This window comes from Rhizobium sp. CIAT894 (assembly GCF_000172795.2).
In the GTDB taxonomy this organism is placed as follows: domain Bacteria; phylum Pseudomonadota; class Alphaproteobacteria; order Rhizobiales; family Rhizobiaceae; genus Rhizobium.
Map to the genome: position 1 here is coordinate 457,376 of NZ_CP020947.1, position 54,299 is coordinate 511,674.

Consider the following 54,299-nt stretch of genomic DNA (forward strand, 5'->3'; position numbering starts at 1 on the left):
CGGCATGCGGACGCGAGCCGTCGCCGGGCGCGGCAAAACCTGCCCCGGCCGCAGCGCCGAAAATGAGGACGGAGGAAAGCGCTGCCAGTATCAGCTTGTTGCGGTACATCATATTAGCCTTTCGTGAGGTGTCCCCTCACGAAGAAAGCTACGGTAACGGGGCGCAAAGACCCAGTTAAACATCGGTAAGCTGAATGAAATTTTGGTAATCCGTCGGCCCCGGGCTGGATCAACCCGAAGCGGTAATCCTGCCGAGAAACGCGGCGAGGTCGTCGGTGACGAAATCGATATGATCCTCTTCGCCGCTGGTCTTTTCCCACCATTCGACGACCGTGTCTTCCAGATTGCGCGGCACCAATAGCACGGTCTGCATGCCGAGCGCCTTCGGCACCGTCAGATTGCGCGGCAGGTCCTCGAACATCGCTGCCTTGGCGGTTTCGACCCGCTTCAGCGCCGTGAACTTGTCGTAAGTCGCCTGCGCCGGCTTCGGCACGTAGTCGGCGGCGACGATATCGAAAATGTCGTCGAAATGCTCGAGAATGCCGAGCGCTTCGGCGGTCATTTCGGCGTGCTTGACGCTGCCATTGGTGAAGATGAACTTGCGCCCCGGCAGCGCCTTGATCGCTGCACCGAGTTCCGGCTGCGGCGTCAGCGCCGAATAGTCGATCGCATGCGCCTTTTCGAGGAAGTCGTTCGGGTCGATGCCGTGATGGATCATCAGGCCCTGCAGCGTCGTGCCGTGCTCGAGGTAATATTGCTTCTGCAGCTTGCGCGCCTCGTCCCGCTCCATCTGTAAGAGCGTCGCGACATAAGAGGTCATGTTCTTGTCGATCTGCGCGAAGAGATTGACATGATGGGGATAGAGCGTGTTGTCGAGGTCGAAGACCCAGTCTGTGACGTGCTCGAAATCGGCTTTATCAGGCGTGCGGTCGATCTTGGTCATGGCGGTCTTATGGCATGGCTGCCCCGGGAAACCAAAGCTTTTTGCTCTGGCGGCCCGGTTGCTGTCGTCACCCCAAAAAAGCCGCCAGATTTTCACAACTTTAAGGGGTTTTTGGCTGAATATTGCCATTGATCGCTGGTGACTTTCTGCCTGCGTCAGACAGGGGGGACCCGCAAGGGTAAAGTCGCATGAAGATCGTTCTGATAAATCCGCCGCATACGGCGATCGGCAGCCGTATTCCCGATGATCACCTTCCGCCGCTCGGCCTTCTCTCGGTCGGTGGCCCGCTGATCGACGACGGTCACAGTGTCAGCCTCATCGATGCCGAGTTCGGACCGATGGCGATGGCGGAGATTGTCAGCCGAGCGGTGGCGAGCCCTCCGGATCTGGTGCTGATCGGCCATTCCGGATCGACCTCGGCCCATCCCACCGCCAGAGTGATTGCAGAGGCTGTCAAGTGCAGCAATCCTGCAATCCGGATCGTTTATGGCGGCGTCTTTCCCACTTACCACTGGCGCGAGGTGCTGGCGGAGACGGAGGCATTCGATATCCTCGTGCGTGGCGAGGGCGAGGAAACGATGCGGCGCCTTGCCGATTGCCTGGCGACGGGCCGCCCGCTCGCAACCATTCCCGGCATCGCCTATCGCGACGGCCATGGTGAAATCCATGCAACGCAGCCCGCACAGGCGATCGCCGATCTCGATGCCTATCGCGTCGGTTGGGAACTGATCGACCATGCCGACTATAGCTATTGGGGTGGCAAGCGGGCTGTCGTGATGCAGTTCTCCCGCGGCTGTCCGCATCTTTGCAATTATTGCGGCCAGCGCGGCTTCTGGACCCGCTGGCGTCACCGCTCGCCGGAGCTGTTTGCCCGCGAGATCGCCAGGCTTTATCGCGAACAGGGTGTGGAACTGATCAATCTGGCCGACGAGAACCCGACCTCGTCGCGGAAGGCCTGGCTGGCGTTCCTCGAAGCGATGATCGCCGAGAACGTGCCGGTGCAGATCGTCGGCTCGACGCGGGCTGATGATATCGTCCGCGACGCGGACATCCTGCATCTCTATCGCAAGGCAGGCGTCGTGCGCTGGCTGCTCGGCATGGAAAATACCGACGAGGCAACCTTGGCGCTGATCAAGAAGGGCGGAGCCAAAACAAGCGACAGAGAGGCAATCCGCCTTCTGCGCCAGCACGATATCCTCTCCATGGCGACCTGGGTCGTCGGCTTCGAAGAGGAGAGGTTAAGGGATCTCTGGCGCGGCTTCCGGCAATTGCTCTCCTATGATCCCGATCAGATCCAGGCACTTTACGTCACCCCGCATCGCTGGACGCCCTTCTTCCGCATCGCCCGCGACCGGCAGGTGATCGAGACCGATATCCGCAAATGGGATTACAAGCATCAGGTGTTGAAGATGCGGCACTTGAACCCCGTCGTGCTGGTCGCCTGCGTCAAACTCATCGAGGTTGCTGTCCAGGCACGGCCAAAGGCGCTGATGCGCATTCTCTTCCATCGCGACCGCGAACAGCGCCACTCCATGCGCTGGTACACACAGATGGGCCGCCGCGTCTGGTTTCATGAGATCCTCGAATTTCTTTTCCGCCGCCGCCATCTGAAGGACGGCCCGACGCTCGAGAATTTCTGGGGGGCGCCGCAGGACGCCGAGGAGGAGTCGATGCTGCGCCCGCAGCGGCATAGGAAAAGCCTCGACGCGGCAGAATAAAATAGACGCCCGATTTTCGGCGGACGCGGCAGACGGGGGATGTTAGAAAGCGGTCATGCTTTTCGAACGCCCCGACGATGACACCCTCTATGATGCCCTGATCGCGCGCAGCGCCGATTATGAGGGCCAGGCCTATGTCTGCGTCAAGACGACAGGCATCTTCTGCCGTCTGACCTGCCCGGCGCGCAAGCCGAAGCGGGAGAACACGCTGTTCTTCGAGACGATCGCCGCCTGCATGCATTCCGGTTTCCGCCCCTGCCGGCGCTGCAGGCCGCTGGAGCAGCCGGGCAGGGAGCCGGTCGTCGACCTGTTGCTTGCCGCGCTCGACGGCGAGCCGGAGGTTCGCTGGAGTGAGGACGAGCTCGTGCGCCGCGGCCATGATCCCTCGACCGTGCGGCGCGCCTTCAAGCGGGCGCTCGGCATGACCTTTCATGATATCGCCCGTTACATCAGGCTCGGCGAGGCGGCCCGGCAGCTCGCCGACGGGGCGCGCGTCATCGATGCGCAGCTCGACGCCGGATACGGTTCGCCGAGCGGGTTCCGGGCGGCTTTCCAGCGGCTCGTCGGCAAGGCGCCGGCGCTCTCGCAGAACCGCGAACTGCTCTTTGCCGATTGGCTCGACACGCCGCTGGGGCCGATGATCGCGGTTGCCGACAAGACGCATCTGCATCTTCTCGAATTTCACGATCACAAGGCGCTGCCGAGCGAACTCGAAGCGCTGCAGAAGCGCGTCCGCTCCTCCGTCGCGATCGGCCGCACCCCTGTCATCGATCAGATCGAGACGGAGATCCGCGATTATTTCGCGGGACGGCTCACCACCTTCAGAACGCCATTGGCGCTCGGCGGCACGCCCTTCGAAAAACATGTCTGGGCAAAGCTGATGGACATCCCGGTCGGTCAGACGCGCGCCTATGGCGATCTCGCCAGGGAGATGGAGAGGCCGGAGGTGGTGCGTGCCGTCGGCCGCGCCAATGGCGCCAACCAGCTTGCCATCATCGTGCCCTGCCACCGCATCCTCGGCGCCGATGGCTCTCTGACCGGTTACGGCGGCGGGCTCTGGCGCAAACAATGGCTGTTGCGGCATGAAGAAAAGATCAGGACGCAAGCAAGGATGGAGGAGACAACATGAACCAGATTGAAAAGGCCAAGGCATTCGCCGCGCTTCACCGGAAGGGCGATCCGATCGTCCTCTACAATATCTGGGATGCGGGCACCGCAAGGGCCGTCGCCGATGCCGGCGCCAAGGCGCTTGCGACGGGAAGCTGGTCGGTCGCCGCCGCCCACGGGTTTGCCGATGGCGAAAAGCTGCCGATGGCGGTGCTGGTGGAGACGGCGAAATCCATCACCGATGCTGTCGACCTGCCGCTCTCGGTCGATTTCGAGGGCGCCTATTCGGCCGAGCCTCAGGGAGCGGCCGCCAATGTCGCGAGGCTCGTGGAAATCGGCGCCGTCGGCATCAATTTCGAAGATCGGGTGGTCGCCGGCGAGGGGCTCTATCCCGTCGAAAGCCAGGCGGCCCGCATCCGCGCCATTCGCGCCATGGCCGACGGCAAAGATATCCCCTTCTTCATCAACGCCCGCACCGACCTTTTTCTGGCCGAGAGCGATCTTTCCAAACATGCCGGCCTGGTGGACCAGGCGATCGAGCGGGGCAGGGCCTATGCGGCCGCCGGCGGCAACGGCTTCTTCGTGCCTGGCCTGATCGAGCCCGCCCTGATCGAAAAGATCTGCGCGGCATCGTCGCTGCCGGTCAATATCATGATGCGGGCAGGCGCCCCCGACGTGAAAGCCCTGGCAAAGCTCGGCGTCGGCCGCATCAGCTACGGGCCGGGGCCTTATCGGTCGATGATGGAAAAGCTGAAACAGGAGGCGGCGGCGATTTACCGCCTGTTCTGAGATCTTTGCGGGCCGCAGCCGCACGAAGGCTGCGGCCCGAAAATGCCATCAGGAGCGGAAACGCAGATTGCGCCGCGTCAGCTGGTCGACCGAAGTGCAGCCCATCAGCTTCATGTCGCGTTCGATCTCGGTGCGGATCGTCTCCAGCGCCCGTTCGACGCCTGGCTGTCCGGCGGCGGCAAGCGGGAAGAGATAGTAGCGGCCGAGCCCGACCGCCTTTGCCCCCAGCGACAGCGCTTTCAGAACATGTGTTCCGCGCTGCACGCCGCCATCCATCATCACGTCGATCCGGTCGCCGACGGCATCGACGATCTCGGCCAACTGGTCGAAAGCGCTGCGCGAACCGTCGAGCTGGCGGCCCCCATGGTTGGAAAGCACGATGCCGGTGCAGCCGATCTCGACCGCGCGCTTGGCGTCTTCGACCGACATGATGCCCTTCAGGCAGAATTGCCCGCCCCAGGCCTGCACCATGTTAGCCACGTCGTTCCACGACATGGAGGGGTCGAGCATTTCGGTGAAGTACCGGCTGATCGACAGCGCGCCGTCATCCATCTTGACGTGGCTTTCGAGCTGCGGCAGGGCGAAGCGCTCATGTGTCAGCCAGCCGATCGCCCAGGACGGTTTGATCGCGAATTGTGTCATGCCGGCGAGATTGAGCTTGAAGGGAATGGAAAAGCCGGTGCGCTTGTCGCGCTCGCGGTTGCCGCCGGTAATGCTGTCGACCGTCAGCATCATCGCCTGCACGCCGGCATTCTTCGCCCGTGCCATCATCTCGCGGTTGAGGCCGCGGTCCTTGTGGAAATAGAACTGATAGACCTGCGGCCCGGCGCTGATCTGCCGCGCTTCCTCCAGGCTGATCGTGCCGAGCGAGGAGACGCCGAACATCGTGCCGTATTTTCCCGCTGCCGCCGCGACCGCCCGCTCGCCCTGGTGGTGGAAAAGCCGCTGCAGCGCCGTCGGCGAGCAATAGACCGGCATCGCCAGCTTCTGTCCCATGACGGTCACCGACATGTCGACCTCGGCCACCCCGCGCAAGACGTCGGGCACCAGATCGCAAGCTTCGAACGCCGCGCTATTGCGCCGATAGGTGACCTCGTCATCGGCCGCACCGTCGATATAATCGAAGATCGGCCCGGGAAGCCGCTTTTTGGCCATGCGCCGGAAGTCGTGAAAATTATAGCAGTCTGTAAGGCGCATCTGTTTGCTCGACCCGTTAAGTTCTCGGGGCGCAACCTAAAGCACGATTCGAAATCTTGCCAAGGCTAGATCGTGCGATTTGTGGCCTGTCGGAGGGATATTGCGGCTTGGTGGGTTTGCAGGCGGATAATGATCCGCGGCGGCCTCGAACGCACCTCATCCAGAGGCTGCTGTCTCTCCCCAGCCTCTGCCTCGGCGCGGCATCCTCCGACATCCCTTATGCTGAGGTGCGTAGCCCGCAGGGCGAAGCCTCGAAGGACACGCCGCAGCATCGCTCCTTGCACGCATCGACCGCCAGCGCACCCGCCCCGCCCTTCGAGGCCCCTCCGGGGCACCTCAGGGTGAGGCTCTCTTGAATGCCGCGCTATCTTCTTCGGTATCGCTCAAAGCTGTCCGATAGGATGAGTCCCGCCAGCGTCTCCGGAGATTTCAACGCGCCTCAACCCTTTCCTCGCTACGATCATGTGCGGAAGCTTGATCGCTGACGCAAGGCCCAGCCCTGCCAGCAGCCGGATGAAATGCCAACCGAGGTCAAGCTGTCCCGGCTCGATACCGAGCCGCGCCGATTCCGGAAAGGCGTGATGGTTGCCGTGGAAGCTCTCGCCGAAGGTCACCAGCCCAAAACGCGGCAGATTGTATCCCTGCACAGCGACGTCATCGACGCTCCAGCCTTGGTGGCCGTTGCGATGGGCGAAGTGACCGACCAGCCAGTGGCCGGTCAGCGACACCGAAATCCGCACGGCAATCCCCCAGACCAGCCAAGGCAGCCCGCCGAGCGTGAAGAGCAGGAGTCCCAAGGGAATTTGCTGCGCCATCCATGTCGCCTCCAGGAAGCGATAGAAGCGGTCGCGCCGCGCGCGCTCATCGAGGACGAAACGGGGCGGATGGTCCAGCGTCACTATGCAATGCATCTGCCAGAAGGCGTCGGTGAAGAAAGGTTTCCGATGGGCATAGAGGTCATGGCAGTCTCTCTGCCGTTGCGCCCAGTCGCGAATATCGTGCGCATAGATCATGCCGAAGGGGCCGGCCATGCCGACCAGCGTACCGAGATAGACGAGAATATGCTCGATCCAGAGAGGGGTGCTGAAGGAGCGGTGGATCAGCAGCCGGTGCATGCCGACCGAATGACCGAGGCAGATGGTGATGGCGGTCAGGAGGATGAAGACGGCAAAGGCGCTCCAGGTGAAGGTCAGCGGTCCGCCGATAATGGCGATCAGTGTCATGGCGGCGATCCAGATAGACTTTGCCGGCATCCACACCACTTTGCCCGTCACGGCATCGCTGCTGTTGTCGATCATGCGCCCGGTGGAAATGCTGCTCATGGCAAACTCCGTCCTATCGGGCGCATTCTTCACTTGAATATCGCCCGTCAATTTATTAATTAAGCAATTACCTAATTACTTTGCGTCAATCGAATCAATTAAGCAATACGTTAATTGCTTAATTCATTGATGGATCGACGCGATGCTGCCCCAGCACGGAGACCGGACTTGGAAGACGAGACTTTCGATGACATTGCAGAAGGTAGCTCTGTCGGCGCCGCCCAGCGGGTGTTCCACGCGCTTTCCAGTGCGCCGCGCCGGAAGATCCTTGCCTATCTCTCGGCCTCCGGCCTGACCGCCGGCGAGATCGCCGACCGCTTCAGCATGTCCAAGCCTGCCGTTTCGCAGCATCTGTCCGTCCTCGAAACTGCGGGGTTGATCAGACGGGAGAAACAGGGCCAGTTCGTCCATTATTCTCTGATCGAGAACAATCTCGTCAATACGCTGAACGGCTTCGTGCAGGAGGTCTGCCCGGTCGGCCGGCCGATCAAGAAGGAAAGCCAGGCGCGCGCCCGCGCGAAAGAGTTGCCTTGAGCATCCGGAAAGGGGAGCGAAAGAGGGAAGAATTCGGACAGGCGCCGCTGGCTGCGCGCCCGATGAAAAAGCTGCGGGACGACGCCGCGGCGATTTAGCGCCTCCGTTTTTGATATTTCACGGCCGATGCCAGCGCGAGGAAGATGCGCCCTTCGTTCCCGGGCGCAGCCTCGATCAGGGAACGATCAGCGTTCCAATGCCGTGCTCGGTGAAGATCTCGAGCAGGACGGAATGGGCGGTCTTGCCGTTCAGGATGACGACGCCCTGGACGCCCGCCTTGATCGCATCGATGCAGGTCTCGACCTTCGGGATCATGCCGCCGGAGATCGTGCCGTCGGCGATCAGCGCATGCGCTTCGGCGACGGAAAGCTCCTTGATCAGCTGGCCGTTCTTGTCGAGCACGCCGGGCACGTCGGTGAGGAACAGCAGCCGGGTGGCGTTGAGCGCCCCGGCAATGGCGCCGGCGAACGTGTCGGCGTTGATATTGTAGGTGGCGCCGTCGCGGCCGGGTGCGACGGGCGCGATCACCGGGATCATCTCGGAGCGGGCGAGCAGGTCGAGCAGCGTGCGGTCGACTTCGACAACCTCGCCGACGAAGCCGAGATCGAGCACGCGCTCGATGTTGGAATCCGGATCCTTGACGGTCTTGCGCGCCTTTTCGGCGAAGACCATGTTGCCGTCCTTGCCGCAAAGGCCGATTGCCCATTCGCCGGTCTGGTTGATGAGCGCGACGATTTCCTTGTTGATCGAGCCGGCCAGCACCATCTCGACGATCTCGACCGTCTTCTGGTCGGTGACGCGCAGCCCGCCTTCGAATTTCGATTCGATGCCCATCTTGTTCAGCATGGCACCGATCTGCGGGCCGCCGCCGTGAACGACGATCGGGTTGACGCCCGATTGCTTCAGAAGCGCGATATCGCTGGCAAACGCCTTGCCGAGCTCGGGATTGCCCATGGCGTGGCCGCCGTATTTCACGACAATGGTCTTGTTCTCGTAACGCTGCATGAAGGGCAGCGCCTTGGCCAGAAGCCGTGCCTGCAGTTCGCTTTCGGACTCGTTCATGGGGACCCCGCAGAATTGTTCGCGGCCTTTTATCGCAAGTTTCCGACAGAGGGAATAATCCAGAGGGCAATAGTTTTTCGTATCTGGCGCGGAGCCGGTGGCGCTGACCATTCGGCATACGCGAGCATGATATGAGGAACGGCATGCAAGGCGATGAGATTGCAGACCTGATCGGCCGCGTCGCGCTCGGCGACCGCACGGCCTTTACGGCTCTCTACAACCAGACCGGACCGAAACTTTTTGCGATCTGCCTGCGTATCTTGAAGGATCGCACGGAAGCCGAGGAGGCCCTGCAGGAAGTCTATATCAGCATCTGGCAGAGGGCTGGAAGTTTCCAGGCAGCCACGGGTTCGTCCTCGGCATGGCTCTCGGCGATTGCCCGCAACCGGTCGATCGATGCGCTGAGGGCGCGCAAGCCCGTCGCCGACGAATTGGACAGCGCCTACGATCTCGCCGATGCCGCACCCGACCCGGAAATGCAGACGGTGACGAAGGATGAAGGAAGGCGGATTGACACCTGCATGGAAGAGTTGGAAGCTGATCGTGCGGTCGCGGTGAAACGGGCTTATGTCGAAGGGCTGAGCTACCAGGAACTGGCCGATCAGTTTGGTGTGCCGCTGAACACGATGCGGACCTGGCTCAGGCGCAGCCTCTTGAAACTGAGAGAGTGCATGGAACGATGACATCGCCCGACAAAAGCAAGGGAGATCGCTCCCGCGACGAGGTTCTCGCCGGCGAATATGTGCTTGGGGTCCTATCGCTGCAGGACCGGCGGGTGGTGGAAGAGCGCATGCGCCACGATCGGCCCTTTGCGGCGATCGTCAGCCGCTGGGAAAACAACCTTTCCGCCTTCAATGACGAGTATGAAACCGCCGCTCCCAGCCGGGAAACCTTCAAGCAGATCGAGGCGCGGCTTTTCGGCGATGCCGGAAAATCCGCATCTTTTTCGCAAGGGCTCTGGAATTCGGCGGGTTTCTGGCGTTCGCTGAGTTTTGCCTGCATCGTCGTGGCCGTCAGCGCCGTCATCTTCGCCTCCGGCCTGGTGCCGCAGCCGCAGGGCCCGGCACCGCTGGTGGCCTCGCTTTCCGGCCAGAACAACGCCATCAATCTTCTCGCCTCCTACGAGCTGCAGAGCGGCCGGCTGAAGATCGTGCCGGTCGCAGCCGGCAAGCCGGAGGAGAAGTCGCTGGAACTCTGGCTGGTGCCCGGCAGCGGCGTGCCGAAATCGCTCGGCGTCTTCCAGCCGGGCGAGAGCGGTGAACTGGTCATCCCCGCTGATCAGCGCAGCCATCTTTCCGATGGCGCAACGCTTGCCGTCAGCCTCGAACCCTTCGGCGGTTCGCCCACCGGCCAGGCAACCGGTCCGGTGATCGCCAGCGGCCCGTTACGCCGGCCATGATCGGGCGCGGCCATATCGGGTGCTGGCCAAAATCATTTTCTCCTGTCTGAAACTCTTCGGCGCGTATCTCCGTAGTTCGAAATGTCCGGACGACGCTCAGGCATAAGGCCCGCGGATGCAGTCCGGTGAGGAGAAAATCATGATCAAATCAGTATTGCGCGGCTTTGCGCTCGCCACTGCCCTGTCCGCCGTCGCCTTTGCCGCCGCCAAGAACCCTGATGTCGGCGGTGCGGCGATGTTCGCCACCAAGAACATCATCGAAAACGCCGTGAATTCCAAGGATCACACCACGCTGGTCGCAGCCGTCAAGGCAGCCGGCCTCGTCGGCACGCTCGAGGGCAAAGGCCCCTTCACCGTCTTTGCGCCGACCAACGAAGCCTTCGCCGCCCTGCCGAAGGGCACCGTCGAGACGCTGCTCAAGCCGGAAAACAAGGCGACGCTCACAAAGGTTCTGACCTGCCATGTCGTTGCTGCCGATGCGATGGCCAAGACCGTTGCCAAGATGATCAAGGAGGACGGCGGCGAACACGACATCAAGACCGTCGGCGGCTGCGTGCTGAAAGCCAGGGAGAGCATGGGCAAGATCACCCTGACCGACGAAAACGGCGGCGTCTCCCATGTGACGATCGCCGACGTCAAACAGTCGAACGGCGTCATCCACGTCGTCGACAAGGTGCTGCTGCCGAAGATGTAAAACTATTCGTATCGGCAGAGGTTTATGGGGGCGCTCTTCGGGGGCGCCTCTTCTATTTCCAGTGAGCGATGCCGACGGTTTCAGCGATTGCCTGGCGCAATTCATCCATCCCGTCGCCCTTTTCAGACGAAGTGGACAGCACGGCGGGATAGGCGGCCGGGCGCTTGCGGATCCTTTCCGCGGTCTCGGCCAGCAGCTTCGGCACGCCGGCCGCCTTGATCTTGTCGGTCTTGGTCAGCACGATCTGATAGGAGACGGCCGCCTTGTCGAGCAGATCGAGAACGTCCTCGTCGTTCTTCTTGATGCCGTGGCGACTGTCGATCAGCACATAGACGCGCTTCAGCGTCGCGCGGCCGCGCAGATAGTCGAAAACCAGTTTGGTCCACTTGTCGACCTGCTCCTTCGGCGCCTGCGCATAACCATAGCCCGGCATGTCGACGATCGCCGTCGGCGGCAGGTCGCCGCCTTCGCCGGAATAGCCGTCCGGAACGAAATAATTGAGTTCCTGCGTACGCCCCGGCGTGTTCGACGTGCGCGCCAGCCCCTTCTGGCCGACCAGCGCATTGATCAGCGACGATTTGCCGACATTCGAACGCCCGGCAAAGGCCACCTCGAGCGGCCCCTCCGGCGGCAGGAAATTAAGCGACGGGACACCGCGGATGAAGATCCAGGGGTGGCCGAAGAGCGGCTTTTCGGTTTCGGGCATGCGGTCTCGGCAATCCTAGGGTTCGGTCTTCTGTCGGCTTCGGGGTTTTACGGGCGGATGTCAAGCTTTCGGGCGGTCTGCGCCTCGCTTCACAGGCTGCCGGAAATGAAAAGCCCCGCCGGAGCGGGGCTTGAGAACGTCATTTCGACGGCGCCGTTTTTCGCCTGAACAGGCCCTTCAGATTGTCGAACAGCTCGACCTTGACGCCGTGGCGCTTCATGATCACCGACTGCTGGATCACCGAGAGCGTGTTGTTCCATGCCCAGTAGATGACCAGGCCGGCCGGGAAGCTTGCCAGCATGAACATGAACACCAGCGGCATCCAGGTGAAGATCATCGCCTGGGTCGGATCGGGCGGCGTCGGGTTCATGCGCATCTGCAGGAACATGGTGATGCCCATGATCAGCGGCCAGACGCCGAGATGCAGCAAGGTCGGCGCCTGGAAAGGCAGCAGGCCGAACAGATTGACGATGGATGTCGGATCGGGCGCCGAAAGGTCCTTGATCCAGCCGAAGAACGGTGCGTGCCGCATTTCGATGGTGATGTATATCACCTTGTAAAGCGAGAAGAAGATCGGGATCTGCAGCGCCACCGGCCAGCAGCCGGCGATCGGATTGATCTTCTCTTCCTTGTAGAGCTGCATCGTCGCCTGCTGCAGCCCCATGCGGTCGTCGGCGAATTTCGCCTTCAGCTCTTCCATCTTCGGCTGCATGCGCTTCATGTTCGCCATCGAAGCATACTGCTTGCTGGCGAGCGGGAAGAACAGCGCCTTGACGACGATGGTGGTGCACAGGATCGCCACACCGAAATTGCCGAAGTAGCGGAAGAAGAAGTCCATCAGCTTGAACATCGGCTTGGTGATGAAATAGAACCAGCCCCAGTCGATCAGCCGGTCGAACTTCGGGATCGAATAGCTGGCTTCATAGCCGTCGATCACAGGCACTTCCTTGGCGCCGGCGAAGACCAGGTTCTTCAGCTCGATCGACTGGCCCGGCGCAACGGTGAAGGCATCGTCCTTGTAATCGGCCTGGTAGCGCGGCTGGCCGTCGGTGAAATAGGAGAATTTCGCCTCATAGGCAGCGCTCTGCGGCGGAACGATCGTCGCGGCCCAGTATTTGTCGGTAATGCCGAGCCAGCCGCCGGTGGATTTCGCCGGCGACACGGCTTCCTTCTCGACGGCGCTGTATTTGCTTTCGATCAGGCCGTCATCGCCGATGACGCCGATAAAGCCTTCATGCAGCACGTAGACGGAGGGCGTCGTCGGCTTGTTGTAACGCATGACGCGGCCGTAGGAGGAGAGCGCGGCGGGCGCCTGGCCGGAGTTGACGATCTTGTCGGCGACGGTGAACATGTAGCGTTCGTCGACGGAAATCGTCCGGGTAAAGGTCAGGCCCTTGTCGTTGGTGTAGGACAGCGTCACCGGCGTTTTCTCGGTGAGCTTGGCGCCCTCGGGCGCCGTCCAGAGCGTCGTGGGGCCGGGAACGCTGCCCGTCGCATCGCTGCCGATATAGCCGAGTTCGGTGAAATAGCCGTCCTTGGTTTCGGCCGGGCTGAACAGCGTGATGATCGGGCTCGAATCGTCGACGGTCTCGTGATAGCCCTTGAGCTTCAGATCGTCGAGACGGGCGCCGGCAAGGTTGATCGAGCCGGAAAGGGCAGCGGTATCGATGACGACACGCGGGCTTTTTGCCAGCGCCTGCTCAAGCGTCGCCGTCGCGGCCACCTGGCCGGAAGGGGCTGCACCGCTCGTCTGGGCCGGTGTTGCGCCGCCGGTCGCCGGCTGCTGCACCTGTTCGGTCTGCTGCTGCGCCTTCTGGGCTTCCTGCGCCTTGCGCTGGGCCTCGATGCGCGGATTCATATAGAGAAACTGCCAGCCGAGGACGATCAGCACCGAGAGAGCGATCGCAATGAAGTAATTGCGGTTGTTTTCCATCATACGTTCCTGGGGCGTCCGTCTCCGGAGCGCCGGTGTTTCGGCCTGGTTTCCACGCGAAATTTCAGTTCCGCGGCCAATTCCTGGAAGGACGCCTTAAGCACGTCCCTGCGCGCGACAACCACATAGTCGTGTCCGGGCTGCATTGCAAACCCCGCATGAAGCCGCACCGCCTCTTTCAGGCGGCGGCGCATGCGGTTGCGCTCGACCGCGTTGCCATGTTTTTTGGTGACTGTAAAACCGACACGGGCTTGGCTGTCGGGTTCCTTCCGGTCGAGGACTTCGAGCAGGAAGAGGCCGCCGCGGCGTTTTTCGCCTTCGCGCACGGCAAGAAACTGCGGGCGGCTTTTCAGCCGCCCGACAGTGTGTTTCTGGTCTTTGGTCGTCAATTCGCCCGCCATCTCTTACCGGGCAATCCGGCCTTAAGCCGAAAGACGCTTGCGGCCCTGCGCGCGGCGGCCGGCGATGACCTTGCGGCCACCCTTGGTGGACATGCGGGCACGGAAGCCGTGGCGACGCTTGCGAACAAGCTTGGATGGTTGGTAGGTACGCTTCATTTATTTAAACACCGCGGAGTGCGGCCCTTCTTGAATTTGCATATTGCAAGGAGCGTTGTTTTTCGAACGGACGGAGCCATGAAAGGCTTGGGTGACCGGACGTGCGGCGGCTTATACGGATGAAGCCCGGTAAAGTCAATTAACCCCGACGATTTCACTTTGCACTGCCGTTTCGGCAAGTATTTTTCGCACTGCGGTGTTAAGAAATTCGATCTGCCCCGAGTGGTTGTGGGTTTGCCGCCGCTCACGATCGACGGCTTGGATTTCAGGGGCTTTCGCATCCCGATCACCAGCGACGCCGATAATTTTTCCTGGCCACAATCGTAAACATTGGAAATCGAACTTTAATAAATTTCGCCGATATCTACCGTCATGGGCTGGGAATTTGCTTTCCAGGCACTGTTGTAGCTAGGAGGCATTGCATTGAAGATCCGCGCCAAAATTAATCTGCTGGTTTCCGTTATGGGCGCGGTGGCGCTGCTGATCGGTGCAACGGCATTGTCCGCCATGCACGAATACAATCGCAACCTGACGGCCTACGAGGAGGCCGCCGCCCGCGCCTATGCCGGCGAGCGCCTCAACCGTTTCGTCACGGCCGTGGTGATGGAATCGCGCGGCATCTATGCGGCCAAGACGATCAAGGATACGCCGAACTTCGCCAAGGGCCTGATGGCTGATCTCGACGAGATCGACAAGGTCATCTCCGGCTGGGCGCCGCTCGTTCCCGAAGCCGAGAAGGACGAGTTCGCCAAGCTGGTCGCCCGCGCCGCCGAATTCCGCACCTTCCGCACCGAAACGGCCCGCCTCGGCACCGAGGTCGGCCCCGAAGCCGCCAGCGCCCAGGGCAACAACGACGCCAACCGTGCCAACCGCAAGGCGTTCCAGGCGGAGATCGACGCGGTCGTCGCCACCGACAAGGCCGCGCTCGAGGCCGTCAACGCCGAGATCGAGAGTTTCCGCAACTGGATCCTGATGCTCGTCCTCTCCATCACCGGCATCGGTATTTCGGTCGGCATCGGCATGGGCTTCTATATCGGCACCAGCCATCTGAGCCGGCCGATCAAGCGCGTCACCCGGGCGATCAACGAAGTCGCCAACGGCAATTTCGAAGCCGAGGTTCCTTTCGCCGGCCGCCAGGACGAAATCGGCGAGATGGCCGCAGCCGTTGCGGTCTTCAAGGAGAACGGCCTCGCCGTCAAGCGCCTGAACGCCCAGGAAGCGGCGATGCGCGCCAAGAGCGACGACCTGCAGTCGAGCATGTCCGTCGTCGTGGCCGCGGCTGCGGCCGGCAATTTCAGCCACCGCATCGACAAGGATTATCAGGACGACAACCTCAACCAGTTCGCCGGCAACATCAACACGCTGCTGTCGAGTGTCGATGCCGGTATCGGCGAGACCCGCCGTGTCATCGCCAGCCTTGCCGAGGGCGACCTCACCCAGACGATGAACGGCAGCTTCCAGGGCGCCTTCGCCGAGCTGCAGCAGAACGTCAACAACACCTTCGTCACCCTGCAGGCGACGATGCGCGAAGTGCGCGAGACCACGGAAGCGATGAACGGCAACACCGCCGAACTGCGCAATGCCAGCGACGACCTGTCGAAGCGCACCGAGCAGCAGGCAGCCGCTCTCGAGCAGACCTCGGCCGCCCTCGATCAAATCACCGCCGTCGTCCAGAACTCCACCGAGCGGGCGCATGAAGCCACCATCATGGTCTCCGAAGCCAAGGATAAGTCTGGCGCGTCAGGTGTCGTCGTCGGCAATGCCGTCGAGGCCATGGGTCGCATCGAGCAGGCGTCGCGCGAAATCAGCCAGATCATCAACGTCATCGACGAGATCGCCTTCCAGACCAACCTGCTGGCGCTGAATGCCGGCGTCGAAGCGGCGCGCGCCGGCGAGGCCGGAAAGGGCTTTGCGGTGGTCGCCCAGGAAGTGCGCGAGCTCGCCCAGCGTTCGGCAACAGCCGCCAAGGATATCAAGGCGCTGATCACCAAGTCGGGCAACGAGGTGCAGGTCGGCGTCAAGCTGGTGCAGGCGACCGGCGAGGCGCTGGCCGAAATCGGCACCCGCGTCATCGCCATCAACGATCATATCCATTCGATCGCCACGGCCGCGACCGAACAGTCGACCGGCCTCAAGGAAGTCAACACCGCCGTCAACCAGATGGACCAGGTGACCCAGCAGAACGCCGCGATGGTCGAGGAGACCTCTGCCGCCACCCACCGGCTCTCGGCCGAAGCCGGCGGGCTGGTGCAACTCATCTCCCGCTTCAAACTGTCGGATGATGCGCCGGCACCTGTGGCGCTTGTCCGCAACGAGCCGCAAAGGCCGGTCGCCTCGCCGGCCCGCCGGGCAATCGCCAAAGTCGCCCGCGCCTTCGGGGGCAGCGCCGCCGCCGCCGAGCAGAACTGGGAAGAGTTTTGATCCTTCCTGATCACTCGCCATTTTAACGCCGCCTCCGGGCGGCGTTAGTTTTTTCTGCCGGTCCGCGTTGGGCAAGACCCCGCCCCAAACCCCTCCCCACAAGGGGGAGAGGCTTAACCTGTCGCATCGGCGCTTCCCACTTCGTCGTTTCATCCGCGGAAAGGCTGATATTTGCTGCGCTGGCGCCGCAAATTAGTTCCTCCCCCTTGTGGGGAGGGGTCTTGAGCCGGTACCGCCCGGGCGGTGTTTTCTTGTGGCGACGTGACGCTGCTCGCAAAGATTTGAAAGCGGAGCCTTTTGGTCTAATATAAAGCTCCAGCGGTGAGGGCGGCGCAAGAGCGGCCGATCGGGCGAGACGAGAATGCCGGTTCAAGATCAGGGCGACAATCCTTCGGCGGAAATTCCCGCGGCCGGCGAGGCCGCAAGGGCGCGGTGCCCGTCTGCCGGCATGTTCGGCGGATTGTCGGGCAAGCTGCTCTGGCTCACCGTCGTCTTCATCATGCTCGCCGAAATCCTGATTTTCTTCCCCTCCGTCGCCAGCATGCGCATACGCTGGCTGCAGGAGAGGCTGAACACGGCCGCCGCCGCCGCCATCGTCATCGATGGGCTGCAGCCGGTCGAGCTGCCGCGGGCGCTGCAGAAGGAGACGCTGGAGGCGACCGGTACCAAGGCGATCGTGCTGCGCAAGGACGGCACCTCTCGGCTCCTGGCGACGACCGATATGCCGACCTCCGTCGACGAAGCCTATGATCTCACCGACGTTCCGCCGGCAACGGCGATCCGTGATGCGCTCGACACCTTGATCTTCGGCGGCGGCAGGATGATCCGCGTCTACGGCCCCGTTGGCGACACTAATACCGGCGTCGAGGTGGTGATGAGGGACCGGCAGCTGCGCACGGCGATGTTTGCCTATTCCCGCAACGTCCTGCTGCTGTCGGTGCTGATCTCACTCTTCACCGCGACGCTGATCTTCTTTGCGATCAACCGCATCCTGATCGGCCCGATCCGCCGGCTGACCGGCAGCATGCAGCAATTCTCCTCCGATCCCGAAAACCCCGCCCATGTCTATATCGGCGATGGCGGCCGCGACGAACTGGCGGTCGCCGGCCGCAACCTCACCTCGATGCAGATGGAGCTGCAGAAGACGCTGAAGCAGCAGAAGAACCTCGCCGCTCTCGGCCTCGCCGTCTCCAAGATCAATCACGACATGCGCAATATCCTGGCCTCGGCGCAGCTGATGTCGGACCGGCTGGTCGATGTCGACGACCCGATGGTGAAAAGCTTCGCGCCGAAGCTGCTGCGCACCATCGACCGCGCCGTCGGCTATACCACCGAGGTGCTATCCTACGGCAAGGCGAGCGAATCGGCCCCGCGCCGCCGCCATATCCTGCTTTTGGAACTCACCCAGGACGTCAAGGATATGCTGGCGATCGATCCGCAAAGCGGTATCGAATTCATCGAGCAGATCGGCGCCGATCTCAAGGTCGATGCCGATGGCGAGCAGCTGTTCCGCGTCATCCACAATCTCTGCCGCAATGCGCTGCAGGCACTGACCGCGCCGGGCGAGGGCGCCCCGGGTACGGCCAGGCGCATCACCGTCGCCGCCCAGCGCGTCGGCAGCGTCGTCAGCATCACCGTGGATGATACCGGCCCCGGCATGCCTTTGAAGGCGCGCCAGAACCTCTTTGCCGCCTTCCGCGGCTCCGCCCGCTCCGGCGGCACCGGCCTCGGCCTGACGATCGCCCGCGAGCTGGTGCTGGCCCATGGCGGCACGATCGCGCTGGTGGAAAAACCGACTGTTGGAACCCAGTTCCGTATCGAGATCCCCGATCGCCCGGTTTCGCTGGAGGATTATCGCAGCCGGACGCATATCGAGAAGTGACGGGATTTCAGACGCGCGTGGCCGCAAATTTTTAAACGCGCGATTTTTTCAGAATTGCTCTTGCATTGTCCCGAAGGACGCTTTAGAGGATCGCCCACGCAAGCGGCACCGCCGCAGTTGCACGCACCCGTAGCTCAGCTGGATAGAGCACCAGACTACGAATCTGGGGGTCAGGAGTTCGAATCTCTTCGGGTGCGCCATTTCCCCTTTTTCACTGCAAGACTATGTTAAGGCCTTGAGCGGGAAGCTCAAATCCGCCGTTCTAAATCCTTCATTCCGCTTATATCTTGGCCTATCGGCGAAGGTTAGTTTCAGCGCCGCGCGGCGTTTTCCAATCTTGGCGGATACCGCCGTGATATGGCAGAATGAACACATGAAGAGCAACGTAGATATTTCTGACGATCTCAGCCGTCGCATCGACATGCTGGCAGAGCGTTCAACCTTGACACGCAGCCAGATTATCGAAGACGCGCTTTCCCATGGTCGCTCTCTTGCGTGGCAGGAAAAATGGATCGCGGGCGTTCAGGCCGGGATCGAAGACGCCGACAGAGGCAACTTCGCCACGGATGAAGAAATTGCCGCCGTGCTGAACAAATACAGTCAGGCATAACAGCCCGTGCGCCTTGTCTGGACGAAACGCTGTCTCACGGAGACGCCGTCTTCGATCCCTTCGTGGGCTTGGGAACGACGTTCTTCGTCTGCGAACAGAAGGGGAGAATCCCTTACGGGATAGAAGCCGTCCGGCAGCGATATGAATGGGTCAGCGAGCGCATCACGACAAAGGATCATCTCTTCTGCGGCGATAGCGCGGAACTGGCAGCCTTCGACCTTCCCGAAATGGATTTTTGCGTTACGTCGCCGCCATACATGCCCCATTGGCATCAATGGAACCCGCTTCATAACGGCGATCCGGACTATGATGGCTATGACGTCTATCTGAAAAGAATTCAGGAAATCTACGGCCGGATCTGCAAACGCATGAAGACGAACGCCTATCTTGTCGTTCAGGCCGACAATCTGACCAGCGAACAATTCTCTCCCCTTGTCTGGGATCTGGGAAGAGCTTTGTCGGAGGTGATAACACTTGAAGGGGAAATTATGGTGAATTGGTCTGAAGCAGTCGAAAGCGGCAACCGATTTACCCAGTGCCTCGTGTTCAAGAATGCAAGCGGATGAAAAGTTTGCCGCGACCGCAGCTCCAGTGACCGCCCAAGGCAGCGAAGCGACAAACTATTGCTCGGCCGGGAAGTCTTTTTCATAAGCTTCCCTTTCTTCCTTTCCGATCAAGGATGAGTAATAGCCGCTGCAAACCAGATACGAGCACTCATCCGGGTTGCCCGTTTGCCATCCCGGCTGGCAGAGGACGACCCGACGGAATTTGGCGTTGCAAAGTCCGTGGTTTGCCAAGAGCCGCGGATCGTTTCCGAAATACGCGCTTACGGCGTCATCGTGAGTCCATGCAGGAACGACTTTCCAATCAGCGGCGCCGCCCTCAGCGCTCACATTGCCGGTCGCACAGAACGACCAATTCGAAATCACGACCGGCTGATCGCAGGGAAAGGCCTGGACGGCGCTTCCCAGCAGGATCGAAACCAATGCCAGCAGCCGCTGGCCATAGACCATCGCGCCCTTCTTCCTCATGCCGACCTTTCGCATCCTGCCCTCCAGCGCGTGCAATTTCCTGTCCCCGACGGGATCAGGCGATCTCAAAAGACACTCTAAGATTTTTTTCCTAGTTCATGAAACGTTCTTACGCTGGATTGCTCGCAGTTGCAACCATGGAATGTTGGGTGTCGAAGAATATGTGGCGAGTGGCGATGTGGACGCTTGGGCCGTTCTTTCCCAGCGTGCGCGTGAAAGAAAAAGCCGCCCCAGTGCCGGAAACCCCGGCTCGTGCCCCTTGGTGGAGGCATCGAGCCCGAGAGAGTCCAAATGCCCTGACCCTACTCCTTGATGGGAATGCCGGCTTCGATTGCAGCTTCAATAAAGGCCTGCCGCGCCTCTTCCCGGTTTCGTTTGCCCGACATGACATCCGCGCAAACCGCGCAGGCCCGATCCAGAGCCGGCCCCTCTTCGGTCGGCCAGTCTTCGACCAACGCCCATGTTGCGGCCTGGGTTGTCTGGATGACCACCCACTGGTCCGGGCCTTCGAGGGCTAACGTCACCGGCTTCTTCCAAATGGTTTGCATTGTCTCAGGACCTCCGCTGCGTGCTCTCTGCCGCCTCCTCACATAAGGCGGTTTATCCCGCGTGGCGAGGCGGCGGTGAGAGCGAGATGCTTTTTTCGAGCAACGCCGACTGCAGGCTTATGCGGCGCCTCTCAAAAATCCGGGGCGAATTCGCACGCCAGCAATGTCTTGCCCGGCAAGGCGTCCCCTTGGCGGGCAACAATCCGGACTTTTCCGGGGCCGGCAAGTCCCGGTTCGGGCTGCTGATCGGCTGGAAGCTCGCGAGAATAGCCCTTGGTGGATGTGCCAAGCAGGTCCGAGGTCTCCGGCTTCAATCCGTATTTTGCCGCCAGATCGTCAGCACGCTGGCCTTCGACCAGAATCCCGACCGCGTTGCTGGCAAAGAAAACCTCTGTCGACTTGAAGCCGTCACGGCCGATCTGGCGCGGGATCTTGTAGATCGCCGCACCCAGCGACGAGGTGTCCGGCTTGGCCAGAGCTTCCGCAGCATCATAAATTTCCGTTGCCGACGTCATCGAATAGGGCGGTTTGCACAGGGCGGCATCGAAGAACTTTTTATTGGCCGTATCGGCCATAAGATCTTCAATCTGAAATGTCGCAAAAACGATGCTGAGAGAGAAAGCGGCGAAGCGAATGAACTGGGCGTTGCGCATGTGATATTCCTGAAAATAGCTCTGGTCGCATTCGGCGCGAGTTTCATATTGCTTACGGGATTCGCAGAGGCTGTACCACCTTGAGTTTAGCCTTTTGTCTTTTCAAAAGTGCCGCCAAATGCTTGGGTGAAGGTCGCTGTCGCGGATTGTCCAGCAAAATGCTTTTCACTCGCTCGGGGAAAGTGATAACGTTTGCCTATGCCGACACCAAAGACCCAACCGCTCGAAATTGACGCGCATTTGCAAGCGCGCCTTGGCGTCCTTGCCAAAAAGCAGGGGGCTTCGCTCGCAGATTTTGCCGAAAGCGTGCTGCGTTCCTATGCCGATGAAGCGGAGCGCGCGATTAGCGAACAGGCTGAGGATGAAGCGCGCTGGCAGCGGTATCTAGAAACCGGAGTTTCGGTGCCGTTCGAGACAGTCCGGGCCAAACTGCGCGGTTTTGCCGCCGAAGCCGCCCGTAAAGCGGACCCGCAATGAAATTCGTTTTCCTGCCGGAGGCAGAAGACGACATTGAGCGGCTTTATGGCTTCTTGATAGGACAAGCCAATCCTTTAGCCGCTCAAAAGGCCATGCTCGCAATTGACGAGGGCATCCAGATGCTTCTGGAAAACCCCCATATCGGTATTCGGATGGAAGACCGCCCGCACTACCGTCAGCTCTTTGTTCCTTTTGGCAGAAGCGCCTACGTTCTGCGCTATCGCCTCGATGAGGAAACAGACAGGCTTGTTGTCGTGCGCGTTTGGCATGGACGTGAGAACCGCATCTAGTTTGACGGATGGGTCTGGGGCAGTTTTGCGTCCGGAATTGCGTGAAAGCAAAGAGATAGAGCATCTCCGTGGTTCGGAAAAAAACGGAAATGCTCTAGTCGAGCGACAGCCGCGCCGCGCACCAATGCCATACCGCATCGACCGCCTTTCGCGGGGATGACGCGCGTTTGCGGATAAGGAAGTAATCGGGTTCGATCAGCGTCGTCTCATCGATCACCTGCACCAGCCGCCCCGCCACGAGATCGGCCGCCACGAACGCCCGGCAGGCCAAGGCGACGCCCTGGCCGGCCAGCGCCGCATCCAGCGCCAGTGTCGTGTGGTTGAACACGGCACCCGGCAGCTTCTCGCGCGATCGCAGGACGAGCGGCCAGGGACTGACGGCGTCATGCAGAAGCGGCAGCTTGCGAAGTTCATCGGCCGTCATGGGAAGGGGCAGGTCCTTGACCAGATGCGGGCTGGCGACGGCGACCAGTTGCTGGCGGAACAGCAGCCTTGCCTCCAGCGAGGCCGGGAAAGGCCCGCGGGTCAGCCGCACCGCAATGTCCACCTGATCGCGGTCGAAGTCCGACAGCGCCTCGGTGGCGACCGTTCGCAGTTCCACGTCGGGAAGGGCCGCCTTGAACTCGGCGAGGCGCGGGATCAGCAGCTTGGCGGCGACCGTCGGGGTAACGCTGATCGTCACGGCGTCCGGCCGGGCGAGAAGCCGCCCGGTCGCCTCACCGAGCGTATCGAAGGCGCGGGTCACATCCGCCAGATAGGCCGCGCCCTGCGAGGTCAGAGCCAGGCCGCGCGGCAGGCGCTGAAACAACATCAGGCCGAGTTGATCTTCGAGCGCGCGCACCTGCTGGGCGACCGCACCCTGCGACACTCCCAGTTCCTCGGCCGCGGCGCGGAAATTCAATCTGCGGCCCGAGACTTCGAAGGCACGCAGCGCATTCAGCGGCGGCAGTTTGCGGCGGGATTGGACCATTGAGATTTCCCGATATTCCAGTAGAATTTCTACAGTCTGACATGTTTCTTTCTGACGCGAAAGCCGGCGCTGTCTCTGGCATACTGCTGTGCAAATCAATCGTTGGAGGCTCCGATGTCTACAGAAAAAGTCGCTCTCATCACCGCAGGCGGTTCCGGCATGGGTGCCGCCGCGGCAAGGAAACTGGCCGGGGACGGCTATTGCATTGCGGTGCTCTCCTCGTCGGGCAAGGGCGAAGCGCTGGCCAAGGAATTGGGCGGTGTCGGCGTCACCGGCTCGAACCTGGTGAACGACGATGTGAAACGGCTCGTCGATCTGGCGATGGAACGATGGGGGCGGATCGACGCGCTGGTCAATTCCGCCGGCCATGGCCCGCGCGCGCCGATCCTCGAAATCTCGGACGAGGATTGGCACAAGGGTTTGGAGGTCTATTTCCTCAGCGCCGTGCGGCCGATCCGGCTGGTCGCGCCGATCATGGAGGCTCAAGGGGGCGGTGCCATCGTCAACATCTCGACGGCATGGGCCTTCGAGCCTTCTGCAATGTTCCCGACTTCGGCGTTTGCCAGGGCGGGGCTCGCAAGCTTCACCAAAATCTTTGCCGATACCTATGCGGCGAAGAACATCCGCATGAACAACGTCCTGCCCGGCTGGATCGACAGCCTGCCCGCCACCGACGAACGGCGCAACAGCGTGCCGATGGGCCGCTACGGCACGGCCGAGGAAATCGCGGCGACGGTTGCCTTCCTGCTCTCCGAAGGCGCCGGCTACATCACCGGCCAGAACATCCGCGTCGATGGCGGCATTACCCGTTCCGTCTGAGCCGCGCCATGGAGACAGAGCAGGAAGGCGTGCCGTTGAACCTTGCCGATATAGACGCTTCGGCATGGCGAGAGCTGGAAGCGGCAGCGTCAAACCCGCAGTCGGGTTTCCGATTCTTGAACCTCTGCTCCGTCGATGCCGAGGCGAGACCACAGGCGCGTATGGTGGTCTTGCGGCGCGCCGACCGGTCATTGCGGTTTTTGGAATTTCACACCGATATGCGCAGCCCGAAATGGCTTGAGCTTTCGGCAAATCCCCATGCGGCAGTGCTCGGCTTCTGCCCGCAGACCCGGCTGCAGTTTCGGCTGGAGGGGATAGTCGAACTGCACGCCGCAGGCAGCGATCAGGCGAACGCCGCCTGGGACAGGCTCTCCACCTGGACGCGGACGACCTACACAGGCGGTCCGCCCGGCGACGAGGTTGCATTCGACGCGATCGACGGGGCGGGTCTACCGAAGCCTGCGGATGAGGCTGAGGGAAAGCCGCATTTCGGCCTGTTGATCTTTCGCGCCCGGGCGCTGGACTGGTTCCAGCTGCGCCGGCAGGACAACCGAAGGGCGCTGCTGACCTATGACGAGACGGGCGCGCTTGCAGCCGGCCGATGGCTCAATCCATGACAAGGATCGGTGGCGCTCTCACGGGCGCAGCCGCACGACAATCGAAGCGCCCGGGCCTCGCAACTCCAATTCTTCCCCATCCATTCCCGAGAGAACAATGCGGTCATGTTAATGTTCTTTCAAATGGTCTGCCGTTTCTCTCTTCGCGAACACGGATGAGTAATAGCCACTGCAAATCAGATATGAGCACTCATCCGGGTCGCCCGTTTCCCATCCCGGCAGGCAGAGGACGACACGTTGGAACTTGGCGTTGCAAAGTCCGTGGTTTGCTAAGAGCCGCGGCTCGTTTTCGAAATGCGCGCTTACGGCTTTCTGACGAGTCCACTCAGGCACAGCTTTCCAATCAGCGTCGCCGCCCTCGTCGCTCACATTCGCGATCCCGCAGAGCGACCAATTGGAGATCTTGATCGGCTGATCGCAGGGAAAGGCCTGGACGGCGCTTGCCAGCAAGATCGAAAACAAGGCCAGCAATCGCTTGCCGCAAACCACCACGGTCTTTTCCCACATGCCGATCATTCGCGCCGTCTCCTGCCGCGTGTCATTCGTCCCTGGCAACATCCTAGCAGGAAGGCCGTGGTGACATAAGATCAAAATTAAGAATATTTTCCTATGCTGTGGATCGTTCCTGCGCTAAGTTGTCCGCAGTTGCAACCATGGAATGCCGGATGTCGAGCAAATTTTTCCCTATCGGCGAGGTGGCCGCCGGGACGATCCTGGGTCGTTGTCCGCTTTCTGGACAGAATTGCCCGTCGCGCAGCACAGGCAGATTGCCGAAAGGTCGGCCGGCAACAGGGGCGAGGGGCTGATGGTGGAATTCAACCCTCGTGACAAGAGCCGAACCAGTGCCGGCAAGACGCGGGCGATGGTGCGCAAGCATACCGCCCCGCCCGGCGGAAGCGATGACGGCAGCCTTCGCTGGCAATGGCTGACGATCCAACTGCTGGAATCGCCGGCTTTCACCACATTGAGCGCCAATGCCTGCCGCGCCTTCTTCCGCATCGTCATCGAACACACCGCCCATGCCGCCTTGGAAAACGGCAAGCTTGTCGTGACCCATCCGCAATTCGTGTCCTATGGTGTCACCGGCGAATATGTCGCCGATGCGCTCGATGAGCTGGAATATAAGGGGCTCATCAAGGTGCGCCGCGGCCGGGCCGGCAGCGGGGTCGCGCATCCCAACCGGTTCACGCTGACATTCGTCGGCGATCATGAAGGTGCGCCGGCGACCGACGAGTGGAAGCGCTGCACGGCCGAAAACTGCCGGAAATGGTCCGAGACCGACCGCAAGCTTGCCGCCGACAAACGCGGGCGCCTCGGCAGGAAGAAAAAAACGCCGCTTCGGAATCCCGAAATACTGCCGCTTCGGGATTCCGAAATCCGCCGCGCTTCCTGAGGGGTGAGCCCGGAAAAATATGAAGGGATTTCAATGCCGCAACCAATTTCGGGATTCCGAACTGCTATATAGAGTTTGGTGGGAGTTGGCTAACGAAGGCACTTTGCCACGATCAGAAACTCCGTCTCCCGCCCGCCGATCCTTCCGGCCGAAGTCGTGCGGAGCAGCAGCCCGAAAGCCTCGTAAAGCCAATAAAGCGGAGGAATTCGGCTCTTGAGCGCATGCACCTGGGTCGACACATACTCGCCGACGAAGACGATATCCATGCCGAGCTCCTTCAGCGTCCCGGCAATCTCGGAATGGGATGCCTCTGCGGCGTGCTCGACGCGAAAGGGCGCATAACCAGGCTTGCCGGCGTTTTTCTGCCTGAGGACATAGCGATAGAACAAGACGTGGGTCCACCAGGGTGTGAGGTCGGTGAAGATCCCCTTGGCCGAGTTCAGGATCGGGCCCTTGACGAACACCAGGCCACCCGGAGACAGGGTGTCATGGGCTCGCAACAGGGCAGAGCGGGGGCTTTCCAGATGTTCGAGAACGTCCCAGAAGACACAGGCGTCGAAGTGACGATCGCCGTAATCGATGGTTTGCGCGTCGCCGAGGATGCGCTCCGTGGCGTCCTTGTTCCTCGCGAGCTGCTCCTTCGAGATGTCGAGGACCGTATATCGCGCGCCTTCCAAGGGGATATGCGTGCGGGAGCCGCCCCCGACCTCGAGGATATCAGTGTTGATTTTGCTGGAAAATGCCGATCGCGCGTGCGACAGCGCGTCGTTTACCCACGGCGAAGCCATAATCTTCCTCCTCGGAGAGATTAGCGTCTGCGACTATAAGTAAGCATTAATATAATATTTAAGCAATATTTAAACTTATGGGCGGCGGGTGACGGCCTTGCCTCGAAGATCGCTTTGCCCCAAGCCCGTCGCGTCAAACGTGAGCCTTCGTTCTTGTCCTTGTGCATGTCGTCATGCCGGAATCGCTGCACAGGCCCGGCCGACGTGCATTAGTTTCGCGCAACCTTGCTGATGTACCCGCAGGTCTGATGATCTCAGAGGCGGTTCGGCCGGAGGAATGCATGACGGTGGGAATTTTTCGGGCTCCGGCAGTCCTGGCGATGGTGACGGCGCTGGCCGGCTGCATCGACCACGCCAATGATCCGGTGCTGCTGGCGATCGGCGTGCCGGTCAATCCGCCCGCCGTTGCGCACAGCATCTGCATGACCGACGGCAACGCCATGTATGACGAGGCGAGGAGGCAGTATCAGCTGCGCGCCCAGCTGACCGGTTATGCCAACGCTGATGAGCTGGAGGCGGAAACGACGGCGCGCGCCGCCGCCCACCGGCAATATGTCGCCTGCCTCTCCGGCCAGGGCTACCGGACATTATACGCGAACTGAGAACAGAGAATTCAGCTTTTCGCCCCAGCGCCGTTCGACCTCTTCTGCCGATCGCGACTTTTCACGTTTTTTGGCAATTTGGTCACGCCGGATCGCTTGCAATCACAAGTTCCGGAAGTTGCATGAGGGCGCGGAACTCCGCGGCCGGGAAAGGCATTTTCGTCAGGTAAATCCACGAAGGAGGGTTTATCATGAAGATGTTCAGACTTGCCCCTTGCACCGCCGCGCTGAGCGGCCTTCTCGCCCTGGCGTCGATCGTCCCTGCGCAGGCCGCCGCCGTCCAGATGGTTCGGCCGCCCGATGTCGTGGCCGAAAATATAGTGCAATTTAAACCACATGCCGGGACCTGGCGTGGCTATCAAGGCTTCCGAACCGAGCGCCCCGGCACCCGCCGCCATTCCGATGGTTACTGGTATCCGCTTGCCGCCTTCGGCGTCGAAGCCGGCACTACGGGTGCCATCGTCCGCCAGCCGGTGAACAGACATGCAGTTCCGGAAATGTGCAACCCTACGTTTTCCGGATCGATCGGTCCCGGCAGTATGCCCTGCGATAACGGCTATTGAGCCGGCAAATGAAAAGGCGGCGATGAGCCGCCTTTTTCTCGATTGTGGCCCCCGCTCACATGTCTGTGATCCCTGCTTTCGGGCCGTAGTTTGTGACAGATCGCCTTCCTAGTTGCGGCAGGGCTATCGCATATGAGCGATAAGGGAGATAAGGAACTGATCGTCCCATCCCGCCTTTTTGATTTTGCGTCGGATGGATGCCTTATCTGGGTGGGATCGGATGAGGTTGAGGGCGATCTTGCGCAGCAGTGCGATGTTTGCCGGCCCGTGATCCTTTCTGTTTCTGGCGGCATCCTCGCGGAACTGGACGTCGAGCACCCAATGCAGTTTGTTTTCGATCTCCCAATGGGTTCGGGTCACCTCGATGAGGGCGGCGGCCGACATGACCGTGGAGAGCAGGAAGTAGCGGACATGGCTGGTCAGGCGGCCATCGGCATGGCGGCTGGTGGCCTCGACGGAGCCGATGGCTTGCAGGCCGGGAAAGTCAATATCATCGACGGCGACGATGCTGGCGCGGCGGCTGTCGATGCGATCATGGTCGTTCTCGGCGGCGGTCTGGATGCTGTCGAGCGGCTCGATATCGTCAAGGCGGGCAATCGCCTGGGCCAGCAGGCCGGGTTGGTTGCCTTTCAGCGCCAGGGCATAGTCGCCGCCGGTGGCCAGGATGGCGCGGGCCGTGTCGGCGCGGCAATGCAGAGCATCGGCCGTGACGATGGCGCCTTCGAGCGACAGAAGCGCAAGCGCCTTGAGCACGCCTTGCACCTCGTTGCGGCGCGGTGCGGTCTGTTGGCCGATGACCAGGCCGCAACCGGCGGCCCAGACGTTGACGAGGTGCAGCGGCGTCGCCTTGGCACCGCGCTTATAGGCGCCGCGCACCGCTTTGCCGTCGACCGCCACCACGCCTTCGATGCCTTTTGCAAAGGCTTCGGTAAAGCGGCGGAAGGCGGCTTCGAAGGCATCCGGATTGAGGCAGCGGAATACGGTGGAGAACGTGTCATGGCTGGGAATGCCGTAGGGCAGCGGCACGATCGTCTTGAGCCACCTCTTCTTGGAGATGCCGAAGTCGGCCATGTCGGCACAGCTTTCGGCGCCGCAGACGATCGCGGCAATGGCAATGAACAGGATCGACATCAGCGGATGGCGCGTATTGCGCCCCCGAGGGTCGGGCAAAGCTTTAAAACAGGCGGCAAATCGATCCATCCGACCCTCCAAATCAACAGAGAGCCTTTGAATCGATCTGCCTCAATAAAACAACTGCTTACCGCCTATATGCGATTCCCCTGCTAGTTGCGGGGTGTAAATTCCCTCAAATCCTCCCAAGGAGACGATAATGACCCCCACTTTCAAGACCGGCCTGATGGCCGCCGCACTCGGTGCAATCCTCGGCCTCTCGGCCTTTTCTGCCGCGGCAGCTCCTCTCCAGTCGAGTGCGACCGAGCAGGGTGCGGCCGCGCGCCCGGTTGCCCAGGCGGAAACCAAGCATGACAGACGCGCCACCGGTTCGATCGGCGAGCGTGCCGAAAGCACGGGCTCGACACATTATATGACGAACCCGAAGAAGCCGCTGAATATGGATTGCAAGCTCGGCTTCAACCCGACGAGCAGCTCCAGCTGCAATTACTGAGGACGTCTGCGGCAGTCGAAGGCTGTCCCTCGCCCTAAGCCTGTCCCCGTCAAAACGGGGATAGGGTGCCGGCAGGCGGATGGGCCGGCGCCGAGGCGATATTTTTTACCGGCCAAGCCCGGCATGACGAAAGGGAGAAGTCAATATATTGCATCAAGTGCAAAAATGCACTAAGTACGAAATCACACAAGCTGTGGATGATGCTGATGCGAAAAGCCGCAGTGTAGAGCAATTGACGTATCTGCCTTGGAATTGCCATGCTCGCCGCGATGGTCGTTTTTCATAATCAATCGAATTTCAGACAGGTGGGATAATCATGACCGCAAAGGCTGCATGCGCCGATTTCCTGCATTTTTTCCGCTCCTGGATCAGCAACCCGCTTCGGGTCGCGGCCATTGCGCCCTCGGGGGATTCGCTGGCCAGGATCATGACCAGTGAAATTGCCGCGCTCGATGGGCCGATCATCGAGCTCGGTCCCGGCACCGGCGTCTTCACCCGGGCGCTGCTGGCCCGCGGCGTCAGCGAGGCGGATCTGACCCTGATCGAATACGGTCCGGAGTTCATCACCGCGCTGCAGGGGCGTTTCCCGAGCGCGCGCGTGTTGCAGATGGATGCCGCCCAACTCGCCGAGGCCGGTATTTTCGAGGGCGAACCGGTCGGCGCTGTCGTCAGCGGCCTGCCGCTTTTGTCGATGTCGCCGGCCAAGATCGCCGCGATCGTGGCCGGAGCCTTTGCCTATATGCGCCCGGGCGGCGCCGTCTATCAATTCACCTATGGTCCGCGCTGCCCGGTGCCTCGGCCGATCCTCGACCGCCTCGGCCTGGAGGCGGTGCGCATCGGCGGCACGGTGCGCAACCTGCCGCCGGCCTCCGTCTACCGGATTTCGCGCCGCGAGCCGCTGGAATTGTCGCGCGAGCGCTTCAGCTATCGTGAGAGCGAAGCCGAACTCGACGATGTCGCCGCCCTTTCCAGAGAAACCGGCGGCTGAACGATGATGCCGGGCGGGAATGGCTGAGAGCAAGCGGGGGCAAGAGACCGAAGGCCGGCGGGAGCGCAAGCGGCGGCAGACGCGCGAGCGCATCGAGCAGGCGGCGATGACCCTCTTTCTCCAGCGCGGTTTCGAGGCCACCACCATCGAGGACATCACCGAGGCGGCCGACGTCTCCAAGCGCAGTTTCTTCGATTATTTTCCCTCCAAGGAAGAGGTGGTTTTCGCCTGGCAGGATAGTTTCGCCGATCGGCTGATGGCGGAGATCGCCGCAAGGCCGGCCGAAGAGCCCTCGGTCGCGGCAGTCGAGGCGGCGATCACCGCAACCGTCATCGCCTCTGTCGACGAGCGTGGCCTGGCGCTCGCCGAACTCATTCATCGCACGCCGGCGCTGAGGGCCCGCGACCAGCTGAAATATGCCAGGCTCGAACAGGCGCTCGCCGAGGCGCTGCTGCTGCGCACGGGAAATGCTCCGGCAGAGCGCTCGCGGATGCGCGTCCTTGCCGCCGTCGTCATCGGCGCGCTGCGCGTCGGCGGTGAACTCTGGCAGCAGCGCCCGCCGGGCGCCTCGTTGCAGGATTTCGCCCGGGAGATCCTCGCCGAACTCTGGAACATCCTGGCGGAATTTGGCGATGAGGCCAAGACCAGGCTTTGACGGCCTCGCCTGAGCCGCGCTGTCGATGTTTTCAGCGCTGTCACTGTTATCCCCCCGGTGCCGTCCTATATGTGCAAGCGTCGCAGCGGCCGCATTCTCATCCATCACCGCGATATAGGCGGACTCATGCCGGGCATCGCTTCGATCAGGGCAGACATTTCGAACTCGAAGGCATCTCCAAAAGCCTCGGCATCCATGCCGTGGCCGGTGGAGCGGGCGGCTTCCGACCGTTCCGCCGAATTTGACCGATCTCATTGACCAAGAGAGGAAAAACCATGTCCAGTCACAACGCAGCCAAGTCAGGCATCTTCAAGATCGGCGGTGAGATCGAGATCAACCGTCTCGGCTTCGGCGCCATGCGCGTCACCGGCAAGGGTATCTGGGGCGAGCCCGACGATCACGCCGAATCGATCCGCACGCTGAAGCGCCTGCCGGAACTCGGCGTCAATTTCATCGATACGGCCGATTCCTACGGTCCCGATATCTCCGAATGGCTGATCAAGGAAGCGCTGCATCCCTATGGCGGCAAGTCCGTCGTCGCCACCAAGGGCGGCCTGACCCGACATGGCCCCGATATCTGGCTGCCCGTCGGCCGCCCGGAATATCTGATCCAGCAGGCCCATAAGAGCCTGCGCAATCTAGGCCTCGAGCAGATCGATCTCTGGCAGCTGCACCGCATCGATCCGAAGGTGCCGGCCAGGGAACAGTTCGATGCCATCAAATCGCTGCTCGATGCCGGTCTGATCCGCCATGCCGGCCTGAGCGAAGTGTCGGTTGCCGACATCGAGGAGGCCTCGAAGCACTTCAAGGTCGCCACCGTCCAGAACCGCTACAATCTCGTCGACCGCACCAGCGAGGACGTGCTCGACTATTGCGCCAAGCACGGTATCGGCTTCATCCCCTGGTATCCGCTGGCTGCCGGCGACCTCGCCAAGCCAGGCTCGCTGCTCGATACCATCGCCAAAAAGCACAACGCCGCCCCGAGCCAGATCGCGCTCGCCTGGGTGCTGAAGCGCAGCCCGGTGATGCTGCCGATCCCCGGAACCTCAAAGGTCAAACACCTCGAGGAAAACGTCGCTGCGGTGGAGATCACGCTGTCGGACGAGGAATTCTCGGCGCTCGATGCCGAGGGCCGGAAGCTGTTCAAGGCGGCTTGAGGGGGGCGAATTGGTAATCGCCGGTAGTGCCCAGCGCTGCCCCTCACCCTAACCCTCATATGCGCTAGGTTTAGCCCTGGACACGAGGAATCTTGTTGTGATTCAAGCTTGGGATGAAGATTCGTCCTGAGATTTTGGATCATTGGCCGGAAGTGAGCGCGCGGCTTCCGGCTGGTTTCGACTTGGAAGCAACGGCGCGGTTGCGCGGTGCCTTCACGCGGGTGCGGGAAATCAAGAACGCCGAGACGCTGTTGCGGCTGGCGCTTGCCTATGGCGGCCTTGGCATGTCGTTGCGCGAGACCTGTGCATGGGCCGAGGCGGGCGGGATCGCGCGGCTGTCCGACCCGTCGCTGCTTGAGCGGCTGTGCAAAGCAGCCCCTTGGCTTGGCGATATCGTGGCCGCGCTGATTGCCGAACAGACCACAGTGCCGGCGGGGCGTTGGGCGGGATACCGCTTGCGTGCGCTCGACGGAACGTCGATCTGTCACCCAGGTGCCGACCGCACGTCATGGCGGCTGCATGTCGGCTACGACCTAGCAACGGCTCAGGTCGATCAGCTTGAGCTGACCGACATCCATGGCGCCGAAAACCTCCAGCGCCTAACCTACGCACCCGGTGATATCGTGCTGGCCGATCGCTACTATGCAAAACCGCGCGATCTGCGGCCCGTGATCGAGGCCGGTGCAGACTTCATCGTGCGGACCGGCTGGAACTCGTTGCGGCTGCTGCAGCCGAACGGCGAGCCTTTTGATCTGTTTGCCGCGCTCGCCGCTCAAAAAGAGCAGGAAAGTGAACTGATGGTCCGTATCCACGAAGGGGTGAAGGCGGCGGTGCCACTGGTCCTGCGCCTTGTTGTCCGGCACAAGGATCCGCAACAGGTGGAAGCCGAGCAGACGCGCCTGCTCAAGGCCGCCAGCAAGCGCGGCAAACAACCTGATCCGCGTAGTCTGGAGGCGGCGAAGTACATTCTGCTGCTAACCGCGCTGCCGGTCGCCACCTTTCCGCCAGCCGATATTCTCACCCTCTATCGCTTCCGCTGGCAAATCGAGCTGGCGTTCAAACGGTTCAAGAGCTTGGCCGGCCTCGACAATCTGCCGGCCAAGAAACCGGAACTGGCGCAGGCATGGCTCTTCGCCAGACTGATCGTTGCCATCACCGCCGAACAGATTGCCGGGCAAGTCCCGGACTCTTCCCCCTCTGGATACGCCAACCCCAAAGGCAAGCCCATCGCGCTGGCGGCTCATGAAGATGGCCCTGGCCACCATTCACGCCGCCATCCGCGGGCAACTGCTGTGGCAGGCCGTCTGTGAGCTTCTCTCTCGAAGTCGGCGCAACCTTTGTGAGGCGACACGACGACGCCGAAAACAATGCGATTGTCTAGGCGATCGCCTAACCTAGCGCATATGACCCTAACCCTCTCCCCGTAAACGGGGCGAGGGGACCTGCCACACGAGACGTTAGCGAGGGACGGAGAGGTCGCGGCATATCCCCTTCGCCCCGCAAGCGGGGGTTCGAAGGACGGGTCGAGACCCGTGGCTCGACCCCGGTTGGTGCCGGCAGGCGGATGAGGGGCGGACGGCAACCTCCTCGCAGGCTAAATTTTCCGCACAATTTTGACCGCCTGGTCAAATATGCTAAAAAATGAGGCGGCAACCTGTTAATTTCAGGGCAAGCATTGCGCTGGATGCATTGCTGCATTGCGGTATTTTCGCTATTCCCGATCAAATGAATGGGCTATCTATATCTCTGTAAGCAGCGCACTCCTCCTCCCAAGCGCTCTTACATCGGACTGACAACACTCCTCCTCCCAGTTGTCAGTCAGGATCAAGAGCCTGGCGCACCTCCTCCCGCGCCAGGCTCTTTTCTTTTTCCCAGCAAGTTCTTCACCGCTGTTTGACTCGGCCGGCGTCGTCGGACTATTTGGACGGGCGCCCCCTGTCGGGTGCGCGCACCGGTTGGAGTTTGGCCATGATCGGCAAATGGCGCGCCTCGCATGCGGCCCTGACAGGTCTTCTGGTTGCAACAATGGCGCTCGCCGGCTGCGGCGGCAGGCCGGTCGGTGTCATGCAGGCGGCCGGCACCGTGCCGCCTGATACCTCGAAGGTCGATCTGCTGGTGGCGACGACCCGGGCGCCCGATGACAATCCCGCCGTGCTGTTCTCCGGCGAACGCGGCACGGGGCTCACCGTCAATGCCGTCGATATCTCCATCCCGCCGGAAGCCAATCGCAAGGTCGGGCAGGTGCAATGGCCAAAGCGGCTGCCGGCCGATCCCTTGCGCGATTTCGTCACCGTGTCCGTCGATCCGCTGGAAGGCGAGCGGGCGGGCGAGAGCTGGCTGAAGGGCCATATGCCTAGGAGCCGCCGGGTGCTGGTCTTCGTGCACGGCTTCAACAACCGCTATGAGGATGCGGTCTACCGCTTCGCCCAGATCGTCCATGATTCGCATGCCGATGTCGCCCCCGTCGTCTTCACCTGGCCGTCGCGTGCCAGCATCTTCGATTATAATTACGACAAGGAAAGCACCAACTATTCCCGCGATGCGCTGGAAGAGCTGCTCACCCGCACGGCCGCCAATCCGGCCGTCAGCGACGTCACCGTCATGGCCCATTCGATGGGCACATGGCTGACCGTCGAGGCGCTCCGGCAGATGGCGATCCGCAATGGCCACGTTGCTTCGAAGATCAACAATGTCATCCTCGCCTCGCCGGATCTCGATGTCGACGTCTTCGGCCGCCAGTTCATGAGCCTCGGCAAGGACAAGCCGCATTTCACCATCTTCGTCTCCAGGGATGATCGGGCGCTGGCGCTGTCGCGGCGCATCTCCGGCAATGTCGATCGGCTCGGCCAGATCGATCCTTCAGTCGAGCCCTATCGCAGCAAGCTTGAGGCGGCCGGCATCACCGTGCTCGATCTCACCAAGCTGAAGGGCGGCGACCGGCTGAACCACGGCAAATTCGCCGAAAGCCCCGAAGTGGTGAAGCTGATCGGCGACCGGCTGATTGCCGGCCAGACGATCACCGATTCCAATGTCGGCCTCGGCGAGGCGGTGGGCGCAGTGGCGATGGGTGCGGCCCAGACCGCCGGCAGTGCCGTCAGCGTCGCCGTCAGCACGCCGATCGCGATCTTCGATCCGCGCACAAGGCGCAATTACGATGCCCAGCTGAAGCGTCTCGGCCAGTCGATGGACAATACCGTCGGCTCGGTCGGCGACAGCGTCGGCGCCGGCCTGCCCGAAAGCCAGTAAAAATCTCATAGGCATCACCGCCGATCTGATATATCAGGGTGGCGAGCGGCAATCCTGACTGCCGTGTGGATGGGTTGATGGCATGGCGGATGAGACGAAAAAACGGGTTGTTGTCATCGGCGCGGGTGTGATCGGCGCCTCGATCGCCTTCGAGCTGCAGCGGCGCGGATTTCAGGTCACGCTGATCGATAAGGGTGAGCCGGGCCGCGGTACCTCTTACGGCAATATGGCGAGCATCGCGCTCGATTTTGTCGCCGGCTCCGGCCCTTCGACCTGGAAAAAGATGCCCGGCTGGCTCATCGATCCCGAAGGCCCGGTCTGGCTGCGGCCCTCCTATGCGGCAAAGATGCTGCCCTGGTTCCTGCGTTTTCTTGCAGCCGGCCGCCCGTCGCGGCTCCGAGCGATCGAGGATGCCGGCATGAGCCTGTCGCAGCGCGCGCTCGGCGATTTCAGGGAGATGCTGCAGGCGATCGGCGCCTCCGAGCTGATGACCGAGGAGGGGTGCCTGGCAATCTACGAGACCGAGGCGGAGTTTGCCGCCGACCGCGGTCATCTCGCCATGATGCAGCGCTACGGCCTCGAATTCGAGGTGTTGAGCAACGGCGCCATCCAATATTACGAGCCGGCCCTTTCGCCTGCTATCGCCAAGGCCGTGCTGCTGCCCGATAACAAGTCGATCCGCGATCCCTACAAGCTGGTGGTCAAACTGACTGACGCCGCCAAGGCTGCGGGCGCCACCTTCCTCTCCGGCGCTGTGAGGAATATCGAGCGCAAGGGCGATGGCACCGCCGTTGTCCTGCTCGAGAATAACAGCCGGATCGAGGCCGGTTCCGTCATCCTCGCCGCCGGCGTCCACACCCGGTTCCTTGCCGCAAAACTCGGCGAGCCGATCCCGCTCGAAACCGAGCGCGGTTACCACACACAGATCATGAAGCCCGGCATCTCCATGCGCTATTCGATGATCTGGCCGGCGCGTGCCTTCATGGTGACGCCGACGGCCGGCGGCATTCGGGTCGGCGGCAATGTCGAGCTCGCCGGCCTCGACGCCGCGCCGGATTTCCGCCGCCCGCGGGTGCTGGTGCGCCATGCCCAGCGCGCGCTTCCCGGCCTGAAGGCCGAGGAGGCGACGGAATGGATGGGCCATCGCCCGGCGTTGCCCGATACGATCCCGATCATTTCGCCGTCGTCGAAGATGCCGGGCGTTTTCTATGCGACCGGCCACGGCCATCTCGGCCTGACCTATGCCGCGACGACAGCGCGGCTGATTGGCGATATGGTGAGCGGCGCAAAACCGCCGGTCGACATGACCCCGTTCCGCATCGACAGATACTGATTTAGGCTGCATCGACGGCGTCGCCCCAGGCACGCCCGAACCGGAGTTTCTAGTATGAGATGGAAGCGCACGATCCAGCTGCTGGATGTTCATGCCGAAGGCGAGATCGGCCGCGTCGCGATCGGCGGCGTGCCGAAAATCCCCGGCGATACCATCGCCGCCCAGCTGCACTGGCTGAACACCGATCCGAAGGGCGACGAACTGCGCCGCTTCCTGTGCCTCGAGCCGCGCGGCGCCCCGATCGGTTCGGTCAACCTGCTGCTGCCGGCAAGGCACCCGGATGCCGATGCCGCCTTCATCATCCTGCAGCCCGACCAGGCGCATGCGAGCTCCGGCTCGAACTCGATCTGCGTGACGACGGCCCTGCTCGAATCCGGCATCGTCGAGATGCAGGAGCCGGAAACGACAGTGACGCTGGAAACCGCGGCCGGCCTCGTCAAGGCGGTGGCGACCTGCCGCGACGGCCGCTGCGAGAAGGTCAGGCTCACCATGGTGCCCTCCTTCGTGCATGAGCTCGATGTCGGGATCGACACGCCGCATTGGGGCAGGATCAAAGCCGATCTCTGCTACGGCGGCATCTTCTATGCGCTCGTCGATGTCGGCCAGATCGGCCTGACGATCGAGAAGGCCAATGCCGCCGGTCTCGTCCAGGCCGGCATGATCCTGAAAGAGCTGATCAACCGCGACATCAAGGTCGTCCATCCCGAGATTCCGGCAATTTCAGGTGTCGCCTATGTGATGTTCCGCGATACCGAGGCCGACGGCACGGTGCGCACCTGCACCACCATGTGGCCGGGCCGCGCCGACCGTTCGCCCTGCGGCACCGGCAATTCCGCCAACCTCGCCGCGCTGCACGCCCGCGGCAAGGCCAAGGCCGGCGACACCTTCACCTCGAAATCGATCATCGGCTCGGAATTCGCAGTCGGCCTGCAGGCAGTCACCTCAGTCGCCGGCCGCCCGGCGGTCATCCCCACCATCACCGGCCGCGGTTTCACCTTCGGCCTCACCCAGGTCGCCCTCGACCCCTTCGATCCCCATCCCGGCGGCTTCGCCCTGACGGATGTCTGGGGGCCGCAGGCGGGGGAGATTTGAGGGTTGGGGCAGATGCAGCCTTGTTCGCCGAGGCACTATGGATTGCTGCAGAGAGAACCGAGATGAGTGAAGATATCGAGACCGTAACGCTGTGGCGTCCGGTTGGGCCTGAGGAGCTGGCGCTTATGCGCGATCTCGACATGCGGGGATTTCCCCCGCGTTTGCCCGATCAGCCGATCTTCTATCCGGTGCTGTCGGAAGATTATGCAGTCAAGATCGCACGCGACTGGAATGTGCCGAGGAGCGGGTCGGGCTTCGTGACCAGGTTTGAGGTGAGAAAAGATTATCTCAATACCTATGCGGTTCAGGAAGCGGGCGGCCGCGCGCATCTCGAATATTGGATACCCGCCGAGGAGATGGATCGCTTCAATGCGGCGATCGTCGGAACCATAGAGGTGATGCAGACCTTTCCGTAATCGGATTACGCAGGTTTCGCTTTGACCGATTTGAGCGGCGTCGAACCGAGGAGATCGGCGAGGCGGGGACCACAAAAGCCCTTGTCCGGCTGACCCAAGGCCCTCCCCACAAGGGCAGGGGAATCGCATATAGGCGGTAAGCAGTTGTTTTATTGAGGCAGATCGATTCAAAGGCTCTCTGTTGATTTGGAGGGTCGGATGGATCGATTTGCCGCCTGTTTTAAAGCTTTGCCCGACCCTCGGGGGCGCAATACGCGCCATCCGCTGATGTCGATCCTGTTCATTGCCATTGCCGCGATCGTCTGCGGCGCCGAAAGCTGTGCCGACATGGCCGACTTCGGCATCTCCAAGAAGAGGTGGCTCAAGACGATCGTGCCGCTGCCCTACGGCATTCCCAGCCATGACACGTTCTCCACCGTATTCCGCTGCCTCAATCCGGATGCCTTCGAAGCCGCCTTCCGCCGCTTTACCGAAGCCTTTGCAAAAGGCATCGAAGGCGTGGTGGCGGTCGACGGCAAAGCGGTGCGCGGCGCCTATAAGCGCGGTGCCAAGGCGACGCCGCTGCACCTCGTCAACGTCTGGGCCGCCGGTTGCGGCCTGGTCATCGGCCAACAGACCGCACCGCGCCGCAACGAGGTGCAAGGCGTGCTCAAGGCGCTTGCGCTTCTGTCGCTCGAAGGCGCCATCGTCACGGCCGATGCTCTGCATTGCCGCGCCGACACGGCCCGCGCCATCCTGGCCACCGGCGGCGACTATGCCCTGGCGCTGAAAGGCAACCAACCCGGCCTGCTGGCCCAGGCGATTGCCCGCCTTGACGATATCGAGCCGCTCGACAGCATCCAGACCGCCGCCGAGAACGACCATGATCGCATCGACAGCCGCCGCGCCAGCATCGTCGCCGTCGATGATATTGACTTTCCCGGCCTGCAAGCCATCGGCTCCGTCGAGGCCACCAGCCGCCATGCCGATGGCCGCCTGACCAGCCATGTCCGCTACTTCCTGCTCTCCACGGTCATGTCGGCCGCCGCCCTCATCGAGGTGACCCGAACCCATTGGGAGATCGAAAACAAACTGCATTGGGTGCTCGACGTCCAGTTCCGCGAGGATGCCGCCAGAAACAGAAAGGATCACGGGCCGGCAAACATCGCACTGCTGCGCAAGATCGCCCTCAACCTCATCCGATCCCACCCAGATAAGGCATCCATCCGACGCAAAATCAAAAAGGCGGGATGGGACGATCAGTTCCTTATCTCCCTTATCGCTCATATGCGATAGCCCTGCCCACAAGGGGAAGGGCCTTGGACCGAGGCTTTCACGCTAAGACCGGCCGCCGCTTGGACTGCCCTGGAAACGCTCTACCGTTTCCTGAAGCTGTACCCATCCATGTTTCGACTGCTCGAATACCGATAGAGCAGGTGGCGCGAAGGCTGGGTCGGCGAGGGAGCCGATCGCCACCCCGATCCAGTGTGGCGCGGCATCGGCCTTCCAATAGACGGTCGAACCGCAGGTTGGACAGAAATGCATTCGGACCCGGCGACCGCTGTCGGCCGTACGAATGAATTCCGTCGACGTTCCGGAGATTTCGACACAGTCGATCGAGTAGAACGCGTTGGCGCTGAACGGCGCACCGGTGCGCCGCTGGCACGCGAAACAGTGACACAGCGCAGTCAGTTGTGGTGGTTCGCTCAACGTCAATCGGAGCGCGCCACAGGCGCATTGGGCATTGGCCATGGAAACTCCTCCCGCTTGCGCGGTGAGATGACGTTGAATTGAGGGCTGAAGCGCAGGCCGGAACCGAAATTCATTGCGGCAGGCGTTGCGAAAGGGCTGAGAGCTGATGCAGTTTCAGGCTCGCCGGGTACCAAGGTAAATCGCCGAGGTGCCGAAGTCTAGATCTTTCCGGGTTGGACTGCCGCACCTCGCCCCATCAACGGCGCTGCGAAACTTTGGCGGCTGCTTTGTCTGCGGTGAGTTCCTCGATCGGCGCCGGCCTGCCGAGCAGATATCCCTGGCCGATGTGGCAGCCGAGATCCTGAAGCCGCTGGAGCTGGCTTTCCTCTTCGATGCCTTCGGCGGTGATCGTCACGCCAAGTCCGGCGCCGAGAGCGATGATCGCCTTGATCACCTTGTCCTGCTTGTCGTTGGTCTCGAACGAGGAAACGAAGCTCCTGTCGATCTTGATCTTGTCGAACCGGTAGCTGGAGAGCTGGGAGAGGCTGGAATAGCCTGTTCCGAAGTCGTCGAGAGCAATCCTGACGCCGGCATTCACCAGGTCGTCGAGGACGATGCGCGCGGTGACCGCGTCCTGGATGATGGCGCTCTCCGTCACCTCGAGCTCGACCCTGTGCGTGGGCAGGCCGACATCGCCCAATATCTTGAGAATTCTTAGGCCCAGCAGCCGGTCGCTCAATTGGATCGGAGAAAGGTTGAACGACAGGACAAGATCATTTGGCCAGGAAAGTGCATCGGTGCAGGCGCGGCGCAGCAGTTGGTCCGTCAGGTCGACGATCAGGCCGGCTTCCTCGGCCACCGGAATAAATTCGTTCGGTGGGATGAATTCGCCGGATGCCGTCTTCCAGCGCGCCAGCGCCTCGAAGCCGATGATCTTGTTCGTCTTCAGGTCGACGAGCGGTTGATAATAGGGAAAGATCTCAGCCTTCTTGATGGCTGACCTGAGATCCGCTTCCACCCGGATGCGTTTCGTCATCTCGTCCTGCATCGAAGCGACGAAGGGCTTCACCAGGTTGCGCCCCTGCTTTTTCGCTACATACATCGCACAGTCCGAATGGCGGATGACCTGCCGGAGGTCATCGCCGTTCTCCGGGTAAACTGCGAAGCCGACGCTGGCGCCGAGGTCGGCGGCGACACCATTGAATGTGAACGGTTTGCCGATCACGCTGACGATGCGGTTGCCCAAAGCGACAAGATCGGAATTTCCGCTGCGCCGCACCAGAACGACGAACTCGTCTCCACCGAGACGGAAAACGCGCTCACGGGGAAAGAGCAAAGAGAGCCGCTGCGCAACGCTCTTCAGCACCGCATCACCGTGATCGTGCCCCAGCAGGTCATTGACCTTCTTGAAGCCGTCGAGGTCGATGCTGAACACGGCATAGGTCTCGTGCGCCCTTTGATCGATCATCGCCTGCGCGCATATGGAATCCAGAAATCTGCGGTTGGGCAGTTCGGTCAGCGTGTCGTGGCAGGCAATCCAGTCGACGTTCTTTTCGGCTTGCAGCCTGCGATTGACCTCGCTGGAAAGATCCCGGATCCGCAGCGCGGAATAAACGAGCCCCAGGAGCCCGGAAATATTCAGGGCAAGAAGCGCATGATCAAGCGGATAGTCGTGATGCTGCTCGATGAAGCCATCCAGCCCCTCATGCCAATGGAAGCGCCAGGATAGGCAGAAGAGAAGCAGGAAGACCACGAGCCAGGCCAGGATCTCCATCTGGGGTCTGGGCGCTTGGATGCGAGGCATGGGAACAGGCTCCTGTTGCGTGAAGAGCCATCATGGCCTGCTCGAAGAACCGCATCGTCTCCGATATATTTTCAAACACTGCAGAAATTGCCGAAACACACAGCGCCGGCAAGTCCGCTAGATTGTTGTGAGCTTCCAAGGTTAAGGGCGCATTATCCTGATCAGGCGGCGGGCGTTTCGCTGCGCAAAATGGATAGTTTTCCCGTAATTGGGACGTGGGCGCACCCGCCTCGTCCTTCGAGGCTCCTGCGGGGTACCTCAGCAACCGTATCGCTTTTTGCGAGCAGAGGTAGGCGGGGCAGACCCACAGACATTCCGGAATCACTGAGGTCCCGTGCTGGGCGCTGCCGTATCCCCACCCTCATTCCTGTGCCTGTCACAGGAATCCAGCCACCGCGCGTCTGCGCGGTGAATGACTTTTTACGACTTGTGAAAAGAGTCTCCCGCGCCCAAGGACTTGGGCGCGCTGGATGCCTGTGACAAGCACAGGCATGAGGGTAGGTGAATGCTTCGTTCCAAGGCGGAAACGTAACCGCAGCCTTTCTGATTGAGGCGCGCAGGCCAGAGGTCGGAGCCTCGAAGGACGCGCTTCAACGCTGCTCCTTGCATTATTGGGAGACGGGCGCATCCGCCCTGTCTTTCCATCCTAATAGACGAACGGATCCACCCCGGCCGCCGACTGCGCGCCCGCTTCCTTCGGATAGATCACGCCCTTGCGCAGGATGATGTTGGCATAGAGCCGGGGCTCGGCGGTCTGGATCACCGCATGGGCGACCTTTACCCGGCCGTAGAAATCAGCACCGATCAGCGGCACCACCTGCCGGTGCGGCTCGTGGCGGGCGCAGCAGGCGATCATCTCCTCATGCACGGGGTCGAGCTTGTCCCGTTCGGCCTTGACGGTCGAGCGGAAGATCGCCTCTGGCACGAAATCGTCGATCGGCAGCACGCTGAGCACGGCGTTGAGCACGGGCACGAGATGATGGCCGTCGAGCCGGATCAGCCGGCGGGCATGTTCGAGGCCGGGATAATTGCCGTCGACGATGGCGATCTCGTCGCCGTGGCCCATGGCCCGAAGCGTCGAAAGCAATTCCGGGCTCAACAGCGGGTCAAGTCCTTTCAGCATGGTCTACCTCCTTGAAGAGAACGTTTTGGTCGGTGAGGTAACGCGCAAAGATCGGCAGGCTGGCGCCGCCGATGGCGCGGGCCTGGGCGCCGACCGCGCCCTCGATGATTTCGGGCATGACGACGCCCTGCAGGTCGAGCTTGGCGGCTTCGTCGATCGTTGCCTGCACCACACGGCTGCGCACCCAATGGGGAAAACCGCCGTCGATGACGGCGGCGCTGAAATCGACGATCGAGGCGGCGGCGACGATCGCCTGCGCCAGCGCCTTGGCGCTGTCCTGGATCCAGGCCTCCATCGGCTCGCCGAAATCCACCCAGTCGTCGGCCGAATACCACAGCGGCTCGGGATCGATGCCGCGCTCGCGCAGCATGTTTTCCAGCACGAAGATCGAGGCGATTTCGAGCAGCTGCTTGGTCTCGCCGTTCTTGCCGCGCACCGGCAGCGGCCCGATCGCGCCCGCCGTGCCGGTGCGGCCGGAAAAGATCGCCGAATTCAGCACGATGCCGCCGCCGATGAAGGAGCCGATGAAGAAATAGACGAAGTCCGGATAGGACGGCCCGACGCCGAAGACCAATTCCGCCCCGCAGGCGCTGGTCGCATCGTTCTGCAGGAAGACCGGATGGGAGACGTGCGCGGCGATATCGGCATGCAGGTCGACGTCGCGCCAGACCTCCATGGCGCCAGGTGGCGCGCCCACCTCTTCGGCCCAGTTCCAGAGCTCGAAGGGCGCGGCGATGCCGAGGCCGGCAATGCGGTCGCGCTGTTTTGCGTCGAGCCGGTCCTCGATCTCGCGGATGCCGGAGGTGACGAAGGCGAGGATCTCGTCCGGCAGCGGATAGGCATAGGTCTTGTGCAGCTGCATGCGGATGCGGCCGACGAAATCCATCAGCACCAGATCGGCGCTGCGCCGGCCCATCTTCAGGCCGAAGGAATAGACGGCATCGGGATTGAGATGCATCGGGATCGACGGCTGGCCGACCCGGCCGCGCACCGGCGCGCCCCTCGACAGCAGGCCTTCCTTTTCCAGGACCCGCATGATGACCGAGACGGTCTGCGCCGACAGCCCGCTGCGGCGCGCGATATCGGCCTTCGACAGCGCGCCGTAGAGACGCACCAGCGACAGCACGAGCCGTTCGTTATAGGCCCGCACCCTGACCTGGTTCGCACCGCCGGCCGGATTAAGAATTGGTGGCGGGACCGGTATGTTGGCCGGTCCATCCAAGGACGACATGACCGCTCCTCCCGATCGTTGGCCCTCTGCATGATTGCTTGGATCGAAATCGATCTAAGCAATCATGCGGCAGTTCAAAATGGTACAGCGTCCTTTTGCGCGTCCGGAAAGACGCGCGGCGCTGTACGCCCTAATTCGATGGAGCATGCCACATCGAATTAATAATTCAATTGGATTTATTTATTGACAAGCCGATTTCTTTTCGCTCTTAATTGCCTCGTCAAGGACACGGGACGGCTTTGGAAGCTTAAAGATCCACGGCGAAGTGTCATATCTGAAGATTCCGGCCCCGCGAGAGGCGGCGCCGGCAAACTCTGGGAGGAGTTCCATGAAGAAATCTGTTCTCGCTTTCGGCGCGCTGGCGCTCGGCGTCGCTTTCTCCGCTCCGGCGATGGCGGCTGACGTTTCCGCCTGCCTCATCACCAAGACCGACACCAACCCCTTCTTCGTCAAGATGAAGGAAGGTGCGACGGCCAAGGCCAAGGAACTCGGCGTTTCGCTGAAGTCCTATGCCGGCAAGATCGACGGTGACAGCGAAAGCCAGGTTGCAGCGATCGAAAGCTGCATCGCCGACGGCGCGAAGGGCATCTTGCTGACGGCTTCGGACACCAAGGGCATCGTGCCCGCGGTCAAGAAGGCCCGTGATGCCGGCCTGCTGGTCATCGCGCTCGACACGCCGCTTGAGCCGGCCGATGCCGCCGACGCCACCTTCGCCACCGACAACCTGCTCGCCGGCAAGCTGATCGGCCAGTGGGCCAAGGAAACGCTCGGCGACAAGGCCAAGGATGCCAAGGTCGGCTTCCTCGACCTGACTCCGTCGCAGCCGACGGTTGACGTCCTGCGTGACCAGGGCTTCATGATCGGCTTCGGCATCGACCCGAAGAACCCGGACAAGATCGGCGACGAAGACGACAAGCGCATCGTCGGCCATGACGTGACCAACGGCAATGAAGAAGGCGGCCGCAAGGCCATGGAAAACCTTCTCCAGAAGGATCCCGGCATCAACGTCATCCACACGATAAACGAGCCGGCCGCTGTCGGCGCCTATCAGGCGCTGAAGGCCGTCGGCATGGAAAAGAACGTGCTGATCGTCTCGGTCGACGGTGGTTGCCCGGGTGTGAAGTCGGTCAAGGAAGGCGTCATCGGCGCCACCTCGCAGCAGTATCCGCTGCTGATGGCGTCGCTCGGCATCGAGGCGATCAAGAAGTTCGCCGACTCGGGTGAAAAGCCGAAGCCGACCGAAGGCAAGTCCTTCTTCGACACCGGCGTCTCGCTCGTCACCGACAAGCCGGTTTCCGGCGTCAAGTCGATCGACACCAAAGAAGGCACGGCTAAGTGCTGGGGCTGAGCCCGATCTATTGAAAGAGAAAGCGGCCGGGGCTTGATCCCCGGCCGTTTTGGACGGACGATGTGCCGTCACCCCACCGGCTAAGCAACGAACGGATGAATATGGGTGACGGCCTCCGCGCGGGTTCGGCGCGCGGATGCGGAGGAGGAACCATGACCGGAGCACAGGAATTCGAACGCGTCCTCGACGGCAGCGACAAGAACGTCGCCTCCTTCGAGCACCAGGATGTCTCGCTGATCAAGCGCGCCCAGCATTTTCTGCACTCGACGCCGGCTGCCGTGCCGCTGATCGTGCTGGTGCTGGCAATCATCATTTTCGGGGTCACGATCGGCGGACGGTTCTTCTCGTCCTACACGCTGACGCTGATCCTGCAGCAGATCGCCATCGTCGGCATTCTCGGCGCCGCCCAGACGCTGGTCATCCTGACCGCCGGCATCGATCTTTCGATCGGCGTCATCATGGTGATCTCGGCCGTCATCATGGGCAATGTCGCCATCACCTACGGCATCCCGACGCCGATCGCCGTTATCGGCGGCCTCCTCGTCGGCGGGCTCTGCGGCCTGCTGAACGGCTTCCTCGTCGCCTTCATGAAGCTGCCGCCCTTCATCGTCACGCTCGGCACCTGGAATATCGTCATGGCGACGAATTTCATCTATTCCGCCAATGAGACGATCCGCGACACCGATGTCGACGAACAGGCGCCGCTGCTGCATCTCTTTGCCGCAAGCTTCAAGGTCGGCAGCGCCGTACTGACGCTGGGTGTCATCGCCATGGTGCTGCTCGTCCTCTTACTCTGGTACGTGCTCAATCACACCGCCTGGGGCCGGCATGTTTATGCGGTCGGCGACGATCCGGAAGCAGCCAAGCTCTCCGGCATCCAGACCAAGAAGGTGCTGCTGACCGTCTACACGATTTCGGGCGTCATCGCCGCCTTCGCCGCCTGGGTCTCGATCGGTCGCAACGGCTCGATCTCGCCCTCCTCGGCGGTCACCGATTATAACCTGCAGGCGATCACCGCGACTGTGATCGGCGGCATCTCGCTCTTCGGCGGCCGCGGCTCCATTCTCGGCACGCTCTTCGGCGCCATGATCGTCGGCGTCGTGTCGATGGGCCTCAACATGCTCGGCGCCGACCCGCAATGGAAAGTCCTCTTGACGGGCGTGCTGATCATCGCCGCCGTCGCCATCGACCAGTGGATCAGAAAGGTTTCGGTGTAATCATGGCTCGCGAACCCCTTCTCACCGCCCGCGGTCTGGTCAAGCGTTATGGCCGCGTGACTGCACTCGACAATGCCGATTTCGACCTCTATCCGGGTGAGATCCTCGCCGTTATCGGCGATAACGGCGCCGGCAAGTCCTCGCTGATCAAGGCGATCTCGGGCGCCGTCACCCCGGACGAGGGGGTGATTACCCTCGAAGGCAAGCCGGTGCAGTTCCGCTCGCCGATGGAAGCGCGCGAGGCCGGCATCGAGACTGTCTATCAGAACCTCGCTCTGTCGCCGGCACTGTCGATCGCCGACAACATGTTCCTCGGCCGCGAGATCCGCAAACCCGGGCCGCTCGGCTCGCTGTTCCGCATGCTCGACCGGCCGGCGATGGAAAAGCTGGCGCGCAACAAGCTGTCCGAACTCGGCTTGATGACCATCCAGAACATCAACCAGGCGGTGGAAACGCTCTCCGGCGGCCAGCGTCAGGGTGTGGCCGTCGCCCGCGCCGCCGCCTTCGGCTCCAAGGTCATCATCATGGACGAACCGACGGCGGCCCTCGGCGTCAAGGAGAGCCGGCGCGTGCTGGAGCTGATCCTCGACGTCAGAGCCCGCGGCCTGCCGATCGTGCTGATCTCCCACAACATGCCGCATGTCTTCGAGGTGGCCGACCGGATTCATATCCACCGCCTCGGCCGGCGCCTGACGGTGATCGATCCGAAGGAATACACCATGTCCGACGCCGTCGCCTTCATGACCGGCGCCAAGGCGGTGCCGACGGAGCCCGTCGCGGCATGACGGCTGGAGTCGACGAAATTGCCGGCGAGGTTCTAAACCGCGCCGGCGATGCCAAACGTTTCCTGATCGCCATCGCCGGGCCGCCCGGTGCGGGTAAATCGACCATGGCCGACAATCTCGCCGACGCCCTGAAGGCGAAGGGCGAGAGCGTCGCGGTGCTGCCCATGGATGGTTTTCACATGGACAATGCCGTTCTCATCGAACGCGGCCTGCTTGCCCGCAAGGGCATTCCGGAAACCTTCGATGTCCGCGGCTTCCTGGATATTGTCCGCGCGGTTCGCCCCGCAGATCAGGAAGTGCTCGTTCCCGTCTTCGACCGCTCTCGCGAGCTTGCGATCGCCTCGGCCCGGCCGATCGACCCGAAGGACCGTTTCATCATCGTCGAGGGCAATTATCTGCTCTTCACCCAGGGTAAATGGGCCGAACTCGACGGCATCTTCGATTACACCATCATGCTCGCCCCGCCGATCGAAGTGCTGGAAGAGCGCCTTTGGGATCGCTGGCGCGGTTATAGGCTGACCGAGGAAGAAGCGAGCGCCAAGGTCTACGGCAACGACCTGCCGAACGGCCGGCTGATCCTCGAAAACCGCCGTCCGGCCGATGTGACGCTGGAGATCGCGCTGGCGTGATGCCGTGGCGATTGTGTTGATATGACGGATGGTGGTATCGAGGCCGCAGACGCATCGCTTCGGAGGCCTGCCATGCAATCGATCACCATCCGCCGCCCTGACGACTGGCACCTGCATCTGCGCGACGGCGCCATGCTGGAAGGCGTGATCGCCGATACGAGCCGCACCTTCGCGCGCGCCATCATCATGCCCAATCTCGTGCCGCCCGTTGTCACCACATCAGATGCCACGGCCTATCGCGACCGCATCCTCAAGGCACTGCCGGCCGGCCACCGTTTCCAGCCGCTGATGACGCTTTACCTCACCGAGCACACCAGCCCCGACGATGTCGAGGCGGGTGCCGAAAGCGGCCTGATCACCGCCGTCAAGCTTTATCCGGCCGGCGCCACCACCAATTCGCATGGCGGCGTGCGCGACTTGGAAAAGGCGATGCCCGTGCTGGAGCGCATGGCCAGGATCGGCCTGCCGCTCTGCGTCCATGGCGAGGTGACGACGCCTGAGGTCGATATTTTCGACCGCGAAGCCGTCTTCATCGACACCGTGCTCGATCCGCTGCGCAAGCGCCTGCCCGAGCTGAAGGTGACGATGGAGCATGTGACGACAGCAGACGGGATCGATTACATCAAGGCGGCCCAATCAAATCTCGCCGGCTCGATCACCACCCATCACCTGATCATCAACCGCAATGCCATCCTGGTCGGGGGCATCCGCCCGCATTATTACTGCCTGCCGGTCGCCAAACGCGAAAACCATCGTCTGGCGCTGCGCGCCGCCGCCGTCAGCGGCAACCCCCGCTTCTTCCTCGGCACCGATTCCGCCCCGCATGTCGATCCCTTGAAGGAATGCGCCTGCGGCTGCGCCGGCATCTACACCTCGATCAATACGATGAGCTGCCTTGCCCATGTCTTCGAGGAGGAGGGTGCTCTCGACAAACTCGAAGCCTTCGCCTCGCTGAACGGCCCGGCCTGGTACGGGCTTTCGCCGAACGAGGAGCGCATCACGCTCTCACGGCAGGCCGAACCGGTCGTCTTTCCCGCGAAGATTGAAACGGGCGCCGGGCCGGTCACCGTCTTCGATCCGATGTTTGCCCTGCACTGGCAAGTGATGCCGCAGGCGTAGGCGTCCGGATTTCAATTTTAAATCGAAAATTCATCTAAAATTTCGGCGCGACGTTAAACGCGTAACATTTGCATTGTGCGGTGCATCATTTGTTAACGGATGCGTAAGACAGTCCTCGTCGCGGACCCCATGAGTTGCCGATATTCCGGCGCGACTACAGCTGCGGAGACTGAAGAGCATGACGCTTGACTATAACTCCCTCCTGCTGGCGCTCGGTGTCTCCGCGGCATGCCTTGCCGTGACCCTGATGGGCAGCTGGCTGGTGCGCCGGGCCGAAACCGTGCTGCTGACCGCTACGATCGGCCTCGTCCTCGTCGTCAGCGGAATCTTCGTCTACAGCGCCTATGTCAACCGGCCGGAAGCAGCCTTCGCCATTGGCAGCTTCGTACTGCTCCATGCCGGTTTCGCCACCATCTGGGGCGCCGGCAAACAGTTCCTCACCGGTTGCCTGTCGATCCCGGCCATTGCTATGCGCGCGCTGGCCGCGATGATCTTTTCCGTCGCGCCGATGCTGGCGGGTTATGACGGCCTGGCCTTCATCGCAGACAATCTCGCCATCGCCCTCCTGCTCTTTGCCACCGCCCGGCAATATTGGCTCGCCCGCGCCGAGGCACCGGCGCCGATCCTCGGCATTGCCGCACTCTATACCGCCACGGCGATCTCCTTCGTGCTCTGCGCCGCCGTGCTGATTGCCGACGGCAAGCTGGTGCTCGGGGCCGCGCCCAGCAATTGGGCCGAGGATCTGAGCCTCGCCGTCTGCATCGCTGGCATGACCGGGATCGGCGCCTTGTCGCTGGCGCTGCATCAGTGGCGCCTTGCCGCCCGCCACCGTCTGGAGGCGATCACCGATCCGCTGACGGGGCTGCTCAACCGCCGCGCCGTCTTCGACCAATACGGGGCGGGCCCGATGGGCACGACCACCGCCGTCATCGTCTTCGATATCGACCATTTCAAATCCGTCAACGACCGTTACGGCCATGTCGCCGGCGACCGCGTGCTCATGGTCTTCGCCGACGAACTCCAAGCCCATTGCAGCCGGCGACACCGCCGCCCGGCTCGGCGGCGAAGAGTTCGCGCTGGTGCTGAAAGAGATCATGCCCGGCCGGGCCGAACTGGTTGCCGAACGCATCCGCAGGGCCTTCGAGGCGCGCGAGATCGATATCGACGGCCAGATGCTGAAATGCACGGTCAGCGTCGGCGTCGCCCCCGGCCGCTCGCAGATGCCGGATTTCGACACGATGCTGAGTGCCGCCGACAAGGCGCTCTACGCCGCCAAGCGCGGCGGCCGCAATCGCGTCGAGCTTGCCGCCCACCTCAGAGCGGTTCCGGCCGAGGTATCGCGCACCGCGTCTTGATTCCGGCCGCATCCTCTCATAGCTTTGCCTTCGGCCGGATGCAGCCAGCCGCCCCGCGACGCCCGACATTTGACAGTTCGGCGTTATGGTGAATGCATCCCGATACCATCCTTCACGTCCCTTGCCGTTTGGCGATCGATGGCGAACGGGTCAGCAGACGCGGGCACTGATCTTCCTGTTTGCCGCCAACGGAAGGATGACATCATGCGCGATTTTCGCGATGCCAAGCTCATGGCAAAGACATTGCGGCAGGCGCTTGCCGACCGCGACATTTCCTTGACCCATAGCGAGACGCTCGAAATCGTCGCCCGGCAGTTCGGGCTCGATCAATGGAATATCCTCTCGGCGAAGATCGAGGCTGCGAGCGCTTCGCCCTCGGTGATCGGCATCGAGCCGCCGACGCCGATCTTCCGCATCTTTTCGGTCGAGAAAGCCATGGAATTCTATTGCGGCTTCCTGGGTTTCCACCTCGATTGGGAGCACCGCTTCGGCGAAAACTTCCCGCTCTATTGCCAGGTCTCGCGCGACGGCATGGCACTGCATCTGAGCGAACATTCCGGCGATGCCAGCCCCGGCGCCAAGGCCTTCGTGCGCGTCGCCAATGTCCGCGCCTATCACGCCGAACTCTCCGGCAAGGACTATCGCTACATGAAGCCGGGCGTCGAGGAAGCACCGTGGGGGCTGGAGATGACCGTCATCGACCCCTTCAGCAACCGCATCGCTTTTTGCGAGCAGGCATAGGCGAGGCGGCTGACAAAGTCCGCTGACGCCTCTTTCGTCGTGCACAGTCGTGACATCCCCCCGGGTCGAAGCCTGAGTACAGCAGGGAGGGTGTGGTAAGTGCCGGCCGAATGAAACACCCGCTGTGGCGTGCCTCAGTACGCTGACGGCACGTTTGGCGAAAACGCCAACCCCACTCTCCGTCATCCCAGGCCTTGAGCCTGGGATCCATGCCACGACTGCCGGTGGACCCGGCGTGGATGCTCGGCTCAAGGCCACTGCTGTCCGGTTTAAATTTAGTGGACATGGTGCACGGTGTTGATTCTACTCGTATTCGAGCGTTTCGCGACGATCTCGGACACGAAATAGGAGCAACACCGTGCGGCATGACAATAGCGTCTTTCATGATCTGTTGAAGCGGATTCCGTGGACGATCTTCGAAAGACTTGTGGAGGAGCATCAGGCCGACAAGCATGTTCGGCGGCTGTCGACGAAGAGCCAGTTGATCGCCCTGCTTTACGGCCAGCTTGCCGGTGCCGTCAGCCTGCGCGAGATCGTCGGGTCCCTGGAAAGCCATAGTGCCCGCCTTTACCATCTCGGCGCTCGCCCGGTGTCGCGCTCGACTTTCGCCGATGCCAACGGCCTGCGTCCGAGCGCCGTTTTTACCGAGTTGTTTACGCAGATGCTGGCCCGCGCCGGGCGCGGCCTCAAGCGGGCCATCGGCGAGGCGGTCTATCTGATCGACGGCAGCAGTCTGCCACTTTCCGGGGCGGGATCGCAGTGGGCCCGCTTTTCCGATCAGGCCTGCGGCGCCAAGATGCACGTCGTCTATGATGCCAATGCCGAACGGCCGATCTATGCGGCCGTCACCGCGGCCAATGTCAACGACATCACCGCCGCCAAGGAGATGCCGATCGAGGCGGGCGCCACCTATGTCTTCGATCTCGGCTATTACGATTTCGGCTGGTGGGCGAAGCTGGATGCCGCCGGCTGCCGCATCGTCACCCGCCTCAAGTCCCATACGAAACTGACAGCGAGCGCCGAGCAGGCGGTCAACGAGGATGCCGGCATCCTGTTCGACCGCATCGGCCTGTTGCCGCAGCGCCAGGCCAGGAGCCGCCGCAATCCGATGAACCGGCCGGTGCGCGAGATCGGCGTGCGGATCGAAACCGGCAAGATATTGCGCATCTTCTCCAACGATCTTACCGCCCCGGCCGAGGAGATCGCCGCACTTTACAAGCGCCGCTGGGCGATCGAACTGTTCTTCCGCTGGGTCAAGCAGACGCTGAAAATCCGCCATTTCCTCGGCAACAGCGAAAATGCAGTGCGCATCCAGGTGGCCGTCGCTCTGATCGCCTATCTGCTGCTGCAGATGGCAAAGGCCGACCAGGCCACCATCATAAGCCCGCTGGCCTTCGCCCGCCTGGTGCGCACCAACCTGATGCACCGCAAAAGGATCGACCGCCTGCTAAAACCACGCAACAACCCTCCCGGAAATCCCGGCCAGATGAGCCTCCAATGGTGACACAATTTAAACCGGACAGCAGTGGCTCAAGGCCGAGCATGACGGAGAGTGGGGTAGGCACGGGAGACTATTCACAGCGCAGACGCCCGGTCAGACGCCATCCGCTAGTGAAACCAGACAATGTCAGTCACGGCCTAAACTGACTTGGCAAGGGTGGTGAGCCCGCGGGGCTACCGGCGCCGCTTTCTCAAACCATCATCAGCGCCCGGACGAAGGCGACCGAGGCCAGCAGCGAGGCCACCGTTCGCACATGGTTCCACCACGTCCAGTCCTTGAGATAGGTGCTCCACAGCGCAACCGCTTCCGGCCCGTTGCCGCTCACCTTTTCCAGGGCATCGTTCATCGGCACGTTGAAGATGATGGTCGAAAGGAAGGAGGCGACGACATAGAGCGCCGCTCCCGCCAGCATCAGCGCCGACGCCCCGCCGCGCCAGTTGATCACCGCCAGCACTGCGATGACCAGGCAGAGGATCGCCGTCGGGACGAACAGCACCATGAAGGGCGAGCGGACGATCGTCACGTTGATCGAGTTCATCGCGGCGATGCCCTGTTCCGCCGGGATGCGCGAGAAGGCGGTCATGATGAAGGTCGAGAAGGCAAAGAAGATACCGGCGACAAGGCCGCTGCCGATCGCAGCGGCGACGAGTGAAAGGATAAGGACGATCTGCATGTCGAAGCTCCTTCCTGGATAAAATAAGAGAAACTCTCTCATTTGCGAAATGAGATAAACTCTCTTATTTTGTTTGTCAACCGTGAAGGAGAGAGCATTGTCGGAACAGGCCGTCGCGCCGCGCAGGCGTCAGCAGCATACGGGCCAGCCGCGCCGGATCCCCAGCCAGCAGCGCGGCCGCGAACGCTTCGAAAAGATCCTCGCCGTCGCCGCCGAACTGATCGAAAGCAAGGGCAGCGACGGCCTCAAGATGAGCGAGATCGTCGAGAAGGCCGGCATCTCCTTCGGCGCGCTCTACCAGTATTTCCCCGACAAGAGCGCGATCATCCGGACGTTGGCCGAACGCTTCAACGAAGAGGGCAGGCGCTGTGTCGAGGCGGAATTGGCCAAGGTCGCCGACGCCGCGGCCCTGCAAGGCGCGCTCGCCAATATCGTCGACGAATATTACGCCTTTTTCCGCCGTGAGCCCGTCATGCGCGATCTCTGGCATGCGACCCATACCGACAAGCTGCTGCAGCAGATCGATGCCGAGGACATGGAATTCCACGCCCAGGCGTTTCTCGCCGTGCTCGTCCGCCTGTGGCCCGATCGCGACCACGGCGAGCTTCTGGCGATCGCCCGGCTGACAATGCAGCTGCTGGCCGCCGCCGTGCGCTATGCCGTTTCGCTGGATGCTGCGGAGGGCGCCGAGGCGCTTGTCCTGTTCAAAAAGATGCAGATCGCCGATATCGACCGTCTGTTGCGGGAATAGGCTCGGCTGCGTCTTTAAACGCAGGGCTCTTGCTGCTATTGCCGCAGGGAGCAAAGCTGAAGGAGAGCCGCATGATCCAGACGACATTTCCCGACCGCGCCATGATGGCCGAACTGGTGGCCAAGATGCTCTGGGAGATCAAGGCGGTGCATTTCAATGCCGCCCAGCCCTACAAGCTCTCTTCCGGCATGGCGAGCCCGGTCTATATCGATTGC

Annotated in this window: 58 protein-coding genes, 1 tRNA gene and 1 pseudogene (2 of these 60 running past the window's edge); 39 read left to right on the top strand and 21 right to left on the bottom strand. The window is 61.9% G+C overall.

Annotated elements, in window-relative coordinates; genetic code table 11:
* Together RHEC894_RS02250 and RHEC894_RS02255 are read right to left on the bottom strand one after the other, a co-directional pair.
* On the bottom strand, positions 1-109 hold the start of the coding sequence (locus RHEC894_RS02250; RefSeq protein WP_085735910.1) for an EF-hand domain-containing protein. 524 nt of this gene lie to the left of the window's left edge; the window shows 109 of its 633 coding nt (coding positions 1-109); it begins with the start codon at positions 107-109; its stop codon lies off the left edge, out of view.
* Positions 110-229: 120 nt separating this feature from the next.
* The gene (locus RHEC894_RS02255; RefSeq protein ID WP_010069486.1) at positions 230-943 is read right to left on the bottom strand and encodes a pyrimidine 5'-nucleotidase; all 714 of its coding nucleotides are present in this window, start codon (positions 941-943) and stop codon (positions 230-232) included.
* A gap of 188 nt (positions 944-1,131) precedes the next feature.
* On the opposite strand from RHEC894_RS02255, the gene bchE reads away from it, so the two are divergent.
* From bchE to RHEC894_RS02270, 3 genes are read left to right on the top strand one after another with little or no spacing between them, the layout of a single operon-like run.
* The gene (gene bchE, locus RHEC894_RS02260) at positions 1,132-2,661 is read left to right on the top strand and encodes a magnesium-protoporphyrin IX monomethyl ester anaerobic oxidative cyclase (RefSeq protein WP_010069485.1); all 1,530 of its coding nucleotides are present in this window, start codon (positions 1,132-1,134) and stop codon (positions 2,659-2,661) included.
* Between the two features lie 55 nt (positions 2,662-2,716).
* A complete protein-coding gene (locus RHEC894_RS02265; protein WP_085735913.1) occupies positions 2,717-3,790 on the top strand; it encodes a trifunctional transcriptional activator/DNA repair protein Ada/methylated-DNA--[protein]-cysteine S-methyltransferase in 1,074 nt (357 codons plus the stop codon).
* Positions 3,787-4,557, top strand: coding sequence for an isocitrate lyase/phosphoenolpyruvate mutase family protein (locus tag RHEC894_RS02270; protein WP_010069484.1), 771 nt, complete (start codon positions 3,787-3,789; stop codon positions 4,555-4,557). Before RHEC894_RS02265 ends, RHEC894_RS02270 begins: the two co-directional genes overlap by 4 nt.
* Positions 4,558-4,605: 48 nt before the next feature.
* On the opposite strand, the gene RHEC894_RS02275 is transcribed toward RHEC894_RS02270, so the two are convergent.
* Together RHEC894_RS02275 and RHEC894_RS02280 are read right to left on the bottom strand one after the other, a co-directional pair.
* Complete coding sequence (locus tag RHEC894_RS02275; RefSeq protein ID WP_085735915.1) at positions 4,606-5,754, bottom strand: alpha-hydroxy acid oxidase; 1,149 nt, start codon at positions 5,752-5,754, stop codon at positions 4,606-4,608.
* A gap of 383 nt (positions 5,755-6,137) precedes the next feature.
* Entirely contained in the window at positions 6,138-7,076 is a 939-nt protein-coding gene (locus RHEC894_RS02280) for an acyl-CoA desaturase (protein ID WP_085735916.1), read from the bottom strand.
* 168 nt (positions 7,077-7,244) lie between these two features.
* Here RHEC894_RS02280 and RHEC894_RS02285 point away from each other — a divergent pair, with 168 nt between their 5' ends.
* A complete protein-coding gene (locus RHEC894_RS02285; protein WP_085735918.1) occupies positions 7,245-7,610 on the top strand; it encodes a metalloregulator ArsR/SmtB family transcription factor in 366 nt (121 codons plus the stop codon).
* Positions 7,611-7,784: 174 nt separating this feature from the next.
* Here RHEC894_RS02285 and argB read toward each other — a convergent pair whose 3' ends face one another.
* Positions 7,785-8,672: an acetylglutamate kinase gene (argB, locus tag RHEC894_RS02290; RefSeq protein ID WP_010065789.1), complete on the bottom strand. Its 888-nt coding sequence runs from the start codon at positions 8,670-8,672 to the stop codon at positions 7,785-7,787.
* 143 nt (positions 8,673-8,815) lie between these two features.
* Between argB and RHEC894_RS02295 the strand changes: the two genes are divergently transcribed.
* From RHEC894_RS02295 to RHEC894_RS02305, 3 genes are all read left to right on the top strand, one after another.
* On the top strand, positions 8,816-9,355 hold the full coding sequence (locus RHEC894_RS02295) for a sigma-70 family RNA polymerase sigma factor (RefSeq protein ID WP_085735920.1): 540 nt from the start codon (positions 8,816-8,818) through the stop codon (positions 9,353-9,355).
* Positions 9,352-10,071 (top strand): anti-sigma factor, encoded by a 720-nt coding sequence (locus RHEC894_RS02300; protein ID WP_085735922.1) that lies wholly within the window; start codon positions 9,352-9,354, stop codon positions 10,069-10,071. Before RHEC894_RS02295 ends, RHEC894_RS02300 begins: the two co-directional genes overlap by 4 nt.
* Positions 10,072-10,210: 139 nt before the next feature.
* Positions 10,211-10,765 carry a fasciclin domain-containing protein gene (locus tag RHEC894_RS02305; protein WP_085735924.1) on the top strand — a complete coding sequence of 185 codons (555 nt, stop codon included), beginning with the start codon at positions 10,211-10,213 and terminating at the stop codon, positions 10,763-10,765.
* A 52-nt stretch (positions 10,766-10,817) separates the two neighbouring features.
* Here the strand turns inward: RHEC894_RS02305 and yihA are convergent, their stop codons facing one another.
* The 4 genes from yihA to rpmH all read right to left on the bottom strand — a co-directional run bounded on the left by yihA (position 10,818) and on the right by rpmH (position 13,961).
* Positions 10,818-11,471, bottom strand: a complete 654-nt coding sequence (gene yihA, locus RHEC894_RS02310) for a ribosome biogenesis GTP-binding protein YihA/YsxC (protein WP_085735925.1) — start codon at positions 11,469-11,471, stop codon at positions 10,818-10,820.
* 139 nt (positions 11,472-11,610) lie between these two features.
* Positions 11,611-13,404: a membrane protein insertase YidC gene (gene yidC, locus RHEC894_RS02315; protein ID WP_085735926.1), complete on the bottom strand. Its 1,794-nt coding sequence runs from the start codon at positions 13,402-13,404 to the stop codon at positions 11,611-11,613.
* Entirely contained in the window at positions 13,404-13,805 is a 402-nt protein-coding gene (rnpA, locus tag RHEC894_RS02320) for a ribonuclease P protein component (protein WP_085735927.1), read from the bottom strand. The genes yidC and rnpA overlap by 1 nt, the downstream gene beginning before the upstream one ends.
* Positions 13,806-13,826: 21 nt before the next feature.
* Positions 13,827-13,961 (bottom strand): 50S ribosomal protein L34, encoded by a 135-nt coding sequence (gene rpmH / locus RHEC894_RS02325; RefSeq protein ID WP_003570740.1) that lies wholly within the window; start codon positions 13,959-13,961, stop codon positions 13,827-13,829.
* 423 nt (positions 13,962-14,384) lie between these two features.
* Here rpmH and RHEC894_RS02330 point away from each other — a divergent pair, with 423 nt between their 5' ends.
* The 5 genes from RHEC894_RS02330 to RHEC894_RS02350 all read left to right on the top strand — a co-directional run bounded on the left by RHEC894_RS02330 (position 14,385) and on the right by RHEC894_RS02350 (position 19,440).
* Positions 14,385-16,382: a methyl-accepting chemotaxis protein gene (locus tag RHEC894_RS02330; RefSeq protein WP_085735928.1), complete on the top strand. Its 1,998-nt coding sequence runs from the start codon at positions 14,385-14,387 to the stop codon at positions 16,380-16,382.
* Positions 16,383-16,743: 361 nt separating this feature from the next.
* Entirely contained in the window at positions 16,744-18,264 is a 1,521-nt protein-coding gene (locus RHEC894_RS02335; protein WP_085735929.1) for a HAMP domain-containing sensor histidine kinase, read from the top strand.
* 123 nt (positions 18,265-18,387) lie between these two features.
* A tRNA-Arg gene (locus RHEC894_RS02340) sits at positions 18,388-18,464 on the top strand.
* A 173-nt stretch (positions 18,465-18,637) separates the two neighbouring features.
* A complete protein-coding gene (locus RHEC894_RS02345) occupies positions 18,638-18,874 on the top strand; it encodes a ribbon-helix-helix protein, CopG family (RefSeq protein WP_010069727.1) in 237 nt (78 codons plus the stop codon).
* Between the two features lie 17 nt (positions 18,875-18,891).
* A complete protein-coding gene (locus RHEC894_RS02350; protein WP_348630137.1) occupies positions 18,892-19,440 on the top strand; it encodes a DNA methylase in 549 nt (182 codons plus the stop codon).
* A gap of 54 nt (positions 19,441-19,494) precedes the next feature.
* Here the strand turns inward: RHEC894_RS02350 and RHEC894_RS02355 are convergent, their stop codons facing one another.
* The 3 genes from RHEC894_RS02355 to RHEC894_RS02365 form a co-directional block, all read right to left on the bottom strand.
* Positions 19,495-19,920, bottom strand: coding sequence for a hypothetical protein (locus RHEC894_RS02355; RefSeq protein ID WP_010069729.1), 426 nt, complete (start codon positions 19,918-19,920; stop codon positions 19,495-19,497).
* A gap of 287 nt (positions 19,921-20,207) precedes the next feature.
* On the bottom strand, positions 20,208-20,453 hold the full coding sequence (locus RHEC894_RS02360) for a DUF982 domain-containing protein (protein ID WP_003588894.1): 246 nt from the start codon (positions 20,451-20,453) through the stop codon (positions 20,208-20,210).
* A gap of 131 nt (positions 20,454-20,584) precedes the next feature.
* The gene (locus tag RHEC894_RS02365; RefSeq protein ID WP_010069730.1) at positions 20,585-21,106 is read right to left on the bottom strand and encodes a hypothetical protein; all 522 of its coding nucleotides are present in this window, start codon (positions 21,104-21,106) and stop codon (positions 20,585-20,587) included.
* A 198-nt stretch (positions 21,107-21,304) separates the two neighbouring features.
* Here RHEC894_RS02365 and RHEC894_RS02370 point away from each other — a divergent pair, with 198 nt between their 5' ends.
* A complete protein-coding gene (locus RHEC894_RS02370) occupies positions 21,305-21,583 on the top strand; it encodes a hypothetical protein (protein ID WP_010069731.1) in 279 nt (92 codons plus the stop codon).
* Complete coding sequence (locus tag RHEC894_RS02375; protein WP_010069732.1) at positions 21,580-21,873, top strand: type II toxin-antitoxin system RelE/ParE family toxin; 294 nt, start codon at positions 21,580-21,582, stop codon at positions 21,871-21,873. Before RHEC894_RS02370 ends, RHEC894_RS02375 begins: the two co-directional genes overlap by 4 nt.
* Positions 21,874-21,967: 94 nt before the next feature.
* Here RHEC894_RS02375 and RHEC894_RS02380 read toward each other — a convergent pair whose 3' ends face one another.
* Positions 21,968-22,843, bottom strand: a complete 876-nt coding sequence (locus RHEC894_RS02380; RefSeq protein WP_085735933.1) for a LysR substrate-binding domain-containing protein — start codon at positions 22,841-22,843, stop codon at positions 21,968-21,970.
* 114 nt (positions 22,844-22,957) lie between these two features.
* Here RHEC894_RS02380 and RHEC894_RS02385 point away from each other — a divergent pair, with 114 nt between their 5' ends.
* On the top strand, positions 22,958-23,662 hold the full coding sequence (locus tag RHEC894_RS02385) for an SDR family oxidoreductase (protein WP_010069733.1): 705 nt from the start codon (positions 22,958-22,960) through the stop codon (positions 23,660-23,662).
* Between the two features lie 8 nt (positions 23,663-23,670).
* Positions 23,671-24,279 (top strand): pyridoxamine 5'-phosphate oxidase family protein, encoded by a 609-nt coding sequence (locus RHEC894_RS02390; RefSeq protein ID WP_206427893.1) that lies wholly within the window; start codon positions 23,671-23,673, stop codon positions 24,277-24,279.
* Positions 24,280-24,387: 108 nt separating this feature from the next.
* On the opposite strand, the gene RHEC894_RS02395 is transcribed toward RHEC894_RS02390, so the two are convergent.
* Positions 24,388-24,837, bottom strand: a complete 450-nt coding sequence (locus RHEC894_RS02395) for a hypothetical protein (protein ID WP_085738825.1) — start codon at positions 24,835-24,837, stop codon at positions 24,388-24,390.
* Positions 24,838-25,084: 247 nt separating this feature from the next.
* Here RHEC894_RS02395 and RHEC894_RS02400 point away from each other — a divergent pair, with 247 nt between their 5' ends.
* On the top strand, positions 25,085-25,672 hold the full coding sequence (locus RHEC894_RS02400) for a hypothetical protein (protein WP_085738826.1): 588 nt from the start codon (positions 25,085-25,087) through the stop codon (positions 25,670-25,672).
* Positions 25,673-25,761: 89 nt separating this feature from the next.
* Here the strand turns inward: RHEC894_RS02400 and RHEC894_RS02405 are convergent, their stop codons facing one another.
* Complete coding sequence (locus RHEC894_RS02405) at positions 25,762-26,460, bottom strand: class I SAM-dependent methyltransferase (RefSeq protein WP_010069737.1); 699 nt, start codon at positions 26,458-26,460, stop codon at positions 25,762-25,764.
* A gap of 281 nt (positions 26,461-26,741) precedes the next feature.
* On the opposite strand from RHEC894_RS02405, the gene RHEC894_RS02410 reads away from it, so the two are divergent.
* Both RHEC894_RS02410 and RHEC894_RS02415 read left to right on the top strand, forming a co-directional pair.
* On the top strand, positions 26,742-27,062 hold the full coding sequence (locus RHEC894_RS02410; protein ID WP_085735935.1) for a hypothetical protein: 321 nt from the start codon (positions 26,742-26,744) through the stop codon (positions 27,060-27,062).
* A 191-nt stretch (positions 27,063-27,253) separates the two neighbouring features.
* On the top strand, positions 27,254-27,625 hold the full coding sequence (locus tag RHEC894_RS02415) for a hypothetical protein (protein WP_010069695.1): 372 nt from the start codon (positions 27,254-27,256) through the stop codon (positions 27,623-27,625).
* A 123-nt stretch (positions 27,626-27,748) separates the two neighbouring features.
* Here RHEC894_RS02415 and RHEC894_RS02420 read toward each other — a convergent pair whose 3' ends face one another.
* Positions 27,749-28,825 (bottom strand): ISAs1 family transposase, encoded by a 1,077-nt coding sequence (locus RHEC894_RS02420; RefSeq protein ID WP_010069694.1) that lies wholly within the window; start codon positions 28,823-28,825, stop codon positions 27,749-27,751.
* A 130-nt stretch (positions 28,826-28,955) separates the two neighbouring features.
* On the opposite strand from RHEC894_RS02420, the gene RHEC894_RS02425 reads away from it, so the two are divergent.
* The 10 genes from RHEC894_RS02425 to RHEC894_RS02470 all read left to right on the top strand — a co-directional run bounded on the left by RHEC894_RS02425 (position 28,956) and on the right by RHEC894_RS02470 (position 39,411).
* Entirely contained in the window at positions 28,956-29,249 is a 294-nt protein-coding gene (locus RHEC894_RS02425; protein ID WP_085735937.1) for a hypothetical protein, read from the top strand.
* A gap of 316 nt (positions 29,250-29,565) precedes the next feature.
* Positions 29,566-30,237 (top strand): methyltransferase domain-containing protein, encoded by a 672-nt coding sequence (locus tag RHEC894_RS02430; protein ID WP_085735939.1) that lies wholly within the window; start codon positions 29,566-29,568, stop codon positions 30,235-30,237.
* A 19-nt stretch (positions 30,238-30,256) separates the two neighbouring features.
* The gene (locus RHEC894_RS02435; protein ID WP_085735940.1) at positions 30,257-30,892 is read left to right on the top strand and encodes a TetR family transcriptional regulator; all 636 of its coding nucleotides are present in this window, start codon (positions 30,257-30,259) and stop codon (positions 30,890-30,892) included.
* Between the two features lie 275 nt (positions 30,893-31,167).
* Positions 31,168-32,049 (top strand): aldo/keto reductase, encoded by an 882-nt coding sequence (locus tag RHEC894_RS02440; RefSeq protein ID WP_085735941.1) that lies wholly within the window; start codon positions 31,168-31,170, stop codon positions 32,047-32,049.
* A gap of 113 nt (positions 32,050-32,162) precedes the next feature.
* Positions 32,163-33,359: an IS4 family transposase gene (locus RHEC894_RS02445; RefSeq protein ID WP_085735942.1), complete on the top strand. Its 1,197-nt coding sequence runs from the start codon at positions 32,163-32,165 to the stop codon at positions 33,357-33,359.
* Between the two features lie 658 nt (positions 33,360-34,017).
* Positions 34,018-35,295 (top strand): alpha/beta hydrolase, encoded by a 1,278-nt coding sequence (locus tag RHEC894_RS02450; protein ID WP_085735943.1) that lies wholly within the window; start codon positions 34,018-34,020, stop codon positions 35,293-35,295.
* 82 nt (positions 35,296-35,377) lie between these two features.
* Positions 35,378-36,628, top strand: a complete 1,251-nt coding sequence (locus tag RHEC894_RS02455) for an FAD-dependent oxidoreductase (protein WP_085735944.1) — start codon at positions 35,378-35,380, stop codon at positions 36,626-36,628.
* A 54-nt stretch (positions 36,629-36,682) separates the two neighbouring features.
* The gene (locus RHEC894_RS02460; protein WP_085735945.1) at positions 36,683-37,720 is read left to right on the top strand and encodes a 4-hydroxyproline epimerase; all 1,038 of its coding nucleotides are present in this window, start codon (positions 36,683-36,685) and stop codon (positions 37,718-37,720) included.
* 62 nt (positions 37,721-37,782) lie between these two features.
* Positions 37,783-38,136: a hypothetical protein gene (locus RHEC894_RS02465; protein ID WP_010066795.1), complete on the top strand. Its 354-nt coding sequence runs from the start codon at positions 37,783-37,785 to the stop codon at positions 38,134-38,136.
* A gap of 198 nt (positions 38,137-38,334) precedes the next feature.
* Complete coding sequence (locus RHEC894_RS02470) at positions 38,335-39,411, top strand: ISAs1 family transposase (RefSeq protein WP_010069694.1); 1,077 nt, start codon at positions 38,335-38,337, stop codon at positions 39,409-39,411.
* Between the two features lie 42 nt (positions 39,412-39,453).
* Here RHEC894_RS02470 and RHEC894_RS02475 read toward each other — a convergent pair whose 3' ends face one another.
* The 4 genes from RHEC894_RS02475 to RHEC894_RS02490 form a co-directional block, all read right to left on the bottom strand.
* Positions 39,454-39,867 carry a GFA family protein gene (locus tag RHEC894_RS02475; protein ID WP_085735947.1) on the bottom strand — a complete coding sequence of 138 codons (414 nt, stop codon included), beginning with the start codon at positions 39,865-39,867 and terminating at the stop codon, positions 39,454-39,456.
* A 196-nt stretch (positions 39,868-40,063) separates the two neighbouring features.
* On the bottom strand, positions 40,064-41,611 hold the full coding sequence (locus RHEC894_RS02480) for an EAL domain-containing protein (RefSeq protein WP_085735949.1): 1,548 nt from the start codon (positions 41,609-41,611) through the stop codon (positions 40,064-40,066).
* Between the two features lie 646 nt (positions 41,612-42,257).
* On the bottom strand, positions 42,258-42,734 hold the full coding sequence (locus RHEC894_RS02485) for an RbsD/FucU domain-containing protein (RefSeq protein WP_085735951.1): 477 nt from the start codon (positions 42,732-42,734) through the stop codon (positions 42,258-42,260).
* A complete protein-coding gene (locus RHEC894_RS02490; protein WP_085735953.1) occupies positions 42,718-43,965 on the bottom strand; it encodes an ROK family transcriptional regulator in 1,248 nt (415 codons plus the stop codon). Before RHEC894_RS02490 ends, RHEC894_RS02485 begins: the two co-directional genes overlap by 17 nt.
* Positions 43,966-44,293: 328 nt before the next feature.
* Between RHEC894_RS02490 and RHEC894_RS02495 the strand changes: the two genes are divergently transcribed.
* The 8 genes and pseudogenes from RHEC894_RS02495 to RHEC894_RS02530 all read left to right on the top strand — a co-directional run bounded on the left by RHEC894_RS02495 (position 44,294) and on the right by RHEC894_RS02530 (position 52,663).
* Positions 44,294-45,313 (top strand): sugar ABC transporter substrate-binding protein, encoded by a 1,020-nt coding sequence (locus RHEC894_RS02495; protein WP_085735955.1) that lies wholly within the window; start codon positions 44,294-44,296, stop codon positions 45,311-45,313.
* A 152-nt stretch (positions 45,314-45,465) separates the two neighbouring features.
* Positions 45,466-46,530 carry an ABC transporter permease gene (locus tag RHEC894_RS02500; protein ID WP_085735957.1) on the top strand — a complete coding sequence of 355 codons (1,065 nt, stop codon included), beginning with the start codon at positions 45,466-45,468 and terminating at the stop codon, positions 46,528-46,530.
* Positions 46,531-46,532: 2 nt separating this feature from the next.
* On the top strand, positions 46,533-47,315 hold the full coding sequence (locus RHEC894_RS02505; RefSeq protein ID WP_010069299.1) for an ATP-binding cassette domain-containing protein: 783 nt from the start codon (positions 46,533-46,535) through the stop codon (positions 47,313-47,315).
* Entirely contained in the window at positions 47,312-47,944 is a 633-nt protein-coding gene (locus tag RHEC894_RS02510) for a nucleoside triphosphate hydrolase (RefSeq protein ID WP_012482517.1), read from the top strand. Before RHEC894_RS02505 ends, RHEC894_RS02510 begins: the two co-directional genes overlap by 4 nt.
* Positions 47,945-48,016: 72 nt before the next feature.
* Positions 48,017-49,063, top strand: a complete 1,047-nt coding sequence (gene pyrC, locus RHEC894_RS02515; RefSeq protein ID WP_085738827.1) for a dihydroorotase — start codon at positions 48,017-48,019, stop codon at positions 49,061-49,063.
* Between the two features lie 178 nt (positions 49,064-49,241).
* Positions 49,242-50,418: pseudogene (locus tag RHEC894_RS02520) on the top strand (GGDEF domain-containing protein).
* Between the two features lie 204 nt (positions 50,419-50,622).
* Positions 50,623-51,159 (top strand): glyoxalase superfamily protein, encoded by a 537-nt coding sequence (locus RHEC894_RS02525; RefSeq protein ID WP_085735959.1) that lies wholly within the window; start codon positions 50,623-50,625, stop codon positions 51,157-51,159.
* Positions 51,160-51,517: 358 nt separating this feature from the next.
* A complete protein-coding gene (locus RHEC894_RS02530) occupies positions 51,518-52,663 on the top strand; it encodes an IS4 family transposase (RefSeq protein ID WP_010069540.1) in 1,146 nt (381 codons plus the stop codon).
* A 187-nt stretch (positions 52,664-52,850) separates the two neighbouring features.
* Here RHEC894_RS02530 and RHEC894_RS02535 read toward each other — a convergent pair whose 3' ends face one another.
* The gene (locus RHEC894_RS02535; protein WP_085735961.1) at positions 52,851-53,333 is read right to left on the bottom strand and encodes an anthrone oxygenase family protein; all 483 of its coding nucleotides are present in this window, start codon (positions 53,331-53,333) and stop codon (positions 52,851-52,853) included.
* Positions 53,334-53,430: 97 nt separating this feature from the next.
* Here RHEC894_RS02535 and RHEC894_RS02540 point away from each other — a divergent pair, with 97 nt between their 5' ends.
* Both RHEC894_RS02540 and RHEC894_RS02545 read left to right on the top strand, forming a co-directional pair.
* Positions 53,431-54,084, top strand: a complete 654-nt coding sequence (locus tag RHEC894_RS02540) for a TetR/AcrR family transcriptional regulator (protein WP_085735963.1) — start codon at positions 53,431-53,433, stop codon at positions 54,082-54,084.
* A 71-nt stretch (positions 54,085-54,155) separates the two neighbouring features.
* A protein-coding gene (locus tag RHEC894_RS02545) for an orotate phosphoribosyltransferase (protein ID WP_085735965.1) crosses the window boundary here: on the top strand, positions 54,156-54,299 show its 5' portion. The gene runs 546 nt beyond the window's last position; the window shows 144 of its 690 coding nt (coding positions 1-144); its start codon is at positions 54,156-54,158; its stop codon lies off the right edge, out of view.

Excerpts from the sequence above, each read along its gene's own strand:
- RHEC894_RS02410 (WP_085735935.1), top strand. The coding sequence starts at position 26,742 with ATGACGGTGGGAATTTTTCGGGCTCCGGCAGTCCTGGCGATGGTGACG.
- RHEC894_RS02380 (WP_085735933.1), bottom strand. The coding sequence starts at position 22,843 with ATGGTCCAATCCCGCCGCAAACTGCCGCCGCTGAATGCGCTGCGTGCC.
- rpmH (WP_003570740.1), bottom strand. The coding sequence starts at position 13,961 with ATGAAGCGTACCTACCAACCATCCAAGCTTGTTCGCAAGCGTCGCCAC.
- RHEC894_RS02495 (WP_085735955.1), top strand. The coding sequence starts at position 44,294 with ATGAAGAAATCTGTTCTCGCTTTCGGCGCGCTGGCGCTCGGCGTCGCT.
- RHEC894_RS02400 (WP_085738826.1), top strand. The coding sequence starts at position 25,085 with ATGGTGGAATTCAACCCTCGTGACAAGAGCCGAACCAGTGCCGGCAAG.
- RHEC894_RS02370 (WP_010069731.1), top strand. The coding sequence starts at position 21,305 with ATGCCGACACCAAAGACCCAACCGCTCGAAATTGACGCGCATTTGCAA.
- argB (WP_010065789.1), bottom strand. The coding sequence starts at position 8,672 with ATGAACGAGTCCGAAAGCGAACTGCAGGCACGGCTTCTGGCCAAGGCG.
- yidC (WP_085735926.1), bottom strand. The coding sequence starts at position 13,404 with ATGGAAAACAACCGCAATTACTTCATTGCGATCGCTCTCTCGGTGCTG.
- RHEC894_RS02445 (WP_085735942.1), top strand. The coding sequence starts at position 32,163 with ATGAAGATTCGTCCTGAGATTTTGGATCATTGGCCGGAAGTGAGCGCG.
- RHEC894_RS02360 (WP_003588894.1), bottom strand. The coding sequence starts at position 20,453 with ATGCAAACCATTTGGAAGAAGCCGGTGACGTTAGCCCTCGAAGGCCCG.
- RHEC894_RS02500 (WP_085735957.1), top strand. The coding sequence starts at position 45,466 with ATGACCGGAGCACAGGAATTCGAACGCGTCCTCGACGGCAGCGACAAG.
- RHEC894_RS02365 (WP_010069730.1), bottom strand. The coding sequence starts at position 21,106 with ATGCGCAACGCCCAGTTCATTCGCTTCGCCGCTTTCTCTCTCAGCATC.
- RHEC894_RS02355 (WP_010069729.1), bottom strand. The coding sequence starts at position 19,920 with ATGCGAAAGGTCGGCATGAGGAAGAAGGGCGCGATGGTCTATGGCCAG.
- RHEC894_RS02480 (WP_085735949.1), bottom strand. The coding sequence starts at position 41,611 with ATGCCTCGCATCCAAGCGCCCAGACCCCAGATGGAGATCCTGGCCTGG.
- RHEC894_RS02455 (WP_085735944.1), top strand. The coding sequence starts at position 35,378 with ATGGCGGATGAGACGAAAAAACGGGTTGTTGTCATCGGCGCGGGTGTG.
- RHEC894_RS02375 (WP_010069732.1), top strand. The coding sequence starts at position 21,580 with ATGAAATTCGTTTTCCTGCCGGAGGCAGAAGACGACATTGAGCGGCTT.
- RHEC894_RS02450 (WP_085735943.1), top strand. The coding sequence starts at position 34,018 with ATGATCGGCAAATGGCGCGCCTCGCATGCGGCCCTGACAGGTCTTCTG.
- RHEC894_RS02485 (WP_085735951.1), bottom strand. The coding sequence starts at position 42,734 with ATGCTGAAAGGACTTGACCCGCTGTTGAGCCCGGAATTGCTTTCGACG.
- RHEC894_RS02390 (WP_206427893.1), top strand. The coding sequence starts at position 23,671 with ATGGAGACAGAGCAGGAAGGCGTGCCGTTGAACCTTGCCGATATAGAC.
- RHEC894_RS02305 (WP_085735924.1), top strand. The coding sequence starts at position 10,211 with ATGATCAAATCAGTATTGCGCGGCTTTGCGCTCGCCACTGCCCTGTCC.
- RHEC894_RS02295 (WP_085735920.1), top strand. The coding sequence starts at position 8,816 with ATGCAAGGCGATGAGATTGCAGACCTGATCGGCCGCGTCGCGCTCGGC.
- RHEC894_RS02275 (WP_085735915.1), bottom strand. The coding sequence starts at position 5,754 with ATGCGCCTTACAGACTGCTATAATTTTCACGACTTCCGGCGCATGGCC.
- RHEC894_RS02415 (WP_010069695.1), top strand. The coding sequence starts at position 27,254 with ATGAAGATGTTCAGACTTGCCCCTTGCACCGCCGCGCTGAGCGGCCTT.
- RHEC894_RS02505 (WP_010069299.1), top strand. The coding sequence starts at position 46,533 with ATGGCTCGCGAACCCCTTCTCACCGCCCGCGGTCTGGTCAAGCGTTAT.
- RHEC894_RS02300 (WP_085735922.1), top strand. The coding sequence starts at position 9,352 with ATGACATCGCCCGACAAAAGCAAGGGAGATCGCTCCCGCGACGAGGTT.
- RHEC894_RS02345 (WP_010069727.1), top strand. The coding sequence starts at position 18,638 with ATGAAGAGCAACGTAGATATTTCTGACGATCTCAGCCGTCGCATCGAC.
- RHEC894_RS02335 (WP_085735929.1), top strand. The coding sequence starts at position 16,744 with ATGCCGGTTCAAGATCAGGGCGACAATCCTTCGGCGGAAATTCCCGCG.
- RHEC894_RS02535 (WP_085735961.1), bottom strand. The coding sequence starts at position 53,333 with ATGCAGATCGTCCTTATCCTTTCACTCGTCGCCGCTGCGATCGGCAGC.
- RHEC894_RS02270 (WP_010069484.1), top strand. The coding sequence starts at position 3,787 with ATGAACCAGATTGAAAAGGCCAAGGCATTCGCCGCGCTTCACCGGAAG.
- RHEC894_RS02440 (WP_085735941.1), top strand. The coding sequence starts at position 31,168 with ATGTCCAGTCACAACGCAGCCAAGTCAGGCATCTTCAAGATCGGCGGT.
- RHEC894_RS02425 (WP_085735937.1), top strand. The coding sequence starts at position 28,956 with ATGACCCCCACTTTCAAGACCGGCCTGATGGCCGCCGCACTCGGTGCA.
- bchE (WP_010069485.1), top strand. The coding sequence starts at position 1,132 with ATGAAGATCGTTCTGATAAATCCGCCGCATACGGCGATCGGCAGCCGT.
- rnpA (WP_085735927.1), bottom strand. The coding sequence starts at position 13,805 with ATGGCGGGCGAATTGACGACCAAAGACCAGAAACACACTGTCGGGCGG.
- RHEC894_RS02255 (WP_010069486.1), bottom strand. The coding sequence starts at position 943 with ATGACCAAGATCGACCGCACGCCTGATAAAGCCGATTTCGAGCACGTC.
- pyrC (WP_085738827.1), top strand. The coding sequence starts at position 48,017 with ATGCAATCGATCACCATCCGCCGCCCTGACGACTGGCACCTGCATCTG.
- RHEC894_RS02265 (WP_085735913.1), top strand. The coding sequence starts at position 2,717 with ATGCTTTTCGAACGCCCCGACGATGACACCCTCTATGATGCCCTGATC.
- RHEC894_RS02460 (WP_085735945.1), top strand. The coding sequence starts at position 36,683 with ATGAGATGGAAGCGCACGATCCAGCTGCTGGATGTTCATGCCGAAGGC.
- RHEC894_RS02465 (WP_010066795.1), top strand. The coding sequence starts at position 37,783 with ATGAGTGAAGATATCGAGACCGTAACGCTGTGGCGTCCGGTTGGGCCT.
- RHEC894_RS02510 (WP_012482517.1), top strand. The coding sequence starts at position 47,312 with ATGACGGCTGGAGTCGACGAAATTGCCGGCGAGGTTCTAAACCGCGCC.
- RHEC894_RS02490 (WP_085735953.1), bottom strand. The coding sequence starts at position 43,965 with ATGTCGTCCTTGGATGGACCGGCCAACATACCGGTCCCGCCACCAATT.
- RHEC894_RS02430 (WP_085735939.1), top strand. The coding sequence starts at position 29,566 with ATGACCGCAAAGGCTGCATGCGCCGATTTCCTGCATTTTTTCCGCTCC.
- RHEC894_RS02525 (WP_085735959.1), top strand. The coding sequence starts at position 50,623 with ATGCGCGATTTTCGCGATGCCAAGCTCATGGCAAAGACATTGCGGCAG.
- RHEC894_RS02280 (WP_085735916.1), bottom strand. The coding sequence starts at position 7,076 with ATGAGCAGCATTTCCACCGGGCGCATGATCGACAACAGCAGCGATGCC.
- RHEC894_RS02470 (WP_010069694.1), top strand. The coding sequence starts at position 38,335 with ATGGATCGATTTGCCGCCTGTTTTAAAGCTTTGCCCGACCCTCGGGGG.
- yihA (WP_085735925.1), bottom strand. The coding sequence starts at position 11,471 with ATGCCCGAAACCGAAAAGCCGCTCTTCGGCCACCCCTGGATCTTCATC.
- RHEC894_RS02420 (WP_010069694.1), bottom strand. The coding sequence starts at position 28,825 with ATGGATCGATTTGCCGCCTGTTTTAAAGCTTTGCCCGACCCTCGGGGG.
- RHEC894_RS02475 (WP_085735947.1), bottom strand. The coding sequence starts at position 39,867 with ATGGCCAATGCCCAATGCGCCTGTGGCGCGCTCCGATTGACGTTGAGC.
- RHEC894_RS02435 (WP_085735940.1), top strand. The coding sequence starts at position 30,257 with ATGGCTGAGAGCAAGCGGGGGCAAGAGACCGAAGGCCGGCGGGAGCGC.
- RHEC894_RS02385 (WP_010069733.1), top strand. The coding sequence starts at position 22,958 with ATGTCTACAGAAAAAGTCGCTCTCATCACCGCAGGCGGTTCCGGCATG.
- RHEC894_RS02395 (WP_085738825.1), bottom strand. The coding sequence starts at position 24,837 with ATGTTGCCAGGGACGAATGACACGCGGCAGGAGACGGCGCGAATGATC.
- RHEC894_RS02405 (WP_010069737.1), bottom strand. The coding sequence starts at position 26,460 with ATGGCTTCGCCGTGGGTAAACGACGCGCTGTCGCACGCGCGATCGGCA.